This window comes from Streptomyces sp. NPDC000075 (assembly GCF_040301925.1).
Lineage (GTDB): Bacteria > Actinomycetota > Actinomycetes > Streptomycetales > Streptomycetaceae > Streptomyces > Streptomyces polychromogenes.
Genome location: NZ_JBEPFL010000001.1, coordinates 310,512 through 367,196, shown reverse-complemented (window position 1 = coordinate 367,196; position 56,685 = coordinate 310,512). Strand labels below are relative to the sequence as shown.

Annotated in this window: 49 protein-coding genes; 20 read left to right on the top strand and 29 right to left on the bottom strand. The window is 74.8% G+C overall.

Annotation, left to right across the window (positions count from 1 at the left end):
- Positions 1 to 5: 5 nt before the first annotated feature.
- The 9 genes from ABT403_RS01475 to ABT403_RS01435 form a co-directional block, all read right to left on the bottom strand.
- Complete coding sequence (locus tag ABT403_RS01475; RefSeq protein WP_344167253.1) at positions 6 to 1,064, bottom strand: NADH-quinone oxidoreductase subunit B family protein; 1,059 nt, start codon at positions 1,062 to 1,064, stop codon at positions 6 to 8.
- Between the two features lie 86 nt (positions 1,065 to 1,150).
- Positions 1,151 to 2,881, bottom strand: coding sequence for an enoyl-CoA hydratase-related protein (locus ABT403_RS01470; protein ID WP_344167256.1), 1,731 nt, complete (start codon positions 2,879 to 2,881; stop codon positions 1,151 to 1,153).
- Positions 2,882 to 3,171: 290 nt separating this feature from the next.
- Positions 3,172 to 3,543 carry a hypothetical protein gene (locus ABT403_RS01465; RefSeq protein WP_344167259.1) on the bottom strand — a complete coding sequence of 124 codons (372 nt, stop codon included), beginning with the start codon at positions 3,541 to 3,543 and terminating at the stop codon, positions 3,172 to 3,174.
- A gap of 52 nt (positions 3,544 to 3,595) precedes the next feature.
- Entirely contained in the window at positions 3,596 to 4,009 is a 414-nt protein-coding gene (locus ABT403_RS01460) for a DUF3040 domain-containing protein (protein WP_344167262.1), read from the bottom strand.
- Positions 4,010 to 4,044: 35 nt separating this feature from the next.
- Positions 4,045 to 5,478: a lipase/acyltransferase domain-containing protein gene (locus tag ABT403_RS01455; protein ID WP_344167265.1), complete on the bottom strand. Its 1,434-nt coding sequence runs from the start codon at positions 5,476 to 5,478 to the stop codon at positions 4,045 to 4,047.
- Positions 5,479 to 5,503: 25 nt separating this feature from the next.
- Positions 5,504 to 7,666: a CHAT domain-containing protein gene (locus ABT403_RS01450; protein WP_344167268.1), complete on the bottom strand. Its 2,163-nt coding sequence runs from the start codon at positions 7,664 to 7,666 to the stop codon at positions 5,504 to 5,506.
- A gap of 117 nt (positions 7,667 to 7,783) precedes the next feature.
- A complete protein-coding gene (locus ABT403_RS01445) occupies positions 7,784 to 8,413 on the bottom strand; it encodes a hypothetical protein (protein ID WP_344167271.1) in 630 nt (209 codons plus the stop codon).
- Between the two features lie 201 nt (positions 8,414 to 8,614).
- Positions 8,615 to 11,305: a SpoIIE family protein phosphatase gene (locus ABT403_RS01440; protein ID WP_344167274.1), complete on the bottom strand. Its 2,691-nt coding sequence runs from the start codon at positions 11,303 to 11,305 to the stop codon at positions 8,615 to 8,617.
- Between the two features lie 214 nt (positions 11,306 to 11,519).
- On the bottom strand, positions 11,520 to 12,218 hold the full coding sequence (locus tag ABT403_RS01435; protein WP_344167277.1) for a ribonuclease H family protein: 699 nt from the start codon (positions 12,216 to 12,218) through the stop codon (positions 11,520 to 11,522).
- A 193-nt stretch (positions 12,219 to 12,411) separates the two neighbouring features.
- Between ABT403_RS01435 and ABT403_RS01430 the strand changes: the two genes are divergently transcribed.
- From ABT403_RS01430 to ABT403_RS01395, 8 genes are all read left to right on the top strand, one after another.
- A complete protein-coding gene (locus tag ABT403_RS01430) occupies positions 12,412 to 13,161 on the top strand; it encodes an HAD family hydrolase (protein WP_344167280.1) in 750 nt (249 codons plus the stop codon).
- 666 nt (positions 13,162 to 13,827) lie between these two features.
- Positions 13,828 to 14,022 (top strand): hypothetical protein, encoded by a 195-nt coding sequence (locus ABT403_RS01425; protein ID WP_344167283.1) that lies wholly within the window; start codon positions 13,828 to 13,830, stop codon positions 14,020 to 14,022.
- Positions 14,023 to 14,065: 43 nt separating this feature from the next.
- Positions 14,066 to 15,094 carry a galactose-1-phosphate uridylyltransferase gene (galT, locus tag ABT403_RS01420; protein WP_344167286.1) on the top strand — a complete coding sequence of 343 codons (1,029 nt, stop codon included), beginning with the start codon at positions 14,066 to 14,068 and terminating at the stop codon, positions 15,092 to 15,094.
- Positions 15,091 to 16,257 (top strand): galactokinase, encoded by a 1,167-nt coding sequence (gene galK / locus ABT403_RS01415; protein WP_344167289.1) that lies wholly within the window; start codon positions 15,091 to 15,093, stop codon positions 16,255 to 16,257. The genes galT and galK overlap by 4 nt, the downstream gene beginning before the upstream one ends.
- A 41-nt stretch (positions 16,258 to 16,298) precedes the next feature.
- Positions 16,299 to 17,087: a crotonase/enoyl-CoA hydratase family protein gene (locus ABT403_RS01410; RefSeq protein WP_344167292.1), complete on the top strand. Its 789-nt coding sequence runs from the start codon at positions 16,299 to 16,301 to the stop codon at positions 17,085 to 17,087.
- 305 nt (positions 17,088 to 17,392) lie between these two features.
- A complete protein-coding gene (locus ABT403_RS01405) occupies positions 17,393 to 19,069 on the top strand; it encodes an NAD(P)/FAD-dependent oxidoreductase (protein ID WP_344167295.1) in 1,677 nt (558 codons plus the stop codon).
- Positions 19,066 to 20,535, top strand: a complete 1,470-nt coding sequence (locus ABT403_RS01400) for an ATP-binding protein (RefSeq protein ID WP_344167298.1) — start codon at positions 19,066 to 19,068, stop codon at positions 20,533 to 20,535. Before ABT403_RS01405 ends, ABT403_RS01400 begins: the two co-directional genes overlap by 4 nt.
- The gene (locus tag ABT403_RS01395) at positions 20,532 to 20,903 is read left to right on the top strand and encodes a UBP-type zinc finger domain-containing protein (RefSeq protein WP_344167301.1); all 372 of its coding nucleotides are present in this window, start codon (positions 20,532 to 20,534) and stop codon (positions 20,901 to 20,903) included. Before ABT403_RS01400 ends, ABT403_RS01395 begins: the two co-directional genes overlap by 4 nt.
- A gap of 21 nt (positions 20,904 to 20,924) precedes the next feature.
- Here ABT403_RS01395 and ABT403_RS01390 read toward each other — a convergent pair whose 3' ends face one another.
- A complete protein-coding gene (locus ABT403_RS01390; protein ID WP_344167304.1) occupies positions 20,925 to 21,638 on the bottom strand; it encodes a hypothetical protein in 714 nt (237 codons plus the stop codon).
- Between the two features lie 556 nt (positions 21,639 to 22,194).
- On the opposite strand from ABT403_RS01390, the gene ABT403_RS01385 reads away from it, so the two are divergent.
- The 4 genes from ABT403_RS01385 to ABT403_RS01370 all read left to right on the top strand — a co-directional run bounded on the left by ABT403_RS01385 (position 22,195) and on the right by ABT403_RS01370 (position 26,945).
- Positions 22,195 to 24,048 (top strand): ABC transporter ATP-binding protein, encoded by a 1,854-nt coding sequence (locus ABT403_RS01385; protein WP_344168392.1) that lies wholly within the window; start codon positions 22,195 to 22,197, stop codon positions 24,046 to 24,048.
- Between the two features lie 91 nt (positions 24,049 to 24,139).
- A complete protein-coding gene (locus tag ABT403_RS01380) occupies positions 24,140 to 25,411 on the top strand; it encodes a hypothetical protein (RefSeq protein ID WP_344167307.1) in 1,272 nt (423 codons plus the stop codon).
- The gene (locus ABT403_RS01375; RefSeq protein WP_344167310.1) at positions 25,395 to 26,165 is read left to right on the top strand and encodes an alpha-ketoglutarate-dependent dioxygenase AlkB family protein; all 771 of its coding nucleotides are present in this window, start codon (positions 25,395 to 25,397) and stop codon (positions 26,163 to 26,165) included. The genes ABT403_RS01380 and ABT403_RS01375 overlap by 17 nt, the downstream gene beginning before the upstream one ends.
- Before the next feature lie 18 nt (positions 26,166 to 26,183).
- Positions 26,184 to 26,945 carry a PIG-L deacetylase family protein gene (locus tag ABT403_RS01370; protein ID WP_344167313.1) on the top strand — a complete coding sequence of 254 codons (762 nt, stop codon included), beginning with the start codon at positions 26,184 to 26,186 and terminating at the stop codon, positions 26,943 to 26,945.
- Between the two features lie 13 nt (positions 26,946 to 26,958).
- Here the strand turns inward: ABT403_RS01370 and ABT403_RS01365 are convergent, their stop codons facing one another.
- Positions 26,959 to 27,696 (bottom strand): SDR family oxidoreductase, encoded by a 738-nt coding sequence (locus ABT403_RS01365; RefSeq protein ID WP_344167316.1) that lies wholly within the window; start codon positions 27,694 to 27,696, stop codon positions 26,959 to 26,961.
- 154 nt (positions 27,697 to 27,850) lie between these two features.
- Between ABT403_RS01365 and ABT403_RS01360 the strand changes: the two genes are divergently transcribed.
- Entirely contained in the window at positions 27,851 to 28,429 is a 579-nt protein-coding gene (locus tag ABT403_RS01360; RefSeq protein ID WP_344167319.1) for a TetR/AcrR family transcriptional regulator, read from the top strand.
- A gap of 54 nt (positions 28,430 to 28,483) precedes the next feature.
- Here ABT403_RS01360 and ABT403_RS01355 read toward each other — a convergent pair whose 3' ends face one another.
- From ABT403_RS01355 to ABT403_RS01340, 4 genes are all read right to left on the bottom strand, one after another.
- The gene (locus ABT403_RS01355; protein ID WP_344167322.1) at positions 28,484 to 29,833 is read right to left on the bottom strand and encodes a carotenoid oxygenase family protein; all 1,350 of its coding nucleotides are present in this window, start codon (positions 29,831 to 29,833) and stop codon (positions 28,484 to 28,486) included.
- Positions 29,834 to 30,013: 180 nt separating this feature from the next.
- Positions 30,014 to 31,504: an MFS transporter gene (locus ABT403_RS01350; protein ID WP_344167325.1), complete on the bottom strand. Its 1,491-nt coding sequence runs from the start codon at positions 31,502 to 31,504 to the stop codon at positions 30,014 to 30,016.
- Positions 31,505 to 31,859: 355 nt separating this feature from the next.
- Entirely contained in the window at positions 31,860 to 33,875 is a 2,016-nt protein-coding gene (locus ABT403_RS01345; RefSeq protein WP_344167328.1) for an ATP-binding protein, read from the bottom strand.
- A 62-nt stretch (positions 33,876 to 33,937) separates the two neighbouring features.
- Positions 33,938 to 34,330 carry a nuclear transport factor 2 family protein gene (locus ABT403_RS01340; RefSeq protein ID WP_344167331.1) on the bottom strand — a complete coding sequence of 131 codons (393 nt, stop codon included), beginning with the start codon at positions 34,328 to 34,330 and terminating at the stop codon, positions 33,938 to 33,940.
- Between the two features lie 224 nt (positions 34,331 to 34,554).
- Between ABT403_RS01340 and ABT403_RS01335 the strand changes: the two genes are divergently transcribed.
- Entirely contained in the window at positions 34,555 to 35,901 is a 1,347-nt protein-coding gene (locus ABT403_RS01335) for a serine/threonine-protein kinase (RefSeq protein ID WP_344167334.1), read from the top strand.
- Positions 35,902 to 35,912: 11 nt separating this feature from the next.
- Here ABT403_RS01335 and ABT403_RS01330 read toward each other — a convergent pair whose 3' ends face one another.
- Positions 35,913 to 37,052: a S8 family peptidase gene (locus tag ABT403_RS01330; RefSeq protein ID WP_344167337.1), complete on the bottom strand. Its 1,140-nt coding sequence runs from the start codon at positions 37,050 to 37,052 to the stop codon at positions 35,913 to 35,915.
- 185 nt (positions 37,053 to 37,237) lie between these two features.
- Here ABT403_RS01330 and ABT403_RS01325 point away from each other — a divergent pair, with 185 nt between their 5' ends.
- Positions 37,238 to 37,810, top strand: a complete 573-nt coding sequence (locus ABT403_RS01325) for a hypothetical protein (protein WP_351647493.1) — start codon at positions 37,238 to 37,240, stop codon at positions 37,808 to 37,810.
- A 64-nt stretch (positions 37,811 to 37,874) separates the two neighbouring features.
- Here ABT403_RS01325 and ABT403_RS01320 read toward each other — a convergent pair whose 3' ends face one another.
- From ABT403_RS01320 to ABT403_RS01300, 5 genes are all read right to left on the bottom strand, one after another.
- Positions 37,875 to 39,509 (bottom strand): isovaleryl-CoA dehydrogenase, encoded by a 1,635-nt coding sequence (locus tag ABT403_RS01320; RefSeq protein ID WP_344167343.1) that lies wholly within the window; start codon positions 39,507 to 39,509, stop codon positions 37,875 to 37,877.
- Positions 39,493 to 40,107: a TetR family transcriptional regulator gene (locus tag ABT403_RS01315; protein WP_344167346.1), complete on the bottom strand. Its 615-nt coding sequence runs from the start codon at positions 40,105 to 40,107 to the stop codon at positions 39,493 to 39,495. The genes ABT403_RS01320 and ABT403_RS01315 overlap by 17 nt, the downstream gene beginning before the upstream one ends.
- Positions 40,108 to 40,241: 134 nt before the next feature.
- On the bottom strand, positions 40,242 to 41,213 hold the full coding sequence (locus tag ABT403_RS01310; protein ID WP_344167349.1) for a hypothetical protein: 972 nt from the start codon (positions 41,211 to 41,213) through the stop codon (positions 40,242 to 40,244).
- Positions 41,214 to 41,320: 107 nt separating this feature from the next.
- Positions 41,321 to 41,647 (bottom strand): putative quinol monooxygenase, encoded by a 327-nt coding sequence (locus ABT403_RS01305; RefSeq protein ID WP_344167352.1) that lies wholly within the window; start codon positions 41,645 to 41,647, stop codon positions 41,321 to 41,323.
- A gap of 108 nt (positions 41,648 to 41,755) precedes the next feature.
- Positions 41,756 to 42,496, bottom strand: a complete 741-nt coding sequence (locus ABT403_RS01300; protein ID WP_344167355.1) for an IclR family transcriptional regulator — start codon at positions 42,494 to 42,496, stop codon at positions 41,756 to 41,758.
- A gap of 120 nt (positions 42,497 to 42,616) precedes the next feature.
- Here ABT403_RS01300 and ABT403_RS01295 point away from each other — a divergent pair, with 120 nt between their 5' ends.
- Positions 42,617 to 43,441, top strand: a complete 825-nt coding sequence (locus ABT403_RS01295) for a class I SAM-dependent methyltransferase (RefSeq protein ID WP_344167358.1) — start codon at positions 42,617 to 42,619, stop codon at positions 43,439 to 43,441.
- A 10-nt stretch (positions 43,442 to 43,451) separates the two neighbouring features.
- On the opposite strand, the gene ABT403_RS01290 is transcribed toward ABT403_RS01295, so the two are convergent.
- The 5 genes from ABT403_RS01290 to ABT403_RS01270 form a co-directional block, all read right to left on the bottom strand.
- Positions 43,452 to 43,829, bottom strand: coding sequence for a hypothetical protein (locus ABT403_RS01290; protein WP_344167361.1), 378 nt, complete (start codon positions 43,827 to 43,829; stop codon positions 43,452 to 43,454).
- A 146-nt stretch (positions 43,830 to 43,975) separates the two neighbouring features.
- Positions 43,976 to 46,375 (bottom strand): SpoIIE family protein phosphatase, encoded by a 2,400-nt coding sequence (locus ABT403_RS01285; protein WP_344167364.1) that lies wholly within the window; start codon positions 46,373 to 46,375, stop codon positions 43,976 to 43,978.
- Positions 46,376 to 46,517: 142 nt separating this feature from the next.
- Complete coding sequence (locus ABT403_RS01280; protein ID WP_344167367.1) at positions 46,518 to 47,036, bottom strand: GNAT family N-acetyltransferase; 519 nt, start codon at positions 47,034 to 47,036, stop codon at positions 46,518 to 46,520.
- A gap of 13 nt (positions 47,037 to 47,049) precedes the next feature.
- Positions 47,050 to 47,958, bottom strand: a complete 909-nt coding sequence (locus ABT403_RS01275; RefSeq protein ID WP_344167370.1) for a hypothetical protein — start codon at positions 47,956 to 47,958, stop codon at positions 47,050 to 47,052.
- The gene (locus ABT403_RS01270; protein ID WP_344167373.1) at positions 47,955 to 49,367 is read right to left on the bottom strand and encodes a phenylacetate--CoA ligase family protein; all 1,413 of its coding nucleotides are present in this window, start codon (positions 49,365 to 49,367) and stop codon (positions 47,955 to 47,957) included. Before ABT403_RS01270 ends, ABT403_RS01275 begins: the two co-directional genes overlap by 4 nt.
- Before the next feature lie 449 nt (positions 49,368 to 49,816).
- On the opposite strand from ABT403_RS01270, the gene ABT403_RS01265 reads away from it, so the two are divergent.
- The 4 genes from ABT403_RS01265 (at position 49,817) to ABT403_RS01250 (ending at position 54,359) form a co-directional block, all read left to right on the top strand.
- A complete protein-coding gene (locus ABT403_RS01265; protein ID WP_344167376.1) occupies positions 49,817 to 50,557 on the top strand; it encodes a helix-turn-helix domain-containing protein in 741 nt (246 codons plus the stop codon).
- A 283-nt stretch (positions 50,558 to 50,840) separates the two neighbouring features.
- Positions 50,841 to 52,193, top strand: coding sequence for a uracil-xanthine permease family protein (locus ABT403_RS01260; protein ID WP_344167379.1), 1,353 nt, complete (start codon positions 50,841 to 50,843; stop codon positions 52,191 to 52,193).
- 31 nt (positions 52,194 to 52,224) lie between these two features.
- Positions 52,225 to 53,652 carry an amidohydrolase family protein gene (locus tag ABT403_RS01255; RefSeq protein ID WP_344167382.1) on the top strand — a complete coding sequence of 476 codons (1,428 nt, stop codon included), beginning with the start codon at positions 52,225 to 52,227 and terminating at the stop codon, positions 53,650 to 53,652.
- Positions 53,649 to 54,359 carry a sulfite exporter TauE/SafE family protein gene (locus tag ABT403_RS01250; RefSeq protein ID WP_344167385.1) on the top strand — a complete coding sequence of 237 codons (711 nt, stop codon included), beginning with the start codon at positions 53,649 to 53,651 and terminating at the stop codon, positions 54,357 to 54,359. Before ABT403_RS01255 ends, ABT403_RS01250 begins: the two co-directional genes overlap by 4 nt.
- Here the strand turns inward: ABT403_RS01250 and ABT403_RS01245 are convergent.
- The 3 genes from ABT403_RS01245 to ABT403_RS01235 form a co-directional block, all read right to left on the bottom strand.
- Complete coding sequence (locus ABT403_RS01245) at positions 54,343 to 55,461, bottom strand: LacI family DNA-binding transcriptional regulator (RefSeq protein WP_344167388.1); 1,119 nt, start codon at positions 55,459 to 55,461, stop codon at positions 54,343 to 54,345. The genes ABT403_RS01250 and ABT403_RS01245 overlap by 17 nt on opposite strands.
- Positions 55,462 to 55,569: 108 nt before the next feature.
- Positions 55,570 to 55,794 carry a translation initiation factor IF-1 gene (gene infA, locus ABT403_RS01240; RefSeq protein ID WP_344167391.1) on the bottom strand — a complete coding sequence of 75 codons (225 nt, stop codon included), beginning with the start codon at positions 55,792 to 55,794 and terminating at the stop codon, positions 55,570 to 55,572.
- A 56-nt stretch (positions 55,795 to 55,850) separates the two neighbouring features.
- The gene (locus ABT403_RS01235) at positions 55,851 to 56,600 is read right to left on the bottom strand and encodes a GNAT family N-acetyltransferase (RefSeq protein WP_344167394.1); all 750 of its coding nucleotides are present in this window, start codon (positions 56,598 to 56,600) and stop codon (positions 55,851 to 55,853) included.
- Between the last annotated feature and the right edge of the window lie 85 nt (positions 56,601 to 56,685).

Genomic DNA, 56,685 nt, shown 5'->3' with positions numbered 1-56,685 from the left:
GACGGTCACCAGGGCGGGCGGTAGCCCGTGGTGAGCTTGCCTCCGGCGTGCCGCCACTTGGGTTCCCGGTCGACGGTGTGCAGGGTGACCGCGCGCAGGCGCCGGACCACGGCTCCGTACGCTCCGCTGGCCTTCGCCGACACGTGGGAGCCGGGGGGCGCGTCCATGAAGGGCATGAACTTGTCGGGGAAGCCGGGCATGGTGCAGGCGATGCAGATGCCCCCGACGTTGGGACAGCCGCCGACGCCGTTGATCCAGCCGCGCTTGGGGACGTTGCACTTGACCACGGGCCCCCAGCAGCCGAGCCGGACCAGGCACTGCGGGGAGTCGTAGGAGTGGGCGAACTGGCCCTGCTCGTAGTACCCGGCGCGGTCGCAGCCCTCGTGGACGGTCTGCCCGAACAGCCAGGTCGGGCGCAGCTTGTCGTCCAGGGGGATCATCGGGGCCGAGCCCGCCGCCTGGTACAGCAGGTAGGTCAGGGTCTCGGAGAAGTTGTCGGGCTGGATGGGGCAGCCCGGGACGCAGACGATGGGGATGCCGGCCTTGGAGGTCCAGTCCCAGCCGAGGTAGTCGGGCACGCCCATGGCGCCCGTCGGGTTGCCCTCCATGGCGTGGATGCCGCCGTACGTGGCGCAGGTGCCGATGGCCACCACGGCGAGCGCCTTGGGGGCGAGCCGGTCGATCCACTCGCTGGTGGTGATCGGCTGGCCGGTACGGGGGTCGTCGCCGAAGCCGCACCAGTAGCCCTCGGGTTTGATCGACTCGTTGGGGATCGATCCCTCGACGACGAGCACGAAGGGGTCGATCTCGCCGCGCTCCCCCTTGAAGAACCATTCGACGAAGGTGTCGGCGCCTCCGACGGGGCCGCACTCGAAGTCGATCAGGGGCCAGTGCACGGCCACCTTGGGCAGGCCGGGCAGGACGCCCGTGACGATCTCCTCGATGCTCGGCTGCATCGCCGCGGTGAGGGAGACCGAGTCGCCGTCACAGCTCAGTCCGGCATTGATCCAGAGGATGTGGACCGTCGGGTCCTCGGCCGGGTCCGGCGTTGCTTCTGCATCCATGCGGGGCCTCCTTGGGAGGGGATGCTGAGGGGGAGGTGGGGAGGTGGCGGGCGGACCGCACCTCTTCCTTGCTAGCAGGAGCCCGGTCAGGGCGCGCTGTCCTGTACGGCCGGTCCAGTGACGCCGGCGGCGGCCGGGCCGGTGCGGCGCGCGAGGTGGGGCGGGGTCTCCCGGGCGGGCTCCTTGCGGACGAAGGCGCGGCGCAGGGCGTGGTAGGGGGCGTGCGGGTCGTCGAAGGTCCGCTTCATCCGCTCCAGTTCCGCCGCCCGGTAGGAGGCGAGGGGGCGCAGGGCCTCGTCCCGTTCGCGGCGGGCCTTCTTGGCGGCGATCCGGGCGGGGGTGGCGGGCAGGGCCGCCAGGCGGGCGGCGAGGCGGGCCGTCTCGTCGGCGAAGGCCTCGGGCGGGCAGGTGACCGTCCGGTCGGACAGGCCCAGGCCCAGGGCGGCGGCGGCGCTCAGCGGCAGGGCGTCCTCGGTGAGCCGGGCGGCGGTGGCCTCGCCGACCCGGCCGGGCAGGGTGTACGTCCAGTATTCGGAGCCGTACAGGCCCATCAGGCGGTAGTGGGGGTTGAGCACCACGCCGGAACGGCACCAGACCCCGTCGGCGGCGAGGGCGAGCATGGCCCCTCCGGCGGCGGCGTTGCCGCCGAGGGCGGCGACGACGAGCCGGTCGGTGGTGGTCAGGACGGCCTCGACCAGGTCGTCCATGGCGTTGATGTTGGCCCAGGACTCGGCGGCGGGGTCGGCGGCGGCCTCGATCACGCCGAGGTGGATGCCGTTGGAGAAGAAGTCGCGGCCGCCGCCGAGGACGAGGACCGAGGTCGGCCGGGTGAGGGCGGTCCGGTAGGCCGTGAGCAGCCGTCGGCAGCGGTCGGTGTCCATCGCCCCGGCGGGGAAGGAGAAGGAGAGGAACCCGGCCTGCCCCTCCTCCCGGTAGTCGATGTCGCTCCAGGTGCGGCGGCCGGGGGCGGTGTGCAGGGGCGCGGGGTGTTCGGGCAGCGGGGGCAGCCGGTCGCCGAGGGCGAGGACGGCCGGGAGGCGGGGGGCGGCCGGCTCTCCGGGCCGGTGGCGGGCCCGCAGTTCCGGGATCCAGACGGCCCCGTCGCAGGTGGCGCGGCAGACCGCGCCGTCCCGGGTGGCCAGCAGGTCGCCGGGGCGGCCGCGCAGCCGGTCCTCGGGGTGGCCGCCGTGCAGGTACCACTCCGCTCCGAGCAGTACGTCCCGTACTCCGGGCCGGCTGTCGGCGGCGCGCAGCACCCGCAGGACGCGTTCGGTGGGGTCGGTCTCCCAGTCGATGCGGCGGCCCTCCTGGCGCAGGGCGGGGCGGGCGAGGCCGGTGCGCTGGCGCTCCGGGACGTACGTCCCGGAGGCGAAGCGCTCCACGGCGAGCAGAACGGCCTCCAGGGCCGCGTCGGCGATCTCGCCCCGGTAGAGGTCGCTCTTGCCCACGGCGGGGACGGCGCACTCGGCGGTGGCCCAGACGGGGCCGGCGTCCATCTCGGCCTCGGCCTGGAGGACGGTCACCCCCCAGCGGGTGCGGCCCTCCTGGACGGCCCAGTCGAGGGAGGCGGGTCCCCGGTCGCCGACCGGGCCCGGGTGGACGATCAGACAGGGGTGGGCGGCCCAGACCTCTTCGGGGATGGCGGTGCGCAGCATGGGCGCGAGGACGAGGTCGGGCGCGTGGCGGCGGACGGCCGCGGCGAGGGACCGGTGCGGCAGGGCGAGTTCGACGGCCACGCTGTGGCCGTGGTCGCGCAGTTCGGCGTGGACCCGCTGGGTGAGGCTGTTGAACGCGCTCGCGAGGAGCAGGACGTGCACGTGGGGTCTCCCGGGGGGCCCGGGGCCGGGGCGCGGCGGCGCCCGGTCCGATCGGCTGGCTCGTGACCGGGTCATGACCGGCCGCCTGCGATCGTGGCGCGGGGGGCCGGGGACGGCGGCGCAGGCGGGCGGCGGAGTCACCCGAAAGCGGCCCGCCCGGGGGCCACTCGGCCGCCTGGCCCGCCGGGCGGGGGCGGCGCCGTGACGGCCGCCGACGCGGGCGGCGGTCACGGGGCGGGCGGGGCGACATGGGCCGGGCGCGGGCGGGCGGTGTGCTTCGCGGGTCTCCCTCAGAGCCGGTCCTCCATGCCGATGGCGTCCTCCAGGTCCTGGTGGGCCTCGCTCCAGTCGCCCTCCTGCTGTTGCAGGAGGGCTGCGGCGATGGCGTCGAGTTTGCGCTGGACGGCGTGTTCGGCCCGGCGCTCGGAGTTCTTCAGCAAGGCCAGCAGCAGCAGGGAGAGGGCGCCCATCGCGTCGCCCGCGAGGTGCTGCCACTCCATCGACAGCCGGGCCAGGTGGACGGCGGCGAAACCGGCCACCAGGGCGACGCAGAGCAGCAGGAAGGCCGCGGAGCTCGTGAAGTTCGAGGCCAGCTCGGCCAGGGACTCGAAGCGGCCGCGCCGCCCCTCACGGGACTTCTTCGCGGGGTGCTGGAAGGTCATGCCCGGCGCCTGCCCACGGACGGGCCCGGCAACCGGGGCCGTCCGGGCCGGGTCATCCGCCGCGCCGGCACCAGCGGCGCACGAGGAGGAACAGGCCCACGAGGGTGGCCGCGTACGCGAGGGTGAAGGCCGCGATGAGGGCGGGCGCGGAGGTGGCGACGGCCAGGGGCAGCAGCGCCAGGGCGAGCGCCGTCAGGGCGCAGACCGTGCCGGTCAGGGGGCCGCGGCGCTCGCCTCGCCGTCCGTCCGGGCGTTCCGGTTCCCGGGGGAAGAGGCCTGTTCCGAACGTCATGGCCCGGTCGAAGCGCGGGTCCGCGCGCAGGGCGCGTTCGATCGCGGTCAGGGCCCTCCTCTCCCGGTGCGAGAGTCCGTCGCCGGCCATCACGGCCTCCTGCGCGTCCGCGACCGGCTCGCGCCGGTCCGTGTCACTGTGGCCGGGCGTCTTCCCCTCCCCGGCCGCGGTCATGCGCGGGCGGGGCGGCGGCGCGCGTCCCCCGCCGGTCAGCCCGGCGGGAACGCCGGGAGGGCAGCGTCCGGGCCGGCGACGAGGAAGACGTCGGACAGCGGCGCGGTGTCGGCGCCGGCGCTGATGAGCAGGTCGTACGTGCCGGGGGGCAGGACGCCCAGGTCGAACCGCTCCCGCTCGCGGGGGACCGTGACCGGGCGGTCGACCAGCGCCAGGCCGGTGGCCCGGCTGGTCACCGTGAGGCGCGCCTCGACCTCGGGCAGCTCGTTCTCGCCGAGGGCGCTGCGGGCTCCGATCTCGCAGACCACGGGTTCGCCGTCGAGGTAGAGGTCGTCGCCGAGGTGGCTGAACCAGGAGGTCACGGCGGCGCGCAGGTCGTCGATGCGGATGTCGTGCAGGGACTGCAGGACCCCTTCCAGGTGGTCGAGCATCGCCCCCTCGTTCTGCAGGCCCGCGTGTTTCCGGGGGACGAAGGTCCGGGCGTCTTCGGTGCCGGAGAGGGCCGCAGAGAGCTTGGGCACCGTGCCGTCGCCGCCCTCGTCGTGCTCTCCCCGGGTCATCCGGATCTCGACCGCCCCGTCGGTGACGCGGGCCGACTGCCGGGTCGGCTGGTCCATGCCCACGATGGGCTGGTAGACCACCTGGTGGGCCTCCCAGGCCGAGTCGCGGCGGTTGTCCCGGGCCGCCTGCTCCATCTCGTCGAAGAACTCCGTCACGTGGGTGCTCCACTGCGGCTGCCAGTTCGGCAGCCCCGCCAGGGCCGGGACGGCGGCCGTGCCGTCGCTCCCGTAGACGCACTTGTAGACGGGCACGAGCTGGTGCAGGCCGGTGAGGGAGCGCAGCAGCCGGGTGAGGTCCTCGTCGAAGGGGCCGATCCGTTTGTGGAAGCCGTTGCAGAGGAAGTCGACGGCGTTGAGCGAGCCGTAGAAGGGGGTGCCGAAGGTCACGATGGCCCGGGTGTCCTTCCAGCCGCCCAGTGCCTCGACGAAGTAGCGCGAGACGAGTCCGCCCATCGAGTGCCCGATCAGGACGAGCTGGGCCGCCGCGTTGCCGCTGGACTCGCGCCAGTCCCGCAGCCAGCGGGCGCTCTTCTCGGCGAGCCGCCGGGCGGCGGCCCGGTTGTCGCGCCGCCAGTCGTAGGGGAAGGGGAAGTAGTTGCGGCCGGTCTCCAGGTCGAAGCGCTCCAGCAGGAACCTCTCGATGGCGGTGTAGCCGTCGATCTTCCACAGCCCGGGCAGGGTGTGCAGGTCGGGTACGAGCCGGTCGGCGACGACCCCGTCGCCGAGGTCGTCCGCGTGCCAGTCGTCCTCGCCGAGTTCGAGGTCCTTCAGCGAGCGGCCCAGGCTGGTCAGCGCGCCCAGGACCGCGGTTGCCGAGGGCGCCCACACGTCCTTGCCGTCGCGGGTGAGCACGCTCCCGGTGATGCCGGGGAGCAGTACGACGATGTCGGGCATCGGGATCCTGGCCATTTGCTGCCTCCACGTGACGGGTGCCTCAGGCCGTGTCCTGCGGATCCGCCCCCGCCCCGCTCCCCTGGCAGACGAAGGGGGCGGACGCGTCCCCGTAGTGCTGGTAGGCGGCCCAGGCGCTCCAGCGCTGCCGGGCGCCCGGGGCGTCGGGCGGCAGCCCGTCCCCCTCGCGCTGCTCGTAGAGCCTGCGGCGGGCCGTGCGGACGGCGCCGCCCACCGTCGGGGGCTCCTCGCCGGAGCCGCCCCGCAGGAGGTGCCGGTAGAACTGCTCGGCGAAGGTGATGCCCTGGTCGTCGGGGATCCGCCAGGCCGCGCCGATGTAGTGCCCGACGCCGGCCCGCAGGAACTCGTCCGCGAGGCTCGGCACCAGGGCCGCCTGCGGGTTCCCCCACGGGGTGTCCGCGGCGGGCGGCGCGGGGGCGCGGGCGGGGGCCTCGGCCGCGCCGAGCCGGGCCGTGTAGCAGGCGTTGGCGACGACGACCAGCGGCGGCCGTTCCAGCAGGGTCAGTTCCCGGGCGGTGAGCAGGCCGTCGGAGAAGACCCAGCCGGAGCGCCCTCCCGTTCCGCTGACGTCGAAGGCGCTGTGTCCGCAGTAGTGGACGATGTCGTTGCCCCCGCACAGCAGGACCCGCAGGACGTCCAGCCGCCTGGCGGGGTCGATGCCGGGCTGCCGGGTGGAGTTCGCGGCGCCGACGAAGAGGGTGACCCGGGCCCCCAGGTCCTTGAGCCGCGTGGCGACCGCGAGGGCCTCGTTGCGGGCCCCCGGCAGCTGGAACCCCTTCTCCGGGTCCCCCGGGTCGCCGATCACCAGGGCGCTCAGCGGTCCCTCCTGCCGGCCGTCGGCCAGCACGCGCGAGTAGGTGGTGCGCAGTTGCCGGGAGAGCCGGGTGCGGATCGCCAGGGGGTCGCGCGGTTCCGCGCCGGCCTGCCGGATCTCGGCGAGGAACTCCCAGGGGACGGAGGCCGTGTCGCGGTCCAGTTCCAGCAGCACGGTGGCGTCGTCGGTGAGCAGCCGCTGGAAGTCCGGGGGCACCACGAACCGGGAGAGCAGCTCGGGCAGTTCCCGCGCGTCCTCGACCGACGGTTCGGTCAGCCGCTCCACGAGTTCCCGCAGCAGGTCCGTGTCCGCGGGGACGAGCCGTTCCGGAACGGTGGCCCGCCCGGTGAGGGCCGCCCAGCGCAGGCCGCCGGTGCCCGACCGGACGGACATGCGCACGGGCAGGGCGCCGTCCCGGGCGGCTTCGGCCGCGCCGACCGTCAGGGAGAGGTCGGTGCGCGCCACTTCGGAGAGCGCCGTCAGCTGCTCGCGGACCTGCGCCCGGATCCCGGGGTCGAAGCCGGCCAGCACGGTGGCGAGGGCCGCCTCGCCGGCCGGCGGTCCGGGGCCGCCCCCGGCGGCGCCGGGCGCGGACGCCGCGGCGAGCCCGCTGAGCGCGGCCAGGGCGTACACGGCGGCGGAGGGGGCGAACAGCCGGCCGCCGCCCTCCTCGCGCAGCCCCGGGGTGACGCACAGCCGCGGCTGTTTCGCGGCGGCGTCGACCAGCGCGAGGTGCAGCTGCTCGGCCCGCAGCCGGTCGACCTCGACGATGAGCACCTCGGTGAGCCGGGGCGCCGGTGCGGCCGGGCCGAGCGGGGCCAGGACCCCGGCGAAGCCGTGGACCAGGGCGCGGGCGGCCTGGGGGACGGCCAGGTTGCCGGTGCCCGAGCCGATGAGGACGGTCGCCATGGTCGCGACGTGGCCGAGCCCGAACGCCTCCCCCAGGAGGGAGGCGTACATCTGGACGGCGCGGCGCTCCGTCAGGGTGCCCATCGGCCCCATGCCGACGACGGCGGCGGAGCGGACGGGTCCCGGAGCGCAGGGGAAGTACGTGACCTCCCCCAGCCGGGCGTCGATCCACCCGAGCTTGGTGTGCTCGGTGATGAGGAGGCGGGGGCCGCCGGAGACGGCGCGGTCCAGTGCCAGCTCGGCCGCCTCCGGCACGACCGACCGGTAGTGCCCGGTGACGTGCAGGTCGGCGGCGGTCTCCGCGAGGTCGCCCCAGACGACGGTGAGGCCGAGGACGGGGCCGCCGGGGGGCGGCTGTTCCTCCGGGACGGGGGCGGGAGGCCGTGCGGGAGGGTTGGAGGCCGGCGGTACGGTCTCCAGCAGGTCGGCGATGCGAGCGACCGGGGTGCCCACCGCGCCCACGCTCCTCCTTCGAGTCGCCCGAGCCCCCGCTGTCGCGGGTGTGTCACACCTCTCCCCCGACAGGATTATCCCACCGTTCGCGGGGCCGGGCAGGCCGGGACGACGCCCGTGCCGGGCTCAGCGGTAGTGGGCGGCCGCCTCCGCGAAGGACACGGCCTGCGCGGGTACGGAGGCCAGCAGGGCGACCCAGGAGCCGTCCGTGAACTCCAGGTCCATCCGCCCGCGCTGGAGCACGCCCGTCGGCCTGGCGCGCACGGCGGCGACGGCCTGGCGGGGCGCTTCCCAGTACTCCTTCATCACGGGCGCCGACTGCCACAGGTGCGAGACGTCGGTGAGGCCGAACCAGCGGCGGTCGGTGACGGCGAGCACGCCCGTGACCGAACCCCGGGCCCCCGCGCGGCTGATGAGGAAGTGGCCGGCCGCGCTCTGCCAGCCGCCCTCCATGCTCTTGCCGTGCATCAGGCGGGTCCCGAGCCGGTCCACCGCGTCCGGCAGCCCGTCCACCGCGGCCGCGCCGGCGGCCGGCCGCGAACGCCGGGGGTCGATGACGCGGGTGCGCACCAGCTGGGCCAGCGGCCGGGGCAGCTTCGCCTCGATGCGGCGGTGCAGCGCGGACGGGTCGGCCGGGGGGACCAGCTCGTCGGGCGGGGTGGGTACGCCCGGGCCGAGCTCGTACGCGCACACGGCGACGACGTGCTCCCCCGCACGCAGGAAGGGTCGGACCTGTTCGCGCCTGTCCTGGTTCAACGGGCGTGCTCCTGTCGTGCGTAGGGCCGGTGGTGACCGGTGCTGTGCCGCCGGGATGGTCGTGCCCGGCGTTCCGGATTCTCCCCCATGGACCGGCGCGGATGATCATCGGGGTGCCCCGGAAGCGATACCCGGCCGGGGTACCGGCGGTAAGGCCTGACCGGGGCCGGGAAGAGACCGCGCGGAGCACCCCCGGCGGGCTCAGATGGGCTCGGCGTCCAGGAAGGCCGCCGGGTCCGCACCCTCCGCTTCCGCCGCGCCCGGCGGAGCCAGCTCGGCCCAGATGACCTTGCCCTCGGGGGTGTAGCGGGTGCCCCAGTGCTCGCTCAGCTGCGCCACCAGGAACAGCCCCCGGCCGCCCTCGTCCGTGGTGGCGGCGTACCGCAGGTGCGGGGCGGTGCTGCTGCCGTCCCAGACCTCGCAGGTCAGGCCGTGGTCGTGCAGCAGCCGGACGCGGACCGGGGCGCCGCCGTGACGCAGGGCGTTGGTGACCAGCTCGCTGAGGATCAGCTCGGTGGCGAAGCCCAGCTCCGTGAGGCCCCACGCGTCGAGGGTGCGGGCCGCCGCGCCCCGGATCTCGCCGACCGCGCTCGCCTCGAACGGCACGTCCCACTGCGCGACCCGGTCCGCGCCGAGCGTGCGGGTCCGGGCGACGAGCAGGGCCACGTCGTCGGCCGGGCGCAGCGGCAGCAGCAGGTCGAGGACGTCCTGGCAGGTCCGGCGCGGGTCCCCGTCGGACCCGCTCAGCGCGGTGCGCAGCAGCTCCAGCCCCTCGCCGATGTCCCGGCCGCGCTCCTCGACCAGGCCGTCGGTGTACAGGACGAGCCGGCTGCCCTCCTCCAGCTCCAGTTCCGCCGTCTCGAAGGGCATGCCGCCGAGGCCCAGCGGGGGACCGGCCGGGAGGTCGACGATCTCGGTGGTGCCGTCGGGGGCGGCGACCAGGGGCGGCAGGTGCCCGGCCCGGGCCACCGTGCAGCGCCGGGACACCGGGTCGTAGACGGCGTACAGGCAGGTCGCGCCGAGGACGGAGCCGTTCGCGTCGCCGCCCTCGTCGTCGTGGTCGATGCGCTGGACGAGGTCGTCGAGGCGGGCGAGGATCTCGTCGGGGGCGAGGTCGAGCGAGGAGAAGTTGTGCACGGCCGTGCGCAGCCGGCCCATGGTCGCGGCGGCGTGCAGGCCGTGTCCGACGACGTCCCCGACGACCAGGGCGACCCGGCAGCCCGGCAGCGGGATCACGTCGAACCAGTCCCCGCCCACCCCGGACTGCGCGGGCAGGTAGAAGTGCGCCACGTCCACGGCGCTCTGCTCGGGCAGGGCGCGGGGCAGGAGGCTGCGCTGGAGGGTCACGGCGAGGGCGTGCTCGCGGGTGTAGCGGCGGGCGTTGTCCATGCTGACGGCGGCGCGGGCGACGAGTTCCACGGCGAGCGACAGGTCGTCCTCGTCGAAGGGCTCGGGCTTGCGCGAGCGCCAGAAGTTGACCACGCCGAGGACCACCCCGCGGGCGGTGAGCGGGGCCGCGATCAGCGAGTGGATCCCGTAGTCGATGATGGCGCGGGTGCGTACCGGGTCCTGGGCGAGCCAGCCGGGTTCGGCGGACAGGTCGGGCACCAGTTCGGCCTTGCCGGTGCCGTAGCCGCGCGCCTGGGGGGTGGACGGCAGGAAGTCGATCAGCAGGCCGCGGGGGTAGAGCGGGTGGTCGGAGCGGACGCCGCTGACCGCGGTGCGCCGCATGTCGGCCCCGGGTCCGGGTTCCTCCCCGTCGAGGACCGGTTCGGCCAGGTCCACGGTGGCGTAGTCGGCGAAGCGGGGGACGGCGACCCGGGCGAGCTCCTCGGCGGTGCGGACCACGTCGAGGGTGGTGCCGATGTCCCCGCCGGCGTCGTAGAGGAGCTTCAGGCGCCTGCGGGCCGTCTCGGCGCGGCTGGTCAGGACCCGCATCTCGGTGGAGTCGCGGATGGTGACCGCGGTGCCGCCGTCGGCGCGGCCCCGGGGGTGGGTGCGCCGCTGGTTGACGACGAGCAGCCGCTCCCCGGTCTCCACGACCTCGTCGGTGGCCACCCGGCCGGAGAGCAGCAGGTCGGCCATCCGGCGGTCCAGGCCCGGCACGTTCCCGATGTAGCGGCCGTCGGCGTCCTCGGGGAGGCCGAGGAGCCGCTTGGCCTCGTCGTTGGCGAGCAGCAGCCGCCCGTCCCCGTCGATGATCAGCACGCCCTCGCGGACGGCGTGGAGCACCGCGTCGTGGTGCTCGTACATGCGGGTCATCTCCAGCGGGCCCAGCCCGTGGGTCTGCCGGTTCAGCCGTCTGCTGATCAGGGCCGTGCCGGCGGTGGCCAGGCCCAGGGTGGCGGCGATGGACAGCAGGATGACCGGGAGCTGGCGGTTGACGACCCCGGTGACGTTCTTGACGGTGAGGCCCGCCGACACCAGCCCCACGACCTTGCCGTCGGGTGCGGTGACGGGCACCACCGCCTGGATCTCCCTGCCGAGGGGGCCGTCCACGCTCTCGGTGTAGGTCTGGCCGGCGAGGGAGGGCTCGATGGTGCCGACGAACCGTTTGCCGATGCGGTCCGGCCGGGGGTGGGTGTAACGGATGCCGTGGGTGTCCATGACCACGATGAAGTCGACCCCGGCGTCCTTGCGGGTCTGCTCCGCGAGGGGCTGGAGCACGGCCGTCGGGTCGGGGGACTTCAGCGCCGCCTGGAGGCCCAGGGAGTGCGCGAAGGTCTGGGCGACGGCCACCGACCGGTTGCGGGCCTCGCGGTCGACGTCGTGCCGCGACTGGAGGAGCAGCGCCAGCAGCGCGCCGGCCGCGAGCAACACCACGATCGCCACCTGGAGGACGAATACCTGTCTGGCGACGCTTCTGGATCGGCTGCCTAGAGGTGACCGCACCGACGTGCCCGGCACGGGTGGCGAGAAGGGGTCACGCCCCCAGTTGTAGCACTTCCGGGCGCTCTCGGCCCCCGGCGCGACGGCGCGCCGCCCGTGGCGTCGCGCCCGCCGGCCCCGATCCCGGTCCGCTGCCCGGGTCCGCCCGCCCTTCCACTCACCCGTTCGCCCGCCTGTCCGCCCGGCCGCCCGCCCGTCCGGCTGCCCGTCCGGCCGCTCAGGCGGGCGTGGCGGCCGGGCGGCAGTCCGGGTGGCCCCAGCGGGCGCCCAGCTTGGCGATCTTCTCTCCGGCGGCGTAGGACTGCCCGCAGGGGCAGGTGCCGCGGAACTTCGCCGTGATGGTGCGCGCCGTCCCGGAGCGGGCGGCGGCGCCCGCGGTGGCCTTCCGCGCCGGGGCCGTACGGGCCGGGGCGGTACGGGCCGGGGCCGGGACGGGGAGGGCGGTGGCGCCGTGGGCGGTGCCGGCGGGCTCCTGGCTGACGGCGGCGTCGCTGGCGGCCTGGTCGGCGATGGCGTTGAGGTGGTCGCCGTCCTCCCGGTGGGCCGGAACGTAGCGGAACTCCACGTCCCGCTCGCCGAGCAGTTCGTCGATCCGCTCGACGAGCTCCCGGTTGGCCACGGGCTTCCCGGCGGCGGTCTTCCAGCCGTTGCGCTTCCAGTTCGGCAGCCACTGGGTGACGGCCTTCATGGCGTACTGGGAGTCCATCCGCACCTGGAGCGCGGTACCGGGCTCCACGGCCTCCAGGAGCCGCTGGAGGGCGGTGAGCTCGCCGACGTTGTTGGTGGCGCGCCCCAGCGGGCCGGCCTCCCAGCGCTCGGGCCGGCCCTCGGCGTCCGCGATGACCCACGCCCATCCGGCCGGGCCGGGGTTTCCCTTGGCCGCCCCGTCACAGGCGGCGATGATGCGATCAGACATCCCCCGATCTTGCCCTATCCCGGACGGCCCGGCGGCCACCCCGCCCGCCGGGCAGGGCGAGGGCCTCCGCGGGCGCGACGGTGTCCGGATCCAGCCGTACCGCCCGGGCCGGGTGCCCGGTCAGGCTCGACGGCGTGTCCAGCCCCTCCCTACGATCATGAAAAGTGCGGATATCCGACCGAGGGAGCAGGCCTTGACCACCCTGATCGTCTTCGACATCGACGGCACGCTGCTGCGCAGCGTCGCCCCCCACCAGTCCGCGTTCGGCGCGGCGCTGCGGGACTTCGGGCTCACGGACGTCGACTCGGCGTGGGGCGGCTACACCCACCACACGGACTCGTGGATCTTCCGCGAGGTCTTCCGGCGCAACACGGGCCGGCTCCCCGGCGAGGCGGAGCGGGAGCGGTTCGCCGGGCTGCTGCACGAGCACTTCCTGGCCGCCGTCGCCGACGGGGGCGTCGAGGAGATACCGGGCGCGGCCGCCTTCCTGCGGGCGCTGGAGGCCGACGACGCGTACGCGGTGGCCTTCGCCACCGGCGGCCTGCGCGAGGTCACCGCAGCCAAGCTGGCGCCCCTGGGGGGCGGTTCGGCCGGGCCGGTGTCCACCGCGAGCGAGCACACCTTCCGCGAGCACCTGGTGCGCGAGGCCGTCCACCGGGCCGCCGAGCGGGCCGGGGGCGGTTTCGAGCGGGTGGTGTGCGTGGGTGACGGGCCGTGGGATGTACGGGCCGCGGTCGCCACGGGCGCCGAGTTCATCGGCATCGGCCCGGACACGACGCCGTTCGGCGACTGGTTCCCCCGCACCCACCTGTTCGGCTCCTTCGACGAGGTCGACCCGGCGGCCGACTTCACCCTGGTCCCGCCGGCGGGGCGGGTGGCCGCCGAGCCGGACGCCGACAAGGAGTTCACCGCCCGCCCGGCGCCGTGCCCCTGCTGGGACTGACCGCGCACGCACGCCCCGGCCCGCTCTTCGACGAACCGGCACAGCCGGTCGAAGCGGCCCGCGCCGGTCAGGCTCCTCGCGGGCAGCCGGATGCCGAACTCCGCCTCGACCGCGAGCACGCTCTGGAGCTGGAGCCGGAGCTGGAGCCGGCCGAGCGAGTCCCCGCCGGGGGTGGGGCCGCCCCCGCCGCCCCGGACCTCGGCCGCCGGGCCCAGCATCCCGCGCACGGCGGCCTCCACCCGGTCGGCGAGGCGGCACGCCCTGCTCGCCGTCGGCGGGGCCGTCCACTCCGGCATGCCACCGTGGTCGCCGCAGGCCCCTCGTGGGGGCGGCGGCCCGGCGGACGATTCGGGCCCTGCGTTCCGTCCCGGCCCCGGCCCTGTCCGAGCGCGGTGGTCCGGCCGGGGTCGCACGCGTGATCCCTACCCCGGACGGCCGTATCATCGAGTCCGCCTCGGGCCCCTTCGGTGAGGGGCCGCACACGCCGGCCGTCCCCTGCGGCGGCCCGGCGTCGCTCACGGTCACGGAAGGACGCCGATGCAGGCAGGGATCACCGGCGTCGCGGCCCGCGCGCAGCTCCGGGGCCACGGCCCGCCGGGGCGTGTCCCGCACGACCGGGGACGCGGTCGGGCGGGCGAGGGCCGAGCGGGGGCACGAGCGGGCCCGGTGATCCGTCAGCCGTACACCGTGGAGGCCGGGCAGAGCGCCGCCGCCGCGCCGGCGGAGCCCGGCGCCACCGCGAGCGTCACCGGGCGCGGCGGGCCGGACCCGGTGGGCGACCGGGACGTGCCCACCGGGGAGCCGCTCTTCGGCCCCGGGCCGGTCGTCCGCGCCTCCACCGCCCCGGCCGTCCCCTCCTGACCGCTCCCTTCCCCGCACACTCCCCCGACAGACAGGCGAGGACGTGTACACGACCGTCACCGAACTCGCGGACGGCCGCGAGCTCATCTACTACGACGCCGCCCCCGGCCGGGACCGCACGGCCGAGGACCGGCGCCCCCTCGACCGCGTCGAGAGCAGCCCGGAGCTGCGCCGGGACCCGGCCACCGGCGACTGGGTGACCATCGCCGCCCACCGGCAGACCCGCACCTACCACCCGCCCGCCGACGCCTGTCCGCTGTGCCCCTCACGGGACGGGCGGCAGAGCGAGATCCCGGCCGCCGACTACGAGGTGGCCGTCTTCGAGAACCGTTTCCCCTCCCTGTCCGGCGCCGCCGGGCGCTGCGAGGTGGTGTGCTTCACCCCCGAGCACGGGGCCGGGTTCGCCGACCTCACGCCCGCGCGGGCCCGGCTGGTACTGGACGCCTGGACCGACCGGACCGCCGCGCTGTCCGCCCGCCCCGGGGTGGCACAGGTGTACTGCTTCGAGAACCGCGGCGCGGAGATCGGCGTCACCCTGCCCCACCCGCACGGCCAGATCTACGCCTTCACCGCCCCCGCCCCGCGCACCGCCAAGCACCTGGCGGCGGCCGCCGCGCACCGGGCGGCCACCGGGCGCAACCTCTTCGAGGACCTCCTCGCCGAGGCCCGCGCCGCCACCGAGCGGGTGGTGCTGGCCGGGGAGCACTGGACGGCCTTCGTCCCGTACGCCGCCCGCTGGCCCTACGAGGTCCACCTCTACCCGCACCGCCGCGTGCCCGACCTGACCCGCCTCGACGAGGCGGAGCGGGCCGAGTTCCCCGGGCTCTACCTGGAGCTGCTGCGCCGCTTCGACGGGCTCTTCGGGCTGGCGGAGCCCACCCCGTACATCTCCGCCTGGCACCAGGCCCCGCTGACCGGCGGGGAGGAACTGGCCCTGCACCTGGAGCTGTTCACCGTCCGGCGGACCGCCGACAAGCTCAAGTACCTGGCCGGGACCGAGTCCGGGATGGACGCGTTCATGAACGACGTGGCCCCGGAGACGGCGGCGGCGCGGCTGCGGGAGGTCCCGTGAACACGCGGGCGGGCGGGCGGTCCGAGCGGGTGCGCCGGGACTTCGAGCGGATCCACGGCCGCGCCCCCGAGGGGGTCTGGGCGGCTCCGGGCCGGGTCAACCTGATCGGCGAACACACCGACTACAACGACGGCTTCGCCCTCCCCATGGCGCTGCCGCAGGCCGCCGTGGCCGCCGTCGGGCGCCGTACGGACGGGCTGCTGCGGCTGCACAGCGCCCAGGGCGACGGCCGGGTCACCGAGCTGCGGGTGGCGGACCTCGCCCCGGGCACGGTGCCCGGCTGGGCCCGGTACCCCGCCGGGGTGGTGTGGGCGCTGCGCGAGCGGGGGCTGGCCGCCGGGGGTGCGGACCTGCACCTGGACAGCGCCGTTCCGACGGGGGCGGGGCTGTCCTCGTCGGCGGCGCTGGAGTGCGTGGTGGCCGTCGCGTACGAGGAGCTGTACGGGCTGGGGCTGGGACGGCCGGAGCTGGCGCGGGTGGCCCAGTACGCCGAGAACGCCTTCGCCGGGGTGCCCTGCGGGGTGATGGACCAAATGGCCTCGGTGTGCTGTGCGGAGGGCAGCGCCCTGCACCTGGACAGCCGGAGCCTGGAGGTCCGTCAGGTGCCCTTCGACCTCGGGGGGCACGGGCTGCGGCTGCTGGTGCTGGACACGCGCGTCAAGCACGACCTGGCCGACGGGGCGTACGCCGCGCTGCGGGCCGGCTGCGAGCGGGCGGCGGGGCTGCTGGGCCTGCCCGCCTTGCGGGACCTCGCGGAGGCGGAGCTGGACGGGGCGCTGTCGCGCCTCCCGGCGGAACTGGTGCCGCTGGTCCGGCACGTGGTCACGGAGAACGGCCGGGTCGAGCGGGCCGTGGCCCGGCTGGCGGACGGGCGGCCCGAGGCCCTGGGACCGGTGCTGACGGAGGGTCACGCCTCGCTGAGGGACGACTACGGGGTCTCCTGCGCGGAGACGGACCTCGCGGTGGAGGCCGCCGTGGCGGCGGGCGCCCTGGGCGCCCGGATGACGGGGGGCGGCTTCGGCGGCTCGGTGATCGCCCTGGTGCGGGCCGGGGAGGCCGCGCGGGTGACCGCCGCCGTGACCCAGGCCTTCACAGCCGCCGGCTTCGGGGCCCCGGCAGCACTGGAGGCCGTCCCATCGGCGGGCGCCCGCCGCGTCGGCTGAGGGGTCTGGTGGGCGGGCGGGGGGCGGGTGAGAATGCCGCCATGACCGACACCCCCGAGTCCCCCGCCGTCCGGGTCGAGCGCGAAGGGGCCGTGACGACCGTGGTGTTGTCGCGGCCCTCGGCCCGTAACGCCGTGGACGGGCCCACGGCCCGGCAACTGGCCGACGCCTTCCGGGAGTTCGAGGCCGACGAGCGGGCGGCGGTCGCCGTGCTGTGGGGCGAGGGCGGGACGTTCTGCGCGGGCGCCGACCTCAAGGCCGTCGGCACCGGGAGCGGCAACCGGGTGGAGCCGGAGGGCGACGGCCCCATGGGGCCGACCCGGCTGCGGCTGACCAAGCCGGTGATCGCGGCCGTCGCGGGCCACGCCGTGGCCGGAGGGCTGGAGCTGGCCCTCTGGTGCGACCTGCGGGTGATGGAGGAGGACGCGGTCTTCGGGGTGTTCTGCCGCCGGTGGGGAGTGCCGCTGATCGACGGGGGCACGGTGCGGCTGCCGCGCCTGATCGGCGAGAGCCGGGCGATGGACCTGATCCTGACCGGCCGCCCGGTCCCGGCCGCCGAGGCCCACGCGATCGGGCTGGCCAACCGGCTCGTGCCGCCCGGGCGGGCCCGGACTGCGGCCGAGGAGCTCGCGCGGGAGATCGCCGCCTTCCCGCAACTGTGCCTGCGCCACGACCGGCTCTCCGTGCGGGAGCAGCACGGGCTGGCCGAGCCCGAGGCGCTGGCCAACGAACTGCGGCACGGGATGGTGCCCCTGTCGGCGGGCGAGACCCTCGCGGGCGCCGCGCGTTTCGCCTCCGGGGCCGGCCGGCACGGTTCCTTCGCCGACTGAGCCCCGGGACGGACGTCCGCCCCGCCCCAGAGCCACCCCGACGCCCCAACGCCCCAACGCCCCGGCCACCCACCACCCCTCCCGCGCCCTCCGCTGCGGGACCCTCCTCCTCGGCGGCGTCCTGGCGGCCACACCAGGGCGTACGCCACCCTCCGCACCCTCTCCGCCGGCCGCCGCCCGCGCCTGGTCCCCGGCCGGGCCCGCGCCGTGCCGGGGCGGGCCGGCGGGAACGAACGTACGATGGGCGGGAGCCGGCTCGGGCGGGCCTCGTGGGCCGGGCGTCCGAGCGCGCAGGGCGGAGGAGCATGGCACAGGGCGGCGATGCGGCGCGGACCGTCATCCTCACGGTGGACGACGACCCCGGGGTGTCCCGCGCCATCGCCCGCGACCTGCGGCGGCACTACGGCGGCGGGTACCGGATCGTGCGCGCCGAGTCCGGCGAGTCCGCGCTGGAGGCGCTGCGCGAGCTGAAGCTGCGGGGCGACCTGGTCGCCGTGATCCTCGCCGACTACCGGATGCCGCAGATGAACGGCGTCGAGTTCCTGGAGCAGGCCCTCGGCGTGTACCCGGGGGCGCGGCGGGTGCTGCTGACCGCGTACGCCGACACGCACGCGGCCATCGACGCGATCAACGTCGTCGACCTCGACCACTACCTGCTCAAGCCGTGGGACCCGCCGGAGGAGAAGCTCTACCCGGTGCTGGACGACCTCCTCACGGCCTGGCGCTCCAGTGACCACCGGCCGGTGCCGGCCACCAAGGTGGTCGGGCACCGCTGGTCGGCGCGCTCCTCCGAGGTGCGGGAGTTCCTGGCCCGCAACCAGGTGCCCTACCGGTGGTACTCCTCCGACGAGCCCGAGGGCCGGCGGCTGCTGGAGGCGGCCGGGACCGACGGCCTGCGGCTGCCGCTGGTGATCACCGCCGACGGGGCGGCGCTGGTCGCTCCGGAGGCGGCGGAGCTGGCCGCCCGCGTGGGGCTCGCGACCACCCCGGCCGCCGCGTTCTACGACCTCGTCGTCATCGGCGGGGGCCCGGCCGGGCTGGGGTCGGCGGTGTACGGGGCTTCCGAGGGGCTGCGGACCGTGCTCGTCGAGCGGTCGGCGACCGGCGGGCAGGCCGGGCAGAGCTCCCGGATCGAGAACTACCTGGGCTTCCCGGACGGCGTCTCCGGTGCACAGCTCACCGAGCGCGCCCGGCGCCAGGCCACCCGGTTCGGCGCCGAGATCCTCACGGCGCGCGAGGTCACGGGGCTGGAGGCCAACGGGCCGGCGCGGGTCGTACGGTTCTCCGACGGTTCCTCGGTGGCCGCGCACAGCGTCATCCTGGCGACCGGGGTGTCCTACCGGCAGCTCGGGGCGCCGGGCTGCGCGGACCTGACCGGGCGCGGGGTGTACTACGGCTCCTCGCTCACCGAGGCGGCGTCCTGCGAGGGCCAGGACGTGTACGTCGTCGGCGGCGCCAACTCGGCCGGGCAGGCGGCCGTGTACCTGGCGCGGGGCGCGAAGTCGGTGACGCTGCTGGTGCGCGGGGAGTCCCTGACGGCGTCCATGTCGTACTACCTCATCCAGCAGATCGAGGAGGCCCCGAACATCACGGTGCGGCCCCGGACCGTCGTGGACGCGGCGCAGGGCGAGGGGCACCTGGAGCGGCTGCTCCTGCGGGACGCCGTGACGGGGGCCACGGAACTCGTCGACGCCCAGTGGATGTTCGTCTTCATCGGCGCGGCCCCGCTGACGGACTGGCTCGACGGGACGGTGCTGCGCGACGAGCACGGGTTCATCCTGGCCGGGCCGGACCTCACCCCGGACGGACGGCCGCCGGCCGAGTGGGAGCTGGACCGGCCGCCCTACCACCTGGAGACCAACATCCCCGGCGTGTTCGTGGCGGGCGACGCGCGCGCCCAGTCCGCGAAGCGGGTCGCGTCCGCGGTGGGCGAGGGGGCCATGGCCGTCATGCTCGTCCACCGCTATCTGGAGCAGTCATGAGCGAACGGGAAGTGGCTTGCGACCCCCGGGAGATCGGCTCGCTGTTCCTGTTCGAGAAGCTCTCGCCCGAGCAGCTCGGACGGCTGTGCGCCGAGGGGCGGGTGGAGCGCTTCGAAGCCGGCCCGGTGTACACCGAGGGTGAACCGGCCACCTGCTTCTTCGTGATGCTGGAGGGCACGGTCGTCATGTACCGCCGGGTCGGCGCCGACGACGTGGAGGTGAGCCGGACCTCGCAGCGCGGGGTGTACGCGGGGGCCATGCAGGCGTACCTGGGCGACCGGGTCCCGCAGACGTACGTCAACTCGATGCGGGTGACGGCACCGACGCGGTTCTTCGTGCTGCCCGCCCAGTCGTTCGCGGACATCATGCAGGAGTGGTTCCCGATGGCCGCGCACCTGCTGGAGGGCCTCTTCTTCGGGGCGAAGGACACCCAGCGGGCCATCGGGCAGCGCGAACGCCTGCTGGCGCTGGGCTCGTTGTCGGCCGGTCTCACGCACGAGCTCAACAATCCGGCGGCGGCCGCCGTCCGGGCCACGGCGGCGCTGCGCGAGCGGGTGGGCAAGATGCGGCACAAGCTGGCCGTCATCGCCCGGGGCCCTTACTCGCGCGAGGCCCTCGCCGAACTCATCGAGATCCAGGAACGCACTGCCGAACGCGTCGCCAAGGCACCGGCGCTGAGCCCGCTGGAGGCCTCCGACCGGGAGGACGAGCTCGCCGACTGGCTGGAGGACCACGGCATCGCCGAGGGCTGGCGGATCGCGCCCGTCTTCGTCCAGGCGGGGCTGGACACGGACTGGCTGGAGCAGGTCGCGGCGACCGTCGCGGAGGACATCCTGCCGGGGGCGATCGGCTGGCTCAACTACACGGTCGAGACCGAGCTGCTGATGGACGAGATCGACGACTCCACCACCCGCATCTCGCACCTGGTGGACGCGGCCAAGCAGTACGCGCAGCTCGACCGGGCCCCGCACCGCGACGCCGACGTCCACGAACTCCTGGACAGCACGCTCCTGATGCTCTCCGGCAAGATCGGCCGCCGGGTGAAGGTGGTCAAGGAGTACGACCGCACCCTGCCCGAGGTGCCGGCCTATCCGGCGGAGCTCAACCAGGTGTGGACCAACCTCATCGACAACGCGGTGTCCGCCATCGGGAGCGCCGGCGGCGACGGGACGCTGACGGTCCGCACGGCCCGGGAGGGCGACCGGCTGCTGGTGGAGTTCCGTGACACCGGGCCGGGCGTGCCGGAGGAGATCCGCGACCGCATCTTCGACCCCTTCTTCACCACCAAGCCCGTCGGCGAGGGCACGGGCCTGGGCCTGGACATCTCCTGGCGGATCGTGGTCAACAAGCACCACGGAAGCCTCCAGGTCGAATCCGTCCCCGGCGACACCCGGTTCCGCGTCCTGCTGCCGCTGACGGACCCCGAAGGACATCCCGGCACCGAGAGCGTGGAGGAGCCCCCATGACGGAGAGCAACCAGACCGGCGGGATCGACGGCGTCGACCCGGCCGTCCCGCCCAGCGGGACCGGCTGCGGGGAGTGCGACGCGGTGGGCGGCTGGTGGTTCCACCTGCGGCGCTGCGCCCGGTGCGGGCACGTCGGCTGCTGCGACTCCTCCCCGGCCCAGCACGCCACCGCCCACTGGAAGGCCACCGGGCACCCCCTGGTGCAGAGCTTCGAACCGGGGGAGGCCTGGTTCTGGGACTACGCCGCCGGCACCCTGTACGAGTCCGGTCCCGCCCTCGCCCCGCCCGACGCCCACCCCGCCGGCCAACCGGCCCCGGGCCCGTCCGGCCGCGTCCCCGCCGACTGGCCGAACCACCTCCACCGCTAGACCGCCCGTGCGGGCCGTCCGTCAGGCCGGCTCCCCGGCCGGATCAAAGCCGGCCCACGCGGTCGGCGGCGGTCCGAACGCCCGTCGGCCGGCCTTGACGGAGAAGGCGCCGAGGGCGGCGTTGGCCCCGCCGCCGATCACGGCGCCGATGCCGAACGGGGCCACGCGGCCGAGGACGATGATCCCCTGCTTGGTGCCGTACTTCGTGACGAAGTTCCTCCCCAGGACCCTGTTGATCTGGCGCAGCGTCTCGACGGGCACCTTGGCGACGACCTGCCGTCCCCAGTGCTGTCCCGTCCGCTCGGCGACCCTGGTGATGGTGGCGGAGCCGCTCCCGCCCAGCATGATGCCCATCACGATCGTCCGGCGGCGTTCGAGCTCGTCGAGGGGGACCCCGTGGACCTCGGCGAGCGAGAGCGCGAAGAGGGCGCTCAGCTCCAGGGACGACAGGGCCGCGCCGCCGGAGAGCGCCAGTGCGATCCCCGTGCCCACACCGGGCGCGGCGGCGGCCCCGCCGACCGCCGCCCCCGTCCCCGTCAGGGCGCTGACGTACATCCGCTCCAGGCCACGGATCGCCTGGGCCGGTGTCGCGTCCGGGTTCCGCTGGCGGGCCCGGGCGATGTTCCTGCGCACCAGCGGGCTCTGGAGGTCGATCGCCCTGTCCAGGAGGTCGAGGACCCGCTGCCCGCGTGCGGGGTCTTCCCCATCCGGTCCGTCGGGGGCGCCTGTTGCCATTCCTGAACTCCTCGGGTCGTCACGTCCGACCGAGTCTCCCATTCCAACGGGCCTACGGCCCAGGGAGGTTCCCGGGATCCCGGAGCCGTCGGGCCAGCCGCAACCCCCGGACGGGGGACCTCGCCCTGTTCGAGCGAGTTTCAACGCCGCCGGGCCAGCGGCCGCAGGCGTCGCGGGGGGCACGGGAACATCAGTTCACCGATCGCCGCCGCATTCCCCGTTACGGGTTCCTTCCGGTGCCGTTCATGGAGCACCAGTACCAGTCGTGCGCCCATCCGGAGGATGCCGTGGAACCCGTACCGCACCGCACCGTGACCCCCGACGTATTCGAACGCCGCCGCCCTCCGGCGCCCCCGCGCACCCCGCGCGCCGGCCGGGTTGACGCCGTGCGGGACCCCGCCCGCCGGAGGGCCGCGTGAAGCGGGGGCGGAGGACCGGGGAGAGCGCCGCCACGGGGGTGTCGGAGTCGGAGCGGCTGCTGTTCGGCGGGCCCCTGGCGTACGACATCGGCTGGGACCAGCACGAGGGGGCCTGGCTGGAGCTCGGGCTGTGGCGGATGGCCCGGGACCTGCCCGCGATGGTGGGCACCGCCTTAGGCCTGGCCCGCCGCGCCGACGCGCCCGCCCTGCGCACGGTCCTGGGCGCTGAGCTGGGCCGGGGCATCGTGCAGGCGGCCGGGCTGGTCGCGGTGAACGCGGTCCTCGGCCACCTGATGGCCTCCGGCCCCACCACGGCCCGGCTCACCGGGTCGGCGCCCGCGCTGCTCCTCGTCGCTGTGGCGGGGGTCCTCGGTTCGCTGCTGAGGTCGGCTTCGACGGCGGCGACCGGCGCCCTGGAGCCGAAGGTGCAGCGGCTGGCCACCGAGCAGTTCCTGGCCCTGGGCCACCGGGTGGAGCTCACGGCGATCGAGGACGACGAGTTCCACCGGCTGCTGGACGCGGCCCGCTACGGCGCCGACTCGGCCCGCCGGATGATCCGTTACTGCACCAACGTGCTCAACTCGGCGGTCTCGCTGATCGCGGCGGCCGGTGTGCTGACCGTGCTGCACCCGGTGCTGCTGCCCCTGCTGGTGCTGATGACCCTGCCCAGCGCCTGGGGGGCGCTCGTCATCAGCCGGCAGCGGTACGTCTCCTTCCACTCCTTCCTCCAGCACGCCCGGGCCGGGCACCTGCTCGGCCAGCTGCTGACCGAGCAGCAGGCCGCGGCCGAGGTGCGGGTGCACGACGTCGGCCCGTTCCTGCTCACCCACTTCCGGGGCATGGCCGAGACCAGCGAGCGCGAGCAGACCCGGCTGGCGCGGCGGGCGGCCCGGACGGGTCTGATCGCCGACGCGGCGGGCGGGCTCGCGGCCCTGGCGACGTACGGATCGCTGGGACTGCTGCTGTGGGCCGGCCGGATGGACCTCGCGGTCGCCGGTACCGCCGTGCTCGCGATCCGCACCGGTGCCTCCAGCCTGGACAGCCTGGTCCTCCAGGTCACCGAGCTGTACCAGGAGAGCCTGTTCGTCGCCGACTTCACCCGGCTCTGCGCCGAGGCGGAGGCCCGCACCATTCCGGCGGGCGGGGCCGACCTGCCCGAGCGGGTGCGCGAAGTACGCTTCGAGAAGGTGACGTTCACCTACCCCGGCGGCCCTGGGGAAACCCCCGAGCCGGCGCTGCGCGAGGTGTCCCTCGCCTTCCCCACGGGGAAGATCGTGGCGCTCGTCGGGGAGAACGGCTCCGGCAAGTCCACCCTGGTCAAGCTCCTGGCCGGGCTCTACCTGCCGGACGAGGGCGGCGGCACGGTCCGGTGGGACGACGTGGACGCCCGTACCGCCGACCGGAGCCAGATCTTCGGGCGGGTCGCGCTGATGTCGCAGAACTTCTACAACTGGCCCTTCACGGCCAGGGTCAACGTCGGCATCGGCCGCCCCGGCGAGCCGATCCGGGACGAAGCGGTGGAGGCCGCGGCCGCCTTCTCCGGCGCCGACGAGGTGCTGGCCGGGCTCCCCCGGGGCCTGAGGACCCTGCTGGGCCGCGGCTACCGCGGCGGGCACCAGATCTCGGGCGGCCAGTGGCAGCGCCTCGGCATCGCCCGCGCGCACTACCGCGACGCGGCGATCCTGATCGTGGACGAACCGACCAGCGCCCTGGACCCGCTGGCGGAGCAGCGGGTCTTCGACCGGATCCGCGAGCGGGCGACGGCCGGCCAGACGGTCGTACTGATCACCCACCGCCTGCACGCGGTCCGGCACGCCGACCTGATCCACGTACTCAAGGACGGCCGCCTCGCCGAATCCGGAACCTTCGAGGAACTGATGGACGAACGCACGGGCACGGGCGACTTCCGCGACTCCTACCTCGTCCAGGCCGACGCCTTCAGCACCTCCCTGCCGTCCCCGCGCCACCCGGACGCACGGCAGCGCTCGTAGCACCCCGTCCGCATCGCGGGCACCCCGCACACCGCGTGCGGGGTGCCCGCACAGTAGGTTGGAGCGATCGTCGTACCACGAAGGGGTCCCCATGGACGACATCTCCCCGCACCGGCGGCGGACACCCGGCACCACCCTTCCGGCAGAAGCCCGCCTCGAGGACGCGGGCAACGTGCTGGTCGCTCCGGCGGCCTCGCACGACGAGGACGTGGTCAGGGAGTTCTTCGGGTCGGTCATCACGCCGGAGGAGCTCACCGCCTCCGGAGCCTCCGTCCTCGCGCGCAGGACCGTCTACCTGTGCGGCGACCTCTCGGGGATCAGCCGCGCGCAACTGCGGTCGGCGGAACGGGTTTTCGTGGTCCGGGAGCTGTCCCGCGGCTACGACGGGGAAGCCGGCGCGCCGTGGACCCTCGTCGGCGCGGGCCGGGTTCCCCTCCGCGTACACGGTGCCGGCGTGTACTACCGCCGCTTCTTCGCCCCCGAGGAAGGCCACTTCGGCCGGATCCGTGCGGAGCACGCGTTCCAGACCCTGACGGAGTCCACCAAGCCCGGAACGGCCCACCGCAGCGGCATCTATCTGACGCCCGTCACCCGGGACGGCGACGACGCACTCCACTTCCGCCTGCTGCGGTGCTCCACGAACCTCTCGGGGCCGACCGAGGGCTTCCGCCCGACCGACACGAGCATCGTGGAGGCCCTCAACCGCGAGGCCGCCACGGTCTTCCGTGACCACGCGCCGCTCAACCACGTCCTGGCCCAGACCTACCACAACACCGCCGCCACGACCGGGCGCAAGCAGTCCAAGGCCAAGATCTCGTCCCATGCCGACAAGACCAAGGACATGCCCGCCAACGGCGTCATGGCCTTCTGCACCTTCTACGACGGCCTCGACGCACTGCGGCCCCTGGCCGAAGACCCCTTCGACCACGGGGTGAAGGGGACGAGCGGCCTGACCCGCCTCCGTTTCCGCCTCAAGGACCCGGCGGCGGCGGACGAGGACGGGGGCGCGCTCCCCGAGCGGTTCACCCTGACCCTGTATCCCGGGTCCGTGTTCTTCATGCCGCTGTCCACCAACCGCCTGTACACGCACGAGATCCTGCCCTCGGCGCTCGACGCCGGCCTGCTCCCGACCCGCCTGGGGTACGTGGTGCGCTGTTCCGGCACCGAAGCCGTCCACCAGGACGGCCGGACGTTCCTCAAGGCGGACGGGGGCCTGGTGGAGCTGGAACCGCCCACGCCCGAGGGCATGGACGAACTGCGCGGGCTGTACGCCGAGGAGAACAGGAGCTCGTCCTTCATCGACTACGGCGGCCGGTTCCGCTTCAGCATGAACACGGGAGACTATCTTGCGCCCCGGGCCTAGGATCTCCGACGAGATCATCACCTGCGTGCTGCCGTCCAAGGAGGACTACTTCGCGGAGCTGTCCGCGTCGGCCCTCCTGGAAGACGTCGGGAAGGGCCGGCGGGGCGCCACGCTCGCCCGGACCGAGGGCGCGGACGGCGTTCCGCTGGTCCGCACCACCACGCGGTACGCCAACCCCACGCAGCGCTTCCGGGCGGTGCACGAGCGGCTCGCGCGGCGGGTGCAAGAGCGGGCGGGGCTCTCCGCCGGGTTCAACAACGCCCTCATCGAGCGCTACACGAACGCCTACCGGACCATGGGCGCCCACTGCGACCAGGCCCTCGACCTGGCCGAGGAGTCGTTCATCGCGGTCTTCTCCTGCTACCGGAACCCCGAGGCGGGTCCGCCGAGGAAGCTGGTCTTCGAGCGGAAGGGGTCCGATGCCGAGAAGCTGGAGGTCCCCCTGACGCACCACGGCGTCGTCGCGTTCTCCGTCGCCTCGAACCGGCGGCTCAAGCACCGGATCGTCCTGGACGCGCCCGTCCCCGCCGCCGACAACGAGTGGCTGGGCGTGACGTTCCGGACGTCGAAGACCTTCATCCGCTTTCACGACGGCCACGCCCACCTCCCGCAGGGCGCGCGCCTCCTCCCGGCCGACGAGGACCAGCGGAGCGAGTTCTACCGGCTGCGGCGCCGCGAGAACGACGAGACGGACTTCGTCTACCCACCGCTGACGTACACCGTCAGCGAGAGCGACCTCCTCCCACCCGTCTGACCCGTCCCGGAGGTCCCGGTGTCCCTGCCCAGCCTGCTCGGCGTCTTCGCCCACCCCGACGACGAGTCCCTCCTCGCCGGAGGCGTCCTCGCCCGGCACGCCGCCGCCGGGGCGCGGACGGCCGTCGTCACCGCCACGTGGGCCGCCGACAGCCCCCGCGCCGCCGAACTGGCCGGTGCGACCGCCGCGCTCGGGGCCGGCCCGCCCCACATGCTCGGATACGCCGACCACCGCGTCCCCCACTCCGCCCCCGGGCGGCCACGGCTCTGCGACGCGCCGCTCGACGAGGTCGTGGAGCGGCTGGTCGGGCAGCTGCGGGAGTTCCGGCCGGAGGTCGTCGTCACCCACGACGCGTACGGCCAGCTCACCGGCCACCCCGACCACCGCCACACCCACCGCGTCACGGTGCTGGCCGCCACCGCCGCCGGACTGGAGCACCTCTACCCGGACGCGGGAGCCCCGTGGCGGCCGCGCGCGGTGTACGCGGCGACGCACCCGGACTCGGCCCTGGAGGACCTCGGGCCGCTGCTGGCCGGGGTCGGCAAGTCCCTCCTGTCCGTCCCGGACGACCAGGTCACCGCGACGGTGGACGTACGGCCGTGGCTGGACCGGAAGTGGCCCGCGATCCTCGCCCACCGCAGCGAGGTCTCCCGCGAACGCTCCCTCCCGGGCCTGCTGTCCCGCCTCCCCGCCGAAACCCGCGACCGCGTCATCGGCACGGAACACTTCACCCTGCTCCACACCCACCCGGCGGCCGCCGCCCCGCTCGCCCGGCTGTAGGGCCGGCGGGAGGTCAGGACTGGGCGGTGGGGCGGACGGTGATCTCGCCGACGTCGACGCCCGGCGGCTGTTCGATCGCGTACGCGATGGCCGAGGCCACGGCGGAAGGGGGCATGGCGATCTCGTCGCGCAGGCGGGTCATCGTGGCCGCCGCATCGGGGGCGGCGCCCCTGCCCACGCCCTCCGTGTGGGTGAGGCCCGGTGAGACGAGGGTGACGCGCAGGTCGGGGCCCGCTTCCTGGCGCAGGCCCTCGGTGAGCACCTTCACCGCCGTCTTGGTGGCCGCGTACACGGCCTGAGGGGACTTGACCACGTGGGCCGCCGTGGAGCCGACGTTGACGAACTGGCCGGACCGCTGGCGGCGGAAGACCGGCAGGGCCGCCGCGATGCCGTTGAGCAGGCCGGTGACGTGGGTGGAGACCATGGCGTCCCAGTCGTCCTGGCGGAGGTCGTCGAAGGGGGAGACGGCCATCGTGCCCGCGTTGGAGACGAGGACGTCGAGCCGGCCGTACCGGTCGACGGCCGTGTCCGTCAGGAGCCGGAGGTCCTCGCGGCGCGTGACGTCGACGACGACTGCGGTGGCGGTGCCGCCCCGGGCGGTGATGCCGTCGACGACCGCGTCCAGCCGGTCCCGCCGGCGGGCCGCCAGGACGAGGCGGGCGCCCCGCTCGGCGAGGTGGACGGCGGTCGCCTCGCCTATGCCGCTGCCCGCGCCGGTGATCGCGACGACTTTGCCCTGGATGCCCGACATGATCCACCGGCTTTCTCCCGGAGGCCCGCAGAGGCCTACAGTGGGGTGACGTGAAGAAGTGGGGACGTCCCCACTTAGATGAAGAGCGTAAGTGGGGGCGCCTCCGTTTCGCAACGGGGAACTCCCGCACGGCACATGAGAGGAGAAGCGCGCATTGGCCGCCGAAGGAGCGCACCGACCGCTGCGGGCCGACGCACGGCGCAACCGGGAGAAGATCCTCGCCACGGCCCTGCGCCTGTTCACGGAGCAGGGCCTGGACGCGCGGATGGAGCTGATCGCCACGGAGGCCGGGGTCGGGAGCGCCACTCTCTACCGCAACTTCCCCTCCCGGGAGGCCCTCGTCGAGGCCGTCTACCGCAACGAGCTGGGCCGGCTGTGCGACGCGGCCCCGGCCCTCCTCGCGCAGGGGCCGCCGGGCGAGGCCCTGCGCGCGTGGACCCGGCTGTTCCTGGACTACGTCACCGCCAAGTACGGGATGATCGACGCCCTGCGCGCCACCGCCGCTGCGGGCGCCGACCCCTACGGCGGCAGCCGGGAGCGGATCCGGGCCGCCATCGCCTCGCTGATGGACGCCTGCGTGGCCGCCGGGACCATCCGGACCGACATCGGCCCCGCCGACCTGGCCGCCGCCCTGGAGGGCATCGCCCTCACCACGGCGGGCGGCGGGCACCGGCAGCAGGCGGAGCGCCTGCTCGACCTCACTCTGGACGGCCTCACCGTCCGCCGCGGCTGACGCCGCCGGGCCGGGCGCGGGGATCCGCGTCCGGCCCGGCGGGCCCCGCCGCCGTCAGGCGTCGGGGATCCAGGAGCCGTGGACGCCCGCCGGTACCCGCCGGGGCAGGTGGACGGTGGCGAGCCGGTCGAGGCCGGAGGCGTCGAGGACGAGCAGCTGCGAGGCGTCCTGCTTGAGGTCGGAGACGACCGTCAGCAGGTAGCCCTCGTCCTCGCCGACGGCGCCGGCGGCCGGGACGAAAACGGCCTCGCTCGGCAGCCGGGCGTCGCCGGCCCGGTGGATGCGGCGGGCGCCGGTGGTGCGGTCGTACTTGACGACGCCGTAGCCGCCGAAGCCCTGCTCGTCGGGGAAGGAGACGGCGTAGGTGTAGCGGTTCTCGGCGCCCAGGTACTCCTCGTTGAGGGTGGGGAACTCCACCGGCAGGTCGTCGGTGATCTCCTCGCCGACCGTCCCGTCCGCGAGGTCGACGACCCAGCGGCGGGCGTACGAGCGGGCGGCGGGCTCGGTCGCCCGCCCGGGAGCGCCGACCCACCAGTTCCAGGAGAGCCTGAAGCCCTCGCGGTCCACGGTGGGGCCCTCCAGGACGATGCGGCCGCGGTCGTCCTCGTAGGCGTTGGCGACGTGCAGCAGGTTGCCCGGCTCGATGGAGAACCAGCGGATCCGCGCCGCGCCGCCCTCACCGCGCGGCATGACGCCGATCCGTGCGGGCTGCCGGTCGCTCCAGCCGTACGGGATACCGGAGTGCTCGGCGGGGTCGAAGGTGACGTTGCCCTCGATGAAGACCACGTGGCGGCGGGTGACGGCGAAGTCGTGCTTGAGGGCGGCGGTGGCTCCGGGGACCTCGGAGCTGTGGAGGACCTCGCCCTTGGCGCCGGCCACGTAGTACGTCAGGAAGGGCGGGAACGGCGAGGACCCGAAGAAATGCAGCTCCCCGGTCCGGGGGTCTTCCTTGGGGTGCGCGGTCATGGCCCCGCGCAGCCTGCCGTCGAAGTCGTACGCGCCGACCGTCTCCAGCTCCGGGGTGAGTTCGAAGGGGAGGTTGGCCTCGCACAGGGCCAGCAGGCGTCCGGCGTGTTCGATGACGTGGGTGCCGGCCGTGCTGGCGGTGAAGTCGGGGCCCCGCTCGGTCATGTACGGGGCGCCGTCGAGGGCCGGGGTGCGCACCCAGCGGTTGCGGTACCACTCGGCACGGCCGTCGCGCAGGCGGATGCCGTGGACCATGCCGCTGCCCTTGAACCAGTGGGTGGGGGTGACGCCGGGCTTGGGGTTGTGGCCGTTGCGGACCAGCCGGCCGGTGAGCTCGGGAGGCAGGGTGCCCTCGACGGTGAGCTCGGTGGCGGTGATCTCGTCGGCGACGGGGGTGTAGTGGCCGGTGAGGTAGGGCTTGGCGGGGGTGGTCGTCATGGTCGGCTCGGTGCCTTTCTGTAGGAGGGAAAGCGTGGATGGAGACGCCTGCCGGTCAGGTGGGCCGTTCGGCACGGGACTTGAGGTGGGCGAGCCGGTTCGCCGCTGCGCCGGCTGAAAGAACTGCCCTGCTCCAGCGGCGCGTCGAGGTGGGCCTGTTCGAGGAGGGGGTGGTCGTGGTCATGGGTTCGTACTTCCTGTCCGGTGGAGGGGGCGGGTCGGTGGGGGGGTGGCGGCTGCGGGCGGTGTGCCGGGGCGGACTCGGGTGAGGAGCGGGGCGAGGGCCGCCGTCACGGCCAGGACGGCGGCGGACACGGTGAACGCGGTCCGGTAGCCGGCCGTGAGGGCCTCCAGTCGGGGCAGAGCGCCGGAGGCGCGCGCGGTGACGGAGCCTGCCAGGGTGGTCAGGGCGGCCAGGCCGACCGCGCCGCCGACCTGCCGGGTGGTGTTGACGAGCCCGCCGGCCAGGCCCGCGTCCCGGGGCGGGACGCCGGCCACGGCGAGCGCCGTCAGCTGGACGAACGCGGCTCCCAGGCCGAGGCCGGCCAGGAGGCTCGGACCGAGGACGTCGGCCGCGTAGCTCCCGTCCGCGCCGAGCCGTGACAGCCACAGCAGTCCGGCGGCCTCGGTGAGCAGTGCCATGGTCACGGTCGCGGGGGATCCGGCCCGCCGCGCGAGCCGGGGTGCGAGGGCGGAGCCCAGCATGTTGGCGGCGGCGAAGGGGAGTTGGCCCGCGCCGGTGGCGAGGGGGCCGGATCCGAGGACCTGTTGCTGGTAGAGCGGGAGGAAGAAGAACAGGGCGATCCACACCGAGCCGAACAGGGCCATGAGCAGGTTCCCGGGCACGACCCGGCCGGCCGTCAGCAGCCGGGGCGGTACGAGGGCGTCGGGCCGGCGGCGCTCGATCGCGGCGAAGGCCGCGAGCAGCAGCGTGGCGGCGGCGAGGGCACCGAGCACCACGGGATCGGTCCAGCCCGCGCCCCGTGCCGTCGTCAGCCCCCACACCAGGCAGGTGAGGGCGAGGGTGACGGCGACGGTGCCCGGCAGGTCGAACCGCCCCGGCCCGCGTCCGGCCGACGCCGGTACGAGGGCCGCCACCGCGGCGAGGACCAGTACCGACCCGAAGGCGACCGCGTGGAAGATCCAGGGCCAGCCCCACACCTGGGTGAGGACGCCGCCCAGCAGGACGCCGCCCGCCCCGCCCGCGCCGGAGACCGCTCCCCACACGCCGAGCGCCCGGCCCCGGGCGGCGGCCGAGGGGGAGCCGTCCATCGCCAGGGCGAGCGCGGCCGGGGCGATGGCAGCGGCGCCGAGGCCCTGCACGGCCCGGGCGGTGATCAGTGCCGGGGCGGAGGCGGCCAGTCCGGCCGCCAGGGAGGCCACGGCGAACAGGGTCAGTCCCGCGAGCAGCACCCGGCGGCGCCCGAGCAGGTCGGCGGCCCGGCCGCCCGCCAGGAGCAGCGCCCCGAACGCCAGGCCGTAGGCGTTGACCGCCCACGTGGTCCCGGCGTCCGAGAGGCCGGCTCCATCCCGGATCCGCGGGAGCGCCACGTTCACGACCGAGGTGGCGAGCATCACGGTGAACTGCGCCCCGGCGAGTGCCGCGAGCGCCGCTCCCGGCCGGGCCGCCGGGCGCGGTGTCCGTTCCGACTGTGTGCGTGCTGCGTTCATGGCGCACAGACTGGCGGCGCGGACCGTCCACTCTCCAGGCCCGGCGGGGGCGGACACCGTCCACTCCTGTCCGCACCTGTCCACTCCCCCCGGCCCGGGCCGAAGGCACGTCTTAGGGCCTGTCGTCAAACTCCCGTCGTCGCCCGGAGGGCGGCCCCGCGGCGTCATGGGGGTCCCCCCTGCTCGAGCGAAGCCGAGAGCTTGGGGGAGCGTGCTCTCGGCGTGCCGGGCGGAAGCCCGCGTACTGGACGTACTTGGCTTTCGCCCGGTGCGGCGAGTGGGGGCACCCCCTGCTCGAAGAGCTTGGGGGAGCGTGCCAGGCGTCGTGGGGCAGACGGGAGTTTGACGACAGGCCCTAGCGTGGGCCGTTGAGCTCCTGCTGCCAGAGGGCTTCGCAGAGCAGGTCCAGGCCCTGCCGCAAATGGCGGCGGTAGGTGCCGTACGGGAGGCCGAGGCGGCGGGCGGCGGCCTCCTGGGTGGGGGCGCCGGAGAAGTAGCCCGCCGTCAGTGCTTCGCGGGCGCGGACCCCGCGCGGGTCCCGGGCGAGGTCGTCGACGGAGCGGCGCAGCAGGGTGCGCAGCTCGCCGGCCGGTTCGGCGAGGTCGGCGGCCAGCCGGGTGCGCAGCAGGGCGCAGGCGGCGAAGGCGGCCTTGTCGCGCCAGTGCGCCAGTGCCTCCCGTACGGCCTGGTCGAACGCGGTGCGGGAGACGGAGGGCGGGCCGGGCGGGGTGGCCGCCCCGGGCAGGGGCTCCTCGGTGGACGTCGTGAACCGCAGCAGCCACGTCTCGACCGGGATGCGGCGCCAGTCGACGGCGAAGACCCCGTAGGTGTGCGCGCCGACGCGGGGGCGCTGCCCCGTGTCGGCGAGGGTGCCCTTGACGCGGGCGGCCCAGGTCTCGGCGTCCCGGAAGACGGCGAACCCGTAGGCCCGGCCGCGGGCGCGGGCGGTCTCGACGTGCGCGCGGGAGCTGCTCAGGTCGATGACGCGTGAGGGGACCTGATACCGGCCGGGGTAGACGGAGAAGCGGCTGACGCCGATGTGTTCGCCGGGGCGGACGGGTTCGGTCGCCTCGGCGTACCTCCACGCGGCGGCGACGACCGGATCGACGGCGAGGTCCTCCGGGGCGGGCGGGGCGGGGAGGACCAGCCGGACCGTGAAGGCGACGATCCGGCCGGTGTTCACGAGGCGGTAGACGCTGAAGGCCCCCGGCTGGCGCCGCGCCCAGTAGCGGACGATGCCGGCGGAGTCCGGCCCTTCGGTCTCCTCGGCCATGCGGAGCACGGTGTCCAGGTCGTCGGGGTGCAGGGGGCGGTCGTGGACCTCGTCCTCGCGGGACCAGGTGCGCAGCCGGGTGAGGGTCTCGCCTTCGCGGAAGAGGTAGAAGAGCTCGTCGGTGACGGTCCACACCCGTTCCTCGGGGGCCTCGCGCAGGAGCCGCAGGTACTCGTCCGCGAGGCGGCGGCGCATCGTCTCGAAGGCGTTGGGGGCCCGCCAGCGCAGGTCGGCGGCGAGGGTCTCGCGGGCGGCGTCGTGGGGGTGGAGGCCGCGCGGGGTGGACTCCATGAAGGGGAGGTCCCGCAGCCAGGAGAAGAGCGGATGGGCGTCCTCGCCGGGCAGGACGGCGGTGAGGAGTTCCTCGGAGGTGGAGTGCGCCTGGGCCGCGACCTCCAGGGCCCGGCGGTGCGCGGCCGTGGGCACCTCACCGACGAGTCCGGCCAGCAGGGTGCGCAGGACGTCCGCCGAGGGGGCCCAGAGCTCCTCGCGGCCGCAGCCCGCGGATCCGGCCGCGGCCGCGAGGGACAGGGCGAGGGGGTTTCCCCCGGCGAACCTCAGGACCCGGTCGCGGAGTTCGGGGCGGAGCCGCGAGGCGGCCAGGAGGCTGCGGGCCTGTTCCTCGGAGAACGGCTCCAGCTCGGTGACGTGCAGCAGCCCGGACCAGGCGGGGTCGGCGGTCCACTGCGGCTGCGGGGCACGCCGGCCGGCGAGGACGACGAGGGCGTCGTCGGCCGCGCGGGGCAGGAAGTGGTGCCACAGCCAGTGCTCCAGCCACTGGCAGTGCTCGAAGGAGTCCACGAACAGGACCGTGCCCGGTACCTCCAGGAAGGGGCCGGCGGCGCGCTCGAAGTCGGCGGGATCCCGGCCGACGAACCGGCCGTCGAGTTCGACCATCAGCCGGCCCGCCGCCCGGACGTGGTCGGCCAGCCGGCGGAGCAGGGTCGACTTGCCGATGCCGCCCGGCCCGTGCACGTAGAAGGCGAAGGGCGCGCGTGGCTTTCCGTCCAGCGCCTCCCCGAACCGCCCGAGTTCCTCGTCCCGTCCGATGAAGGCGCGCAGCCGCGCCCTGCTCAGCCTCTCGCCGACGGACACCATCGCGCGCGCTCCGTTCCTTGTCCCGTGCCGGAGGGGGGCGCCCTCCGGCCTTCGCCCGCCGGTCACTTGACGCTCGCGAGCGCTCCGTCGCCGGGGTCTCCGTCGAGGAGGAGGGTGGTCTCCTCGACGCGCCGGAAGCGGCCGTCGGGGGCGAGTTCGGCGAAGAGGTAGACCTCGATGCGGGAGACGCGGCCGCCGTCGAAGGTGAGGCTGACGGTGTGCCGGTCGGCGTAGCGGGCTCCGTCGCGGAGTTCCTCGTGGACCTCGACGTGTCCGTCGCGGACGAGGGTGCGCAGGCGCGCCATGTGCCGGGCGAAACCGGCCCGGTCGTCCCAGACGCCGTTGGTGCGCTGGCGGTAGTCGGGGGTGAAGTGCCGGTCGAGGGCTTCGTCGAGGCCGAGGCCGGGGGTGAACAGCAGGTCGTCGAGGGCGCGGGTGATGCCGGTCGGTGTCATCGGTGTGTCCGCCTGAGGGGGGTGAGGGGGGAGGGGGGGTGGGGGTGGGGGCGAGCGGGCCACGGGGGCCGGCCCGTCCACCTCCATGACGTACGCGCGGGCGCCCGGGTTGCTTCTCGTCCGGCCGGCGCGGACGGCCTAACGCCCTTGCAGAGGTGCGGAGTTACGGGTTCCGGGCGTACCGTCTTCGCGGTCGCGTGTGATCGGGCGAGGGAGGCACGAGGGTGAACGGGGAGCTCCTGGGGGGCCGCTACCGGCTGCTGCGACCGGTGGGTGAGGGCGGGATGGGGCAGGTGTGGGAGGCACGGGACGAGAAACTGGGCCGGGCCGTCGCGGTCAAGGTCATCTCCCTGCTCGCCGGCGGGGGCAGCCGCGGCGACGAGGCCCGGGCCCGGTTCTTGCGCGAGGCCCGGATCACGGCGCGGCTGCAGCACCCCAACATCGTGACGATCCACGATCTGGGGGAGACCGGCACGGGTGAGGACAAGGCTCCGTTCCTGGTGATGGAGCTGGTCCGGGGCGAGGGGCTGGACGCGAAGCTGCGTCGCGGACCCGTCGGCCCGGCGGACGCCGCGCGCTGGGGTGCGCAGATATGCGACGCGCTCACCGAGGCCCACACCGCCGGCGTGCTGCACCGGGACGTCAAGCCCTCGAACGTGCTGGTCACCCCGTCGGGCATGGTCAAAGTCCTCGACTTCGGCGTGGCGCGGGCGGCCGACCCCTACGCGACGCGGGACCGCATCACGCAGACCGGGTTCATCGTGGGCACGCCCGCGTACATGGCTCCGGAGCAGGCGCGCGGCGTCCCCGAGCCGCGCAGCGATCTGTACGCGCTGGGCTGCCTGCTGTTCGAGCTCCTCACGGGGCGGCTGCCGTTCGAGGCCGCCGACACGGTGGGTTATCTGTCGGCCCACCTCACCGAGGAGCCCCCCGCTCCGGGTTCGGTGTCCGCGGCCGTGCCGCCGGCCTGGGACGACCTCGTGCTCACCCTGCTGGACAAGGACCCGGCGGGGCGGTTCGAGGACGCCGCGCAGCTCGCGCGGGCCCTGCGCGCCCTCGAAGGGGCCCCGGCGGAGGGCCGGACCCGCCGCCTCCCCCGGCCCGCCGAGGCCGTCGGGAGCGAGGACGTCACCCTCCCCCGGGCCCGCCGGCCCGGAGGGACGGCCGCCTCCGCGCGGCGGCGCTCGTACGCCTGGAACCGGAGGGGGATCGCCACCGGCCTGGGCGTGTTCCTGACGGTCGCGGTCGTCGCGCCCTTCGCCTACGTCATCCTGTTCCTGGTCATCGGGGGCGACCTGAAGGACGCGCGGGCGGGCGACTGCCTCTGGTTCGAGGGGACCGCGGACCGGAAGAAGTACGGGTACACCTACGCGGACGTGTCCCACACGGAACCGTGCGGGCTGCGCTTCCGGATGTTCGGCAACAGCCACTACGAGGTGGTGAGCCGGATCGACGGGACCGACGACCCCTCCCGGTGCGGCACGGTGCCGGGTGCCGTGGTGAACGACGACACCTCGATCCTGCGGTCCTCGAAGGGGCCCTCCTGGATCCTGTGCGTCAGGCCGGTCTGAGCCCGTCGGCTCTAGATCCCCGAGGTGTTGAGGAGGCGGTTCGGGGTGCCTGCCGGAACCTCCGTCAGGACGTCACGGTCGGCCTGGCCGATGAGCCATGCGCGGACCTGGGCGGGGGTGGCGGCGGGGTGCGCCGAGAGGTAGAGGGCCACGGCGCCGGTCACGTGCGGAGTGGCCCAGGAGGTGGCGCCGGATTCGCTGGTGGCGGTTCCGGCTCCCGCGACCCCGGAGGTGATCTTGTCGCCCGGTGCGTACAGGTCCACGCAGGAGCCGTGTCCGGAGCCGAAGGTCTCGGTGTCCCGCCAGTGGCGGTCGCCGGTGGTGGAGGCGGCCACCACGATGGCTCCGTGGGCGCCTGCCGGGGAGTGCCCGCAGGCGTCGTCGTTGAAGTTGCCCGCCGCGACGACGACCGGGATCCCGGACTCGACGAGGTGCTGCACGGCCGCGTTGAGCGCCGGGGAGGGGGTCTGGAGGTTGAGGGACATGTTGACCACGGCCGGGCGCTGGGCGTGGGCGGTCACCCATGCGACGGCCTTGACGATGGAGTCCTCCGGCGCCTCCGCGGCGCCCTTTCCGGGACCGCTGCTTCCGCCCTCCTCGCAGCCGATGGCCTGGACGCGTACGAGCTGGGCCTTGGGGGCGACCCCATAGGTACGGCCGCCGATGATGCCGGCCACGAACGTGCCGTGCCCGAGTCCGCTGCTGTCGGCGCAGTCCCCGGTGCCGGGGGCGCCGACGAAGTCGGCTCCGGCGGTGGCGCGGCCCGCGAACTCGGCGTGTTTCAGGTCCATTCCGGTGTCGAGGACGTAGACGTGGACCCCGCTGCCGTCGGCGCCCGCCGCGTAGCGCCCGTCGAGGGGGCGGGTGCGCTGGTCGAGCCGGTCCAGGTTCCACGGGACGCCGGTGCGCGCGAACGGGGCGGCGCCGGTGTGGCCGGACGGGGCGGGGCTTGCCGGGGTGCCGCCCGGGGCGCCGCCGGCCGTCGGGTGTGCGGACGGGGAGGCCTTCGGGCTGCCCGAGGCCGCCGCGGACGCGGAGGGCCCCGCGGGTTCCGGATCCCCGGACGGGTCGCAGGCCGTGAGCCCCAGTGCCAGTGCCACCACGGCGGCCAGCACCGCCGCGCCGGACGTACGTCTCGTGTTCCGCCCCATCGTCTTGTCCCCCGTCTCCTTCTGCGGCCGCCGCGACCGCCTGCCCGTCGTCAAGGGCCCAGACGCCGCAGACGCGGGTTCCGGTTGCAGCCGCGAGCGATTGGATCTTGTGGCGCGTCTCGTGTAGAACACATCACCGATCGGACATGATCACCATACTTTTCAGCCACATCGGGGGAATTGACATGAAGTCGACTCGACGCGTGATCGGAACGCTGGCGCTCGTCGCGGCCCTGGGATCGGTCGCGGCCTGCGGCCCGGAGGACACCTCGGGCGCGGGCGGCACCGGCGGTTCCGCCGGCGCGGGCGCCGCCGCGAAGCCGTCCGCCGCCCAGCCCTCCGCCAAGGCCCCGGCCGGCGGGGCCTCCGCCGGTTCCGCCGCCCCCGGCGGCGACTGCGGGCAGCCGCCGAAGCCGCCGGCCGGGCACAAGATGGTCGAGCCCGTCGTTCCCCCGTCGAAGGGCTCGATGTCCGCGAAGGACGCCCAGCCGGCCTGTACGCCCAACGGCTGGACCTACCACGGCAAGGGCGAGCCCAAGTACTACCTCTTCGCCACCGGCGAGGTGAAGGCCGAGCTGGCCACCGGCTCCGGCTCCACCAAGTCCGTGCCGGTCGGGGAGCTGTGGATGCACGCGGGCGACTGCATGACCAACCCGTCCGCCGTGAAGGCCCCCTACAGCTGCTCGGGGAACATCTACGACATCACGGTCGACGGCGAGGGCAAGATCGACTCGATCAAGGAGGTCTGGCATCCGTAACGGCGCGGGCCGGTCCGGTCTGCGGGTCCGACGGCGGGTGCGGCGCCGCCGGACCGCGCCCGGCTCAGACGGCGAGGGTCCGGGCCCGCTCCAGGACGGCCCCGGTGTCCACCCCGGCCGGCAGGGTGCCGTACGCGCCGCCGTGCTCGCCGCCCAGCCGGGACGCGCAGAACGCGTCGGCCACCGCCGCCGGTGCGTGCCGCACCAGGAGCGAGGCCTGGAGGACCAGGGCCATCGTCTCGGTGATCCGCCGGGCCCGGTACTCGGCCTCGGCGGGGTCGGCGAGCTCCTTGTGCAGCCCGGCCACCGCCGCGTCCAGGTACCGGTCGGCCCCGGCCGCCCGGCCCACCTCGGCGAAGAAGGCCTCGACGGTCTCGGGCCGGCGGGCCATCGCGCGCAGCGCGTCCAGGGCGGCCACGTTGCCCGACCCCTCCCAGATGGACGAGAGCGGGGCCTCGCGGTACAGGCGGGGCATGCCCGAGTCCTCGACGTAGCCGTTGCCGCCGAAGCATTCGAGGGCTTCGGCGGCGTGCGCGGGAGCGCGCTTGCACACCCAGTACTTGGTCACGGCCAGGCCCAGGCGGCGCAGCAGCGCCTCGTCCTCGTCGCCGCGCGCGACCCGGTCGGTGGCCCCGGCCAGGCGCATGGCGACGGCGGTCGCGGCCTCGGACTCCAGGGCCAGGTCGGCCAGGACGTTGCGCATCAGGGGCTGGTCGACGAGGGCCTTGCCGAACGCCCGCCGGTGGGTGGCGTGGTGGACGGCGCGGACCAGGCCGAGCCGCATGCCGGAGGCCCCGCCCAGGACGCAGTCGAGGCGGGTCATGTTCACCATCTCGATGATGGTCGGGACCCCGCGCCCCTCCTCCCCCACCAGCCAGCCGAAGGCCTCGTCGTACTCGATCTCGGAGGAGGCGTTGGAGCGGTTGCCCAGCTTGTCCTTGAGGCGCTGGAGCAGCAGCCGGTTGCGGGTGCCGTCGGGCAGGACCCTCGGCAGCAGGAAGCAGGACAGCCCTCCGGGGGCCTGGGCCAGGGTGAGGAAGACGTCCGACATGGGGGCCGAGGTGAACCACTTGTGGCCGGTCAGCCGGTACGTGCCGTCCCCGGCGGGGACGGCGGTGGTGGTGTTGGCGCGGACGTCCGAGCCGCCCTGCTTCTCGGTCATCGACATGCCGGCGATCAGCCCGCGCTTGGTGTCGGGCCGGCGCAGCCCGAAGTCGTAGGTGCGGGAGGCGAGCAGCGGTTCCAGCCACGCGGCCAGGTCCGGCGCGGCCCGCAGGGCCGGGACGGCGGCGTAGGTCATGGACACCGGGCAGGTGTGGCCCGCCTCGACCTGGCTCCAGACGATGAACTTGGCGGCGCGGGCGACGTGGACGCCGGGCTCGTCCTGCGTCCAGGGGGCCGCGTGCAGGCCGTGCGAGACGGCGGTGTTCATGAGTTCGTGCCAGTACGGGTGGAACTCGACCTCGTCGACGCGGTGGCCGTAGCGGTCGTGGGTGTGCAGGACGGGCTCGTTCTCGTTGGCCAGCCGCCCCCACTCCGCCGCCTGCTCGGAGCCCGCGAGGACCCCGAGGCGGTGGAGCTCGGGCGCGGCCCAGCCGGCTCCCTCGCGGTCCAGGGCCTCCAGCAGGGCCGGGTCGGCGGCCACGTCGTAACCGTGGTGCGGGGGGACCTGGTTGGTGACCTCATGCGTCTGCGGCATCGTGTCCTCCAAGGGCACGCAGGGTGAAGGTGATCAGACCGGGGACGACCTCGCCGGGTGCCGCGTCGCCGTCGGCGAGCGGTCCGACGAGCGCTTCGGCGATGGCGCCGACCAGCGCGGCGGCGGTCAGCTCGGGGACCTGCGGCGGTAGTTCACGCTGGGCGACGCCGGCGGCCACCTGCCGGGCGAAGACGTCGCGGAACGCCCGCCGGAAGACGAGGCGTTCGGTGTCGACGGCCTGGTCGGCGGGCTCCGCGAGCAGGGCGAAGGCCCGCCGGGGCGCCTGGAGCGCCCGGGAGGCGAAGGTCTCGACGGCCGCCGCCACCCGCTGCGCGGCGGTGCCGGGCCGGTCCGCCGCGGCGGTCACCGCCTCGACCTCCCGCGCCACGAGGGTCCGGAACAGGGCGGCGGCCAGCTCGGACTTGCCGGAGAACGACTGGTAGACGCTCCCGGTGGAGATCCCGGCCTCCGCCGCGATCGCGGCGACGGAACAGCCGGCGTACCCCTCGCGGGAGAGCAGACGGACGGCGGCTTCCAGGACCTGGTCGCGCCGGGCGTCGAGCCGGGCCTGTACGGCGGGTGGGCGGCGGTAGGGCATGGGAAGGATTGAAGCAGTGATTCACTGCTTCACGCCAGACCCGGTCGGGATCCGCTTCCCTTCCCGGCCGCCGATGCGTGGCGGAGTGCGGGCAGGGCCCCGGCCGAGGACGTCGACCGGGGCCGCCCGCCGTGTCAGGCGCAGGTGACGGTCACCTGGCCGCTGCCGCCGTCGCTGGTGAAGGCGACCGTGAACCGGCCGTTCGGGGGCTGCTGTTCGGTCCGGCCGCCGAGGGTGATCACCTGCAAGGCGTCGGCGGCGAGGGAGCCGCCGGAGGTGCTGGCGGTGACCCCGGCGGGGAGCCCCCCGAGGGACCAGGTCAGCTTGCCGCCGCCGCTGTTGCGGACGAGCAGGGTGCCCGGCCATTCGCCGTTGGCGCAGAACTCCCGGACGCCGGCGGGACGCAGCGACAGCACCGGTTGCGCGGCCGGGGCGGGCGCGCTCGACTGCTTCGGCGGTGCCGACTGCGTCGAACGGCCCGGCGTGGGGCCTGCGCCGCCGGTCCGGGCGGGCGGTGTGGGGGCGGCGGTCGTCGGTGGGGCCGGCGCCTGCGTGGCCGGGGTGCCCGGGACGGAGGCGGGCGCCGGGGCGACGCCGCCGGAGGCGGCGGAGGGGGCCCCGCCGGACGCGTCGGCCGAGGCCGCGCCGGTGGGCGTGGCGGCCGCCTGGGGCTGGAGGGCGGCCGGGTCGTGACCCAGCCGGCTGCCCACGAAGAACCCGCCCAGGGCCAGCACCATGACACCGCCGATGACCAGCATCATGGTCTTCGTCTTCTTGGCCCGCTTCTGACGCGCCCGAGTGCCGGGATGCCCGGTCCGCCCACCCTGGACGATGTTCCCGGCCGCCCGGGGATCGTCCTGCTTGGGGCCGATCGCCCGCGGGTCATCCTGCTTCGGACCGATCGCCCGCGGGTCATCCTGCTTGGGACCGATCGCCCGCGGGTCGTTCGGGCCGGGCGCCGTGCGGCCGCCCTGGACGATGATGCCCTCGCGGCCCGGGGCCGGGTCGGTGAATCCTCCGCCGACGTCCGGGGTGGTCCCGTGGGACGGGACCGACGCCTCGTTCTCCGGACGGGGCACGTCCGGTCCACCTCTGCCGTCGCTCATGGCGTGCGACCCCCCTGTGGTCAGGCTGCTGCTCCTGCCAGACAGTTTTCGGCCACGGCGCCCCGGGGTCCATCCCCGCGACGTGACGGCGGTGTCCCGGTCCCGTATCAGTCGCGGGGCGACAGTTCGGCCATGGCGCTCCAGCCCTGGCCGGGAACCTCGACGTGGATGATCTCGGGGGTGGTGGCGATCGCCCCGGCCAGGGTCTCCATTCCGGCCTTGAAGTGGTCCGAGGCGACGTGGGCCGCGCCGGCCTCGGCGTCGGTGAACGCCTCCAGCAGGGTGTACTTGTTCGGGTCGTCCACGCTGCGGGACCAGTCGTAGAAGAGGTTGCCCGGCTCGGAGCGGGTGGCGCGGGTGAAGTCGTCGACGAGGGAGAGCCAGTCGTCGCTGTGCTCGGGGCGGACGTCGAACCTGACGGCGATGAAGATCATGCGACCACCCTGGCACGCCGGGGCGGTCCGGCGCACGTCCGGCGGCCCGTATTCCGGCAGGACCGGAATACGGGCCGCCCTCCGGCCGGGACAGCCGTACGGGGGCCCTCAGATCCGGCCCGCGGCCGCCTCGGCGAGGGCGGTGCGGATCGCGTCCGGGCGGCGCCGGAACTCCTCGGTGGGCACCGACACCGACAGCGCGTGCACCGCGTCCCGGTCCTCCCCGGCCGGGGGCAGGGCGACGCCCAGGCAGGTCCAGGCCGGGTCCGCCTCCCCCACGGACACCGCGAGGCCCGCCGCGCGCACCCGCAGCAGCTCCGCCTCCAGCGCCTCCGCGCTCGTGATGGTCGCCGGGGTCAGGCGGGCCATCCCGTGCTCGGCGAGGTAGCGCCGCCGGGCCTTCGGGGTCAGCCGGGCGAGGAGCGCCTTGCCGTGGGCGGTGGCGTGGGCGCGGGTCTCGCGGCCGGGCGCGAAGGGGTTCCCGGTGTCCGTCACCGGCGCCGTGGTGTCCACGACGGTGATCACCCCGCCCCGATAGGCCGTGTAGTACGCCTCGCCGCCGGTGGCCCGCCGCAGCCGGGCGAGCAGGTCGGCCATCCCCGGGGCCGGGGCCAGCTGGTGCAGGAAACTGCGGTGCAGCCGGGGCAGCGCGGGCCCCAGCGCGTACCCGCGCGCCGTCCGCACCAGGTAGCCGCGCTCGGTGAGCGGTCCCAGCAGGTGGTAGGCGGTGGACAGGGAACAGCCCGCGAGGCGGGCCAGCGCCTTGGCGCTGACCGGGCCGGGCGCCGCGGCCACCGCGTCGACGAGGGCCAGCGCGCGGTCGAGGGACTGCGGACCGGTGGGCTGCATGGTGCTGGTGGTTCCTGGGGGATGGGCGGCGGGGCGGGCCCAAGCCTACGCGCGGCGCGCCGGGGGCGCGCCGTCGACAGAACGTCACCGTGCGGCCACACTGGGCGCGGAGGTGCGCACATGACCCAAGCCGACCGGCCCGGCGACATGAGGGCGACCGTGCGGGAGACGTACGGTCCCGCCGACCTCAGCGCCGTCCCCGTCTTCGCGGGCGGTTTCATCAACTTCGGCTACTGGCGGCCCGAGGACCTCGACGGGCCGCCCACCGTCGACGACCGGATCCGCAGCCAGCAGGACCTGTACCGGCGGGTGCTGGACTCCGCCGGCCCGCTGGCCGGCGGACGGCTGCTGGAGGTCGGCTGCGGGCTGGGCGTGGGCTGCGCCCTGGCCATCGGGGAGTACGGACCGGCCCGGGTCACCGGCATGGACATCCACCCGCAGCAGCTGGAGCGAGCCCGCCGGGCCAACGCCGGCCTGCTGGACGGGCCGGGGCCCGAGCGGCTGCGGCTGGTGCGCGGGGCCGCCGAGGACATGCCGTTCGGGGACGGCGAGTTCGACTGCGTCTACAGCGTGGAGGCCGCCCAGCACTTCGACGACCTGGCCCGGTTCGCCGCGGAGACCGCCCGGGTCCTGCGCCCCGGCGGCCGGGCCGCGGTGACCAGCTTCTTCGCCCCGGACCCCGGCGCGGCCCCGCGGCTGGCGGAGCTGCTCGACACCTTCGCGGACGGGCTCGACATCGCCCGTCCGCCGTCCGAACTGACCGGCGCCCTGGCCCGGTCGGGGCTGACCGGGGTCCGCTGCGAGTCCATCGGGGCCTCGGTCTGGCCCGGCTGGGACCACTGGCTGTCCGGCCAGTGGAAGCCGGGCACCTGGCCGAGGAACTTCCGGCTCGCCTGGGAGCAGGGCCTCCTGGACTACTACGTGATCACGGGCACCCGGGCGTAGCCCCGGGCCGTCAGTTCCGGCGGCGCCGGCGGCTGATCATGACGATCACGGCGATGACGGCGGCCACGATCAGCAGCAGGATCACGACGCCCACGATCAGCGCGGCGGTGCCGAGCTTGCCGAGGAAACCCTTCTTCTTTTTCTTGGACTTCTTCTTGCCGTCCTTGGACACCCCCGACGCGAGCGTCCGGGCGGCCGGGGCGTTCGCAGCCGTCTCCCGTACGGATCCGGCCGCGGCCGCTCCGGCCGGGACGGCGGCGGCCGCCGCGCTCAGGGCCGGACCCGAGCCCCGGGCGGCGAGCGCCTCCCCCGCGTTCGCCGGCGGGGCCATGAACAGCCCTGCCAGCAGCAGTACCGGAACCACCCTGGCGATCACACTCGTCCTCACACCGCTCTCCCTGTCCTCGACTGCCGGTACGGGCCCCCTCCATGCCAGGGTTCTGGTACCCCTGGGCGCGGCGCGTACGCACGATCCGGCCATCCTGGGGGGCTGGGCCCGAGGAAGCAACCTCGTCCCGTACGGCGGGCCGGCCCCTACCCCGCGGGAGGCGGGGCGGGCAGGTGCACGTCCAGGACGCAGATGTCGTCGCGGTGCTGCCTGCGGCCCGCGGCCAGGGTCCGCGCGAGGGTCTCGTCCCGCCCCTCCCGTACGAGGCGGGCCGCCGTCGCCGCGAGCGCGGTGAGGCCTTCCTCGATGTCCGCTCCGGGGTCTTCGACGAGGCCGTCGGTGTAGAGGAGCAGGTGGTCCCCCGGCAGCAGGTCGATCACCTCCTGCCCGTACGCCACGTCGGCGGTGGCGCCGAGGAGGGGGCCGTCGGGCTGCTGGAGGAAGCGGGCTTCGCCGTCCCGGACCAGCAGCGGGGGGAGGTGGCCCGCCCGTACCCAGGTCAGCCGGTGTCCGGCGGGCCGGTAGCGTGCCATCACCATGGTCGCGGTGGCCGCCGAGGACGGTTCGGCGGCGGTGTGGAGCAGGAGCGCGTTGAGACGGCCCAGGACGTCGGGGAGCGCCGAGCCGGTGACGGCCATGCCCTTGGCGGTGAAGCGGAGCTGGGCCATCGTGCCGACGGCGGCCAGCCCGTGGCCGGCGACGTCCCCGACGACGAAGAGGGCGCAGCCGTCGGGGAGGGAGATGGCGCTGTACCAGTCGCCGCCGACGTTCACTCCGGCGTCGGCGGGCTGGTACGCGACGTCGACGCGCAGGCCGACGAGTTCCAGGGACTGCTCGGGGATGGGCAGCAGCGTCTCCTGGAGCCTGGCGGCGAGGGAGCGTTCGGCCCGGAGCATGCCGCGCTGGACGAGGTTCGCGCGTTCGCTCTCGCGCAGGGCGATCTCGGTGTCGCGCTGCGTGGTGACGTCCTGGACGAAGCCGTGCACCTCGACCGGGGTGCCGTCCGTGTCGGTCCTGGCCTCGCCGACGACCCTCAGGTGCCGCACCCCGTTCACGGTGGTGACGCGGAAGGACTGGTCTATGGCCGTGCCGCCCGCGAGCAGCCGCTGGACGGCCTGGCCCAGCCCCGGCAGGTCGTCCGGGAGCACGTGGGAGGGGAGTTCCTCAAGGGTCATGGGGCCCAGGGCGGGGTCGCGGCCGAAGACGGTGTAGACCTGATCGGACCAGGTGACGGTGTCGGTGGTGAGGTTCCAGCCGACCCACCCGAGGTTCCCCAGGCGTTGCAGGTCGGCGAGCCGGCGTGCCTCCAGGTCGCTGGTGTCGCGGTGGATCCAGGAGACCACCAGCCGGTCCCCCAGCCGGGAGGCGCGGACGGAGTAGACGGACTGGCGGGGGATGCCCGAGGCGACCTCCTCGTAGGTGAAGGGGGGTCCTTCGTAGGTGGTGCCCGTCGACAGGGTGTCGAGGTAGCCGTCCCACAGGGGCGTGCCGGCGACCGTGGGGTAGGTCTCCAGGACGCTGCGCCCGACCAGTTCCTTGCCCCGCCGGCCCGCCACGTCGACCGACTCCCCGGCCGCCGCGTCGATCCGGAAGTCCTCCACCGCTCCGTCCGCCGCGCGCACGGGGGTGAGGAGGACGGCGGGCCCGGGCAGCACGTCGAAGATCTGCTGGACCACCTCAACCTCCTCCCCCGGCGGCACGGCGGCCCCGGGGGTGCGTGGCGGGCCCAGCGCCGCGCCGCACAGCCGGACGACCCGGCTCAGCAGGCTCCGTGTCCCGTTCTCGAAGGGTCCCGGCTCGCCGCGGAAGAACCCCACGGCGGTCGTGACGGGCTCTGCGGGTACCGGGATCCAGGCGCGCGACGGCCACCTTTCCGGCCGGTCCCCGATGAGCAGGTAGCCGTCCGCCGTCTGCTCGGAGGCGTCCACCCACACGGCCTGTTCCCGTGTCAGGGCCTCCAGGGCCGCGAAATTGCCGACGGGCGGGATGCGGCTCCACTGCTCGGCGGTGGCCCCGTCGATCCCCGCGTGCCCGGTCAGTTCCAGGTTCCCGGCGGCCGCCCGGGTGTAGATCATGACGGCGTCCACCCCCGCGGGGCCGGCCAGCGCCGTCCGCAGCGCCTCCGCGACCTCGCCCGGGCCGCTGGTGGTGGCCAGGGTCCGCGCCAGCCCGGCCAGGAGGGTCCGCCGGCCGGGGCCGGCCGCGCCGGCCTGCGCGTACCTGCCGCTGCGGAAGACCGCGCTCCCCGGCGCCCGCCCCGGCTCGGGCACGGCCCGGGGCCGGCCGGTGGCGCCCAGGGTGAGCCAGCACTCCTCCATCAGGGTGCACCGACGGCTCTCGGCGCGGCGCCGCAACAGCCCGTACGCCTCTTCCGCGCTCAGCCCCTCCTGCGCCATGAGCACGCCCTTGGCCCGCTCCAGGACCGCCGACATCGCCGCTCCCGCCTCAAGGTCCTCGACCTCGGCGCGCAGCCTGGCCACCACCTTGGCCAGGGCCAGCGTCTGCGGAGCGGTGCCCTCGGCCGGGGGCACGACCTCGTCCTCCATAGGTCGAGGATGCCACTCCCCGGCGTTCGGGGGGACGCCGCCACGGACAGCGGTCCCCGGACCGGCCGGAACCGTTCCGTCATGGGGCTCGGAGCGCTCGCCGGGCTCGGAGCGCTCGCCGGGCTCAGAGCGCTCGCCGGGCTCAGAGCGCGCGCAGGTGGCGCAGCTCGGTGAGGACGATCGTGTCGTACGGGTCGTCCCGGGCCTCGCCATCGGCCCGGTAACCGGCCCGTTCGTAGAAGCGGCGGCCCCGCTCGTTGCCCGCGAGGACCCACAGGGCCGACGTCGTGAAGCCCTCGGCGCGCATCCGGGCGTGGGCCTCGTCGAGGAGCCGGCGGCCGATGCCGGTGCCGATCAGTTCCGGGGACACGTACAGGGCGTAGACCTCGCCCACCGCCTCGGCGGCGGGCGGCTCGCCCCGCCAGGGGCCGTAGGCGATCCACCCCACCGGGCCGCTTCCGCCGAGGGCCACCAGGTCCCGGGACGTGCGCTCCGGCCGGGAGAACCACCGCCTTCGCTGTTCGGCGTCCTCCTCCACCGTCATCGCGTCCAGGTACTCCCGGGGGACGAGCCCGGCGTACGCCGCCTGCCACCCCCGGACCCGGATCGCCGAGACGGCCTCGATGTCGGCCCCGTCCATCTCCCGCACCGTGATCGTCATCGCGACACCCTATCTAGGCCGCCTCTGCCGCCGCACGGGCCGGCCTCGGTGTGGGGGCGCCGGTGCGCTCGCGGCGGAAGGCGATGTCGGCCATCCGGCGCTCCGGGCCCCGGCGGCGCAGGAGCAGGTGGCCGATGAAGGCCGCCGGGCCGAAGAAGACCTGGGCGGGGATCACCGCCGGGGCGTGGCCGGTGACCGCGCCGACGATGTGCAGGGTGGCCACCGGGGCCACCGCGCCGAAGAGCACGACCAGCGCGATCCCGGTGCGCAGCCCCGCCTTCCCGTACGCCTTGTACGCGGTGGTGGTGAAGAGCGCGTAGGCCAGCAGGTCGCCCATGCCGACCACCGCACCGAGGTCGTCGCCGATGCGCAGCCCGGCCGCGGGGGCGAACGGATAGCCCTGGACGGCCTCGGACAGCTCTTCGGTCAGGGGCACGACCCAGGCGAAGAACGCGTCGTAGACGGTGAGCGCGAGCAGGAACCACGCGACGTTCCTCAGCCGCATGCCGCCCTGCACGTTGAGGTTGGTGGCGGAGACGACGACCAGGCCGACGACGCAGCTGTTGGCGATCCAGTACGGTGCGGCGAGCTCACCGAAGGCCAGGTGGGCGACGAACACGCAGGCGATCAACAGGGCGATCAGCGCCCAGCGCAGCCGTCCGTTGCCGATGACGGGCTGGTAGCCGACGGACAGCCCGCCCGCGAAGACGAGGGCGAGGACGACCGGGAGGACCACGCCGGGCAGCGCGAGGTAGACGTACGGCAGTGCCAGGACGAAGCCCATGATCACGAAGATGTCGCGGCCGTTGAAGACGCCGACCGGCGGCCTCGCCGCGCGTACGGTACGGAAGTAGTGGACCGCTCCGGCGCACACCGCGAGCGCCAGGGCGCAGGTGACCGCGAGCTGGAAGAAGACCGTCATGCGGGGCTCCGGGTGAAAGTGTGCTCCAACAGGTCGCAGCGGAGGGGGAAGCGCAGCGCGGCCTCCTCGTCGCTGAGCGGCAGGACCGTGACGTCCGCCTCGATGCCCTGGGCCCGCAGCCGCTCGGTCACTTCGGCGGCGGTGACCTCCTTGGCGGCGACCTCCACGTGGAGCCGGCCGTCGGCCCCGACGGCTGCCCGGTGGCGCAGCGGGAACGGCAGCCCGGGGGTACCGTCCAGCGCCTCCACGATCTCGCGCGGGGTCACGACGGCGTCGCGGGTGCGGTGCAGCTGGCCGGCCTTGCCGAGGATGTAGGAGACCGCGGGCACCAGCGCCAGTTCGCAGTCCGGTTCCTCCTCCAGGGTGCGGACCACGTCACCGGTGTTGTACCGCAGGACGGGCATGCACTCCCGGTAGGGGTAGTACGGCGTGACCGTCAGCTCGCCGAGCCGGCCGGGTGCGGCGGGCTCGCCCGTCTCCAGGTCGAGCACCTCCGTGTACCCCATGTTGGGGTCGATGTGCAGATGGCGCCGGCTACAGGTACGGCCGCCGACGGGCAGCAGCTCGGTCATGCCGAAGGCGTCGCCGACGACCTCGGCCCCGAACGTCTCGCGCAAGGCGTCCATCAGGTTGCGCGAGAGCATCTCCCCGCCGCCGTAGATCGCCCGCAGCCCGAAGTCGTCGGGTCCGTAGCCGCTTCGGCGTGCGGCGGTCACCAGCTGGCCCAGGTAGCTGGGGGCGCCGGTGAGGATGGTGGGCCGGGTGCCGTTGCGGCCGAGCAGGTGCTCGATGGACTCGTCCGGCGGGATCTGCCCCACGACGTGGCACGACGCGTTGGCGAGCCGGCACACCGCGACGTCCTCCTGTACGGCGGCCGTCGCCCTGGAGCTGAGGTTGATCTGCATCCGGTCGCCGGGGCCGAGTTCGCCGCGCAGGACGAGGGACAGCGCGATCAGCGCGGGCCAGAGTTCCATCTCGTAGCGGGAGAGCCAGATCTGGACGGGACGGCCGGTCGTGCCGGTCGTCTGCGTCGCCAGGTACGGGGCGCTGCACAGGAAGTCGGCGGGGCGTTCGATCAGGTCGGCCTTGCGCGTGACCGGGATGCGGGTGAGCGTCTCGGTGGTCAGTCCCGCGAGGTCCACCCCGGCGAGCCGCTCGCGGTAGAAGGGCGAGCGCCCGGCGAGTTTGCGCACGGTCCGCCGCAGCGCGCGGTTCTGCAGCTCCCGGCGCTCGTCCGGGTCGGTGAACGGCCCGTCGGCCAGCTCGTCGACGTCGTCGCCCAGCGAGCCGAACTCCTCGAGCGTGGCCAGGGCGTCGGCGACCAGCCGCTCCACGGTCCGTGCGCTCAGCCTTCGGCCGAACACCATGGACAGCGCCACCCGTACCTGCCGGACACCGGTCTCCAGCACTCATGCCTCCCTCAGGCGTGGCGAGGGGGTGGGGGCGGAAGCCGCCCCCACCCCCTCTTCTCGGCTCTACGTCAGCTGACGGAGCAGTAGGAGAAGAAGACCGACGTCATGGCACCCATGACGTACTTGAACTGCTTGGCGCTCGTCTTGATGGCGCTCATATGAGCCTCCCCTGTTCGCTGTGACCGGACGAAGCCTTGACTTCCGCGGGAGTCCTGGCGTTCCGTCCCTTGACGAGGAACACAGTGGCGCGATCGCCCCTGGCGGGCAATGATCGGGTCCATTCAACGGACCAGCGGGTGACGGGAACCATACCGGCACCCCAACTGACCTGGTTCGAACGGGGAATTGGGGGGCCGTCCGATCGACGGTCCCGGCATGAGAGGGGGACCCTCGTGGCGAGATCCGGCGCCGAGGGACGCGGCGTGCTGGAAGGTGCGTTCGCACTCATGGAAGTGCTCGCGCACGACGACGAGGTGGGGCTGACCCGGCTGGCGAGTGACGCCGCGCTGCCCAAGGCCACCGCCCACCGGCTGCTCGGGCAGCTGGTCGCACTGGGCGCGGTGCAGAGTCACGAGGGCCGCTACCGGCTGGGCCCCCGGACGTTCCGGCTGGGGCAGGCCTGGCATCCGGCGCGCGCGCTGCGCGCCGCCTCGGCCCAGCCGCTGCGGGAACTCGCGGTGGTCGGCGGCGGGGTGAGCCTCAGTCTGTCGGTGCCCGAGGCGGGACACATCATCGTCGTCGGGGGCATGCGGGGCGAGGTGGACGAGGTCTTCCCGCTGCGTTCCGGGGTCGTCCTGCCGCCCGGCAGCGCGGCCGAGCTGGTCCTGGCGGCGGCCGCCCCGGTGGCGGAGCGGCCCGCGGGGTGGACAGGGGCCGGCTGGGCGCGGGAGGTCGCCGGGATCCGGGAGCGGGGGCTCGCGTTCGACTACCGGCAGTGCGTGGACGCGCTGTCGTGCGTGGCGGCTCCGGTGCGGTCGGCGTCCGGCCGGGTGGTGGCGGCCGTGGCGGTGACCGCGCTGGACGAGAAGCTGATCCCGCCACTGTGCGACGCCGTGAGCCGTGCCGCGTCGATGATCAGCGCGCGGCTGGCGCGGCTGCCGGAGCCCGCCCCCAAGCCCCGCAGGACCGGCCCGGCCCTGAACCGGAACGCGGCAGGCGTCACGGCGGCGGCCGACCCCGCCCGCTGAACGGGCGGCCGGTGCCCGGGATCCGCAGTCCGACCCCCGGGCGCCGGCCGGGTGGCCCCGTACCGGTGGCCGGAGGCTTCGTACCGGTCAGCGGACGGACGCGGCCGGAGGTGGAAGCAATCCGTCCGCAACTCTTGACGGCCCTTCAGGGCCCTCACATACTGGCGGCCAAATCGATTTGGCCGCCACCCTCCCGCTCCTGCCGGGAACCGGGTCGCGGCCGAAACCGGAGCGAGCCGAACGGAGCTCGAACGTGTCCAGTCCCCGCACTCTCCCCCATCCCGTGGACCAGTCCCGCCCACTGAGCCGGATCCTCCTCTTCGGCGTCCAGCACGTCCTCGTGATGGCGGCCACCCCCGTATCGGCGATCTTCCTGATGAGCGCGACCCTGCACCTCGGCCCACGGCTCACCGTGAACCTGCTCTCGGCGGCCTTCGTGCTCTCCGGGGTCGGCTCCCTGATCCAGTCGCTCGGACCCTGGAAGTTCGGGCCGCGGCTGCCGTTCGTCATGCTGCCCGGCGGGGCCCCGCTGATCCTCTTCCTGGCCATAGCCGACGAGCACGGCGTGCGCACCGCCACCGGTGCGGTGATCATCAGCGCCGCCTTCTCCTTCCTCGTCCTGCCCGTCTTCTCCCGCCTGCTGAAGTTCTTCCCCACCCTGGTCATCGGCACGATGATCGTCATCGTCGGCGTCAACCTGGTGAAGGTGGGCGCCCTCCTGGTCACGGGGCGCCCCGGTACGCCCGGATTCGCCGACCCCCTGAACCTGGCGCTGGGCCTCGCCACCATCGGCTTCACCGTCGCCCTCTACTGGCTGTTCAGCGGCGTCCTGCGGCAACTCGCCGTGATGCTCGGCCTGATCGCCGGCAGCGTGCTGGCCTTCGCCCTCGGCCGGATCGACTTCGGCGGCATCACCGCCGACGGCATCCTCAGCGCCCCGCAGCCGATGCCCTTCGGCACGCCCGAGTTCCACCTCGTCGCCGCCCTGCCGCTGATGCTGTACACCCTGGCCTCCATGGCGGAGGCCACCGGGCAGACCGTCATCAACGCGGAGACCGTCGGCAAGGAGATCGACGTGCGCACCGACGTGCCGCGGACCGTCCGCGGGGACGCCCTCGTATCCGTCCTCGCCGGGTTCCTCGGACTGCCGCTGATGGTGACCAGCGGCGAGAACATCGGGATCGTACGGGTCACCGGCGTGCGCAGCCGTTACGTCACCGCGGCCGCCGGGGTCGTGCTCATCGCCGTCGGCTTCCTCGCCCCCGTGATCCGCGCCATCAGCGTCATCCCGTCCGCCGTCGTCGGCGGCACCGCCATGGTGGTCTTCGCGGTCATCACGGTGCTCGGCGTCCAGATGCTCGGCCGGGCCGAACTCGACCGCCACACCCACGCGTTCGTGTGCGCGGTGGCGATCGCCCTGGGCCTGCTGCCGATCCTCGTCCCCGGCGTCTACGCCGGCCTGCCGTCCGGTGCCCGGATCCTGCTCGAAAGCGGCGTGGCCGTCGGGGCGTTCACCGCCGCCGTCCTCAACGTCCTCTTCCACCACGTACGGCCCCGGCTGGGCGGCGGCCGCGCCCCACGGGCGGCCGTCAGCCCCGGCGACGCGGGCGTCGCCCGCCCCCTGCCCCATGCGTGACCCGTACCCGAAGGACGAGATGACCCACCCGATGAGAGACGACACCGCCCCGGACGGGCCCCTGCGCCCCGACCGGCTGTCCGATGGCGTACGGCTTCTGGCCCCCGACGTCGTGATGACCCCCGAAGGACCGATGGAACGGTACGCGGCCGTCGTCGCCGGCGGCGCCTTCCGGGCCGTCGGGCCGGCCGCCCGGCTGGAGCGCGAACACCCCGGGCTCACCCCCGTCCGGCTGCCCGGGCACGTACTGATGCCGGGGTTCGTCGACGCCCACCACCACCTGACGCAGAGCTTCGGCGCGGCCCTCGCCTTCGGCGAGCCCTCCGAGATCTTCCGCCGCGTGTGGGTTCCCCTGGAGGGGGCCCTGGACGAGGAGTCCGCCTACGTCGCGGCGAAGCTGTCGGCGCTGGAGTCCCTGCGGGGCGGTTTCACCACCGTCGCCGACGCCGGTACCCGGGCCCCGGTGGACACGGGCGTCGTGGCCGCGGCGGCCGGCGACGCCGGCATCCGCTGCGTGCTCGGCCTCGTGTGCAACGACGCCGACGAGGGCGCGGGGGCCCCGGGGAAGGGCGGGCCGGCCGTGCTGGCCGCCGCCGAGGCGCACCTCGCCCGGTACGAGGGCGCGGAGCTGATCCACCCGTCCCTGGCGGTGTCCGTTCCGGAGGCCGCCACCGCCGGGACCCTCGGGGCCACGGCGCGGCTCGCCGCCGAAGCGGGCGCGGTCGTCCAGATCCACGTCAACGAGCACCTCGCCGCCGTGGAACGCTCACTGGTCCGGCACGGCGTGCGCCCCCTGGAGTACCTTCGCGAAGTCGGCGCCCTCGGGCCGCAGTTGCTGGCCGCCCACGCCACCCTGGTCACCCCGGCCGAGCTGACCCTGCTGGCCGACGCGGGCGCCGCGGTGAGCTACAACCCCGTGGCCAGCGCCTGGAAGGGTAACGCCGTGGCCCCCGCCACCACCATGGCCGAACGCGGGATCCGCTTCGGGCTGGGCACGGACGGCACCCGCGGCGACGCGTTCCGTCTCGCGGACGCCGCCGAGTTCGCCCAGCGCCTCGCCTACGGCCTGGCCACCGGTGACTCCTCCTGCGGCGCGGGCTGGTCCTGGCTGGAACGCGGGGGTCCGGGCGGCGCGGACGCCGTCGGGCTGGGGGCGCTCACCGGCCGGATCGCCGCCGGGGCGGCCGCCGACTTCCTGCTCGTCGACGTCAGCGGGCCGGAGATGCGGCCGTCCTGGGACCTTCCCTGGGAACTGGTCCGGCGCGGCAACCGCGACCAGATCACCGCCGTGTTCGTGGCCGGCCGGCTGCGGATGTGGCGGGGCCGGCCCGTCGGCTGGGACGACCACGCGCTCGTCCAGCGGGCGGCCGAACTGGCCGAGGAGGTGGTCGCGCGGGCCCCGGTGACCCGGGCGCACCCCACCTCCACGCAGGCGCGGGCCAGGAGCGCCGCCCGGTGAGCGCCGTGGCGGTGGCGGTCCTCGCCCTGGTCGTGGCGGCGGCCGCGTTCGTCCAGGGCACCAGCGGCCTCGGGTTCGCGCTGGTCGTGGCGCCGGTGGCCGGTCTGCTCGACCCCGCGCTGCTCCCGGTGTTCGTCCTCGCGTCGATGATCCCGCTCAACGCCTACGTGGTCTGGCGCGAGCGGCACGCGCTGGACCTGCGGGGGGCGGGCTGGATCTCGGCGGCGCGGCTCGCGGCGACCCCCGGCGGGCTCCTGCTGCTGTGGGCTGTGCCCGGGGAGCGGCTCGGCCTGGTCGTCGGCGCGGCGACGGTGGTGGCGGCGGCGGTGAGCCTGGCGGCACCGGCGTTCGTCCCGGGCCGGGCCGCCTACCTGGGGGCGGGGGTGGTCACGGGGCTCACCGAGACCGCGACCGGGGTGGGCGGGCCGCCGCTGGCCCTCGTCTACCAGCACCGGCCGCCCGCGGAGCTGCGGTCCACGGTCGCCCTGTGCTTCCTGGTCGGCGAGGTCGTCTCCCTCGCCCTGCTCCTCGCGACCGGTCAGGGCACCCCGGCCCAACTGGGCTGGGCCGCGGCCCTGTTGCCCGCGCTGGCCGTGGGGGCGTGGCTGAGCCGGCTGGCGCACCGGCGGATCGACGCCGGGCGGATGCGGCCGCTGGTCCTGGCCTTCGCGCTGGTCTCGGGCGTGGTGCTCATCCTGGCGCCGTGACGCGCAGCGACGAGGCCCGCGCGATGACGCGGGGCTCGGGCGCGGGCGCCGCCGGGGGTGCTCCCGTGGCGGCGCCCTCCGGGCGCAGGCGGGAGAGGAGCAGTTCGACGGCGTCGGCGGCCGCCCGGTCGAGGTGGAGGTCGACCGCCGTGAGCGGGGGTTCGCAGGTCCGGGCGCGCGGCCCGTCGTAGCGGGTCACGACCATCACGTCCTCGGGCACGCGCCGGCCGCCGTCCCGGACGGCGCGGACGGCGCCCACCGCGAAGACGTCGACGAGCGCGCAGACGGCGTCGGTCTCCGGATGGGCGGCCAGCAGGGCGGCGCAGGCGTCGTAGCCGGCCTGCTCGCCGCCCTCTTCCGGGGCGGTGACGACGAGGGGGCTCCAGCCGCCCTCGGCGGCGGCGCGTTCGTACGCGGCGCGGGCGTCGACGGAGGAGTGGCGCGTGCCGGAGCCGATGAGGAGCGCCGGCCGGCGGGCCCCCTGCGCGCGCAGGTGGTCCAGCAGCAGTGCGGTGACGTGGCCGCCGCGCAGGTCCACGTACGGGGCGTCGGTCAGCGGGGCCACTTCGCGGCCGAGCGCCACGTACGGGAGCCCGCGCTCGCGCAGTTGCGCGACGGCCGGATCGTCCTCCCCGGGCTCGACCACGATGGCGCCGTCGATGTCGAGGGAGTGCAGCGGTGATCCGGACTGCACGGGCGGGACCAGGACCAGTGCGTAGCCGCGCGCCATCGCGCGCTCGGCCGCGGCGGCGGCGATCTCCATGTAGAAGCCGAGCCGGGAGGGCCCGGCGGCCACCGCGAAGGGCATCGAGGAGGCCAGCGCGATGGCCTTGGCCTGTCCGTTGCGCAGCCGCTGCGCGCGCAGGTTGGGCCGGTATCCGAGTTCGGCCGCGGTCTGCTTGATGCGTGCGCGGGTCCTCGGGTCGACCTTGCCCAGCCCGTTCAGGGCGTGGGAGACGGTGGTCGGCGACACCGAGGCGGCCCGGGCGACGTCGGCGATCGTCGGCGGCCGCTTGCGCGGGCCGCCGACGGAACCCGAGGGGGGAGCCGAGGGGGAACCGGAGGAAGAGGCGGAGGGGGAACCGGAACCGGAACTGGGCATCTGCGGAAACGCTCCTCGCTGACTCGGCCGGCACGGTCCCCTCATCTTCGCCGACCGGCCCCCCGTCCTCCAGCCCGGCCCCCCGCGCCGCTCAGGTCCGGTACCCGATCAGTTGCGGTAGCGGTAGACGATCCGGCCGCGGGTCAGGTCGTAGACGCTCAGTTCCACGAGCACGCGGTCCTCCGGAAGGATCTTGATGTAGTTCTTCCGGATCTTCCCGCTGATGTGCGCGAGCGCCTGGTGCCCGTTCTGGAGCTGCACCTTGAACGTCGCGTTGCGCAGGCATTCGACGACGGTTCCCTCGACTTCGATGCCCTTGGCTGTTTTCGGCAATGTATTCCGTCTCTCTCTTCTCACGGTCGCGTGTGATGGGGTGTGGTGGGGTGTGTTCAGTGGCGGACCAGTTCCAGGTAGCCGCCGCTCCGTTCGGCGCCCGCCCCCTCGAACAGGGCGGTGCCGGCCGTGTTGGACTCGTCCACCTCGGCCCAGGCCGAGGTGATGCCGTCGCGGTGCAGCGAGCCCAGCGCGTGGGCCAGCAGGGCCCGCCCGATGCCGCGGCGCCGGTGGCCGGTGCGCACGGCGACGAGCCCGATGCGGGCCCGGCTGCGGACCGGTGCCACCCGGACCAGCCCCGCGTAATCGCCGTCCGCCACCGCCACGGTGTACCGGGCCGGGTCCAGCGGCAGCGAGCCGAGGGGGCCCGGTACCACCTCCGCCGGCATGGTCCGCCAGCCGGCGGCGGCCTCGACCTCCTCGCGGATCGCGCGGTCCAGCGCGCGCAGCCGGCCGGGATCCGCCTCGGTGCCGGGCAGGACCACGACCCCGGCGGGCACTGCGACGGAGGCGGGGGCGGTGGGGACGACGTACTCCCGCTCGCCGCGTCCGAGGGTGAAGCCCAGCCGTTCCCAACGGGCCCTGAGGCCGGGGTCGGCCGCGCCGACGAGGGTGTGGAGCGGGGCGGGCAGGTCCGCCAGCATGGCGGTGGCGAGCTGGTCGAAGACCTGGTCCCGCCACACGTCGACGCTGATGAAGATCCGCCCGTCGGGCCGGTGCGAGATGTCGCCGTGGCCGACGGTCCGGCCGTCCGACACCGCCCGCCACTCGGTTTCCGCGGTGCGGTCGATGATGACGTGATGCATGGTGGTCGCCCTTCAGGAGTGCTCGGAGGCGCTCCCGACGACACCTGGGTCAGTCGCACACCGTGTGAGAGAGGGGGAGCACCCA

Coding starts and splice junctions, on each gene's coding strand:
- ABT403_RS01475 (WP_344167253.1), bottom strand. CDS start 1,064: ATGGATGCAGAAGCAACGCCGGACCCGGCCGAGGACCCGACGGTCCAC.
- ABT403_RS01465 (WP_344167259.1), bottom strand. CDS start 3,543: ATGACCTTCCAGCACCCCGCGAAGAAGTCCCGTGAGGGGCGGCGCGGC.
- ABT403_RS01460 (WP_344167262.1), bottom strand. CDS start 4,009: ATGACCGCGGCCGGGGAGGGGAAGACGCCCGGCCACAGTGACACGGAC.
- ABT403_RS01455 (WP_344167265.1), bottom strand. CDS start 5,478: ATGGCCAGGATCCCGATGCCCGACATCGTCGTACTGCTCCCCGGCATC.
- ABT403_RS01435 (WP_344167277.1), bottom strand. CDS start 12,218: ATGTCTGATCGCATCATCGCCGCCTGTGACGGGGCGGCCAAGGGAAAC.
- ABT403_RS01410 (WP_344167292.1), top strand. CDS start 16,299: ATGACCGACACCCCCGAGTCCCCCGCCGTCCGGGTCGAGCGCGAAGGG.
- ABT403_RS01405 (WP_344167295.1), top strand. CDS start 17,393: ATGGCACAGGGCGGCGATGCGGCGCGGACCGTCATCCTCACGGTGGAC.
- ABT403_RS01400 (WP_344167298.1), top strand. CDS start 19,066: ATGAGCGAACGGGAAGTGGCTTGCGACCCCCGGGAGATCGGCTCGCTG.
- ABT403_RS01395 (WP_344167301.1), top strand. CDS start 20,532: ATGACGGAGAGCAACCAGACCGGCGGGATCGACGGCGTCGACCCGGCC.
- ABT403_RS01390 (WP_344167304.1), bottom strand. CDS start 21,638: ATGGCAACAGGCGCCCCCGACGGACCGGATGGGGAAGACCCCGCACGC.
- ABT403_RS01385 (WP_344168392.1), top strand. CDS start 22,195: ATGGCCCGGGACCTGCCCGCGATGGTGGGCACCGCCTTAGGCCTGGCC.
- ABT403_RS01380 (WP_344167307.1), top strand. CDS start 24,140: ATGGACGACATCTCCCCGCACCGGCGGCGGACACCCGGCACCACCCTT.
- ABT403_RS01365 (WP_344167316.1), bottom strand. CDS start 27,696: ATGTCGGGCATCCAGGGCAAAGTCGTCGCGATCACCGGCGCGGGCAGC.
- ABT403_RS01355 (WP_344167322.1), bottom strand. CDS start 29,833: ATGACGACCACCCCCGCCAAGCCCTACCTCACCGGCCACTACACCCCC.
- ABT403_RS01350 (WP_344167325.1), bottom strand. CDS start 31,504: ATGAACGCAGCACGCACACAGTCGGAACGGACACCGCGCCCGGCGGCC.
- ABT403_RS01345 (WP_344167328.1), bottom strand. CDS start 33,875: ATGGTGTCCGTCGGCGAGAGGCTGAGCAGGGCGCGGCTGCGCGCCTTC.
- ABT403_RS01340 (WP_344167331.1), bottom strand. CDS start 34,330: ATGACACCGACCGGCATCACCCGCGCCCTCGACGACCTGCTGTTCACC.
- ABT403_RS01330 (WP_344167337.1), bottom strand. CDS start 37,052: ATGGGGCGGAACACGAGACGTACGTCCGGCGCGGCGGTGCTGGCCGCC.
- ABT403_RS01325 (WP_351647493.1), top strand. CDS start 37,238: ATGAAGTCGACTCGACGCGTGATCGGAACGCTGGCGCTCGTCGCGGCC.
- ABT403_RS01320 (WP_344167343.1), bottom strand. CDS start 39,509: ATGCCGCAGACGCATGAGGTCACCAACCAGGTCCCCCCGCACCACGGT.
- ABT403_RS01315 (WP_344167346.1), bottom strand. CDS start 40,107: ATGCCCTACCGCCGCCCACCCGCCGTACAGGCCCGGCTCGACGCCCGG.
- ABT403_RS01310 (WP_344167349.1), bottom strand. CDS start 41,213: ATGAGCGACGGCAGAGGTGGACCGGACGTGCCCCGTCCGGAGAACGAG.
- ABT403_RS01305 (WP_344167352.1), bottom strand. CDS start 41,647: ATGATCTTCATCGCCGTCAGGTTCGACGTCCGCCCCGAGCACAGCGAC.
- ABT403_RS01300 (WP_344167355.1), bottom strand. CDS start 42,496: ATGCAGCCCACCGGTCCGCAGTCCCTCGACCGCGCGCTGGCCCTCGTC.
- ABT403_RS01295 (WP_344167358.1), top strand. CDS start 42,617: ATGACCCAAGCCGACCGGCCCGGCGACATGAGGGCGACCGTGCGGGAG.
- ABT403_RS01285 (WP_344167364.1), bottom strand. CDS start 46,375: ATGGAGGACGAGGTCGTGCCCCCGGCCGAGGGCACCGCTCCGCAGACG.
- ABT403_RS01280 (WP_344167367.1), bottom strand. CDS start 47,036: ATGACGATCACGGTGCGGGAGATGGACGGGGCCGACATCGAGGCCGTC.
- ABT403_RS01275 (WP_344167370.1), bottom strand. CDS start 47,958: ATGACGGTCTTCTTCCAGCTCGCGGTCACCTGCGCCCTGGCGCTCGCG.
- ABT403_RS01265 (WP_344167376.1), top strand. CDS start 49,817: ATGGAAGTGCTCGCGCACGACGACGAGGTGGGGCTGACCCGGCTGGCG.
- ABT403_RS01255 (WP_344167382.1), top strand. CDS start 52,225: ATGAGAGACGACACCGCCCCGGACGGGCCCCTGCGCCCCGACCGGCTG.
- ABT403_RS01245 (WP_344167388.1), bottom strand. CDS start 55,461: ATGCCCAGTTCCGGTTCCGGTTCCCCCTCCGCCTCTTCCTCCGGTTCC.
- ABT403_RS01235 (WP_344167394.1), bottom strand. CDS start 56,600: ATGCATCACGTCATCATCGACCGCACCGCGGAAACCGAGTGGCGGGCG.